Raw genomic sequence first — 55,381 nt, 5'->3', positions numbered from 1 at the left:
GAGGTGATCGAAGCCGAAGTTCTGTCGACCTCGCCAATCGCCGGGCAGCGCATTCGCGACATTGATTTCCCCGAAGGGGTTCTGGTCGGCGCGATCCTGCAGGATGGCAAGGTCAAGCGCCCGACAGGGGCGCTGCGCATCGAAGAGGGCAATGTGATTGCGCTGTTTGCCATGACCAAGGATGTGCCCGAAGTGGAGCGTCTGCTCCAGGTTTCCATAGATTTTTTCTAGATGGGACGGGCGTTACGAGAACTGCCGTTTTTCCTTCAGCTGGTTGGCCTTGTCGGGCTTGCCATGTTGATACCCGCCGCACAGGCGCTGACGGTGGAACGGTTTCACGAGGCGCGGACCTTTTTCTATGCGGCGTTGCTGACGTTGATATTCGTCAGCCTGATCGGCATTGCGCTGGCCAATCAAGCCAAACGCCCATCGGGTTTGCACCAGCTTCTGGGGCTTTTGGGGGCGTTTACGGTTTTGCCGTTGATCATGGCGGTGCCATTCCACGAAGCGCTGCGCACCACGTCCTTTCTCAACGCCTATCTGGAAATGGTGTCCAGTTTCACCACCACCGGGGCCTCTTTGTTTCCGCCGGATCGGTTGAGCGACTCGCTGCATCTGTGGCGGGCCCTTGTCGGCTGGATGGGCGGATTGTTGATGTGGATTGCGGCGGCGGCGATCCTTGCGCCGCTGAACCTGGGCGGGTTCGAAGTGACAGCAAGCGCCGAGCCCGGCGGCGGAGAGGCGCGGGTGGCCTCGATGGCCAGCGCCGATTCGGTGACGCGTTTGATGCGCACGTCCTGGCGGCTGATGCCGGTTTATGGTGGGCTGACGCTCGCGCTTTGGGTCTGTTTGCTGATCGCGGGCGAAGTGCCGTTGGTGGCGTTTTCACATGCGGCATCCACCATGGCGACATCGGGCATTTCACCGGTGGGCGGGGTACAGAATGGCGCAGCCGGATTGGTGGGCGAGGCGTTGATATTCCTGTTCATGCTGTTCGCCCTGTCCCGGCTGACCTTTTCCAATGACACGGTCACCGGTGCGGCCGCGGACCTGCGCCATGACCCGGAATTCCGTCTGGGCCTGATTCTTGTGGTGGTGGTGCCCGGATTTCTGATCCTGCGTCACTGGTCCGGCGCCTATGAGGTGGACGAGGTCAACGATTTCCTGGCGCTGTTGCATGCGGCCTGGGGCAGCATGTTCACCGTGCTGTCGTTCCTGTCCACCACCGGTTTCCAAAGCGCAGATTGGGTGGATGCCCGAAGCTGGTCAGGGCTCGACAGTCCGGGCATGATCCTTCTGGGCCTGGCGATGATTGGTGGCGGCGTGGCCACCACTGCGGGCGGGGTCAAACTCTTGCGGGTCTTCGCACTTTACCTGAATGGCCAGCGCGAGATCGAGCGGCTGGTGCATCCGTCCTCTGTTGGCAATGCCCGCGCCATCAGCCGGCGCATTCGCCGCCAGGGGGCCTTTGTCGCCTGGATCTTTTTCATGCTGTTCGCCATTTCGCTTGCGGCGACAACGGTATTGCTTGGCGCGTTTGGCGTGCGGTTCGAAGCGGCGATCGTGTTGGCGACCTCGGCGCTGTCGACAACCGGGCCATTGGTGGTCACCGCATTGGATTCGCCGATTGTCCTGGTCGAGATGAACCAGGGCGCAAAGCTGGTCTATGGCGCGGCCATGGTGCTGGGGCGGTTGGAAACACTGGCAATTATCGCGCTTTTGTCGCCAAACCTGTGGCGAAATTGACTTATGCTGCGATGCAGCATAGGTAAGAGGCCATTAGGGCTGGAAAACCCTTGACGGGCGCGACATACTCCGTCCGCAATGACCGGGGCCGATCCGCGGCAACGACAACAAGAACAAAGGCAATTTGCGATGGCTTCGGATAGACAGAACCTGCAGGACGCGTTCCTCAATCATGTGCGCAAGACCAAGGTTCCGGTGACGGTGTTCCTGATCAACGGTGTGAAACTACAGGGTGTGATCACCTGGTTCGACAATTTCTGTGTGCTGCTGCGCCGCGACGGCCAGTCGCAGCTGGTGTACAAACACGCGATTTCGACCATCATGCCGGCACAGCCGATCAACCTTTATGATGGTGACGAGGGCGCTTGAAAGAGCACGAAACCCATGTGACCCGGGCTTGGGTCCTGCATCCTGACATCAAATCCGACTATGACCGACGGGCCCCCGGCCCGGCGCTGGAAGAGGCGATTGCCCTTGCGGCGGCGCTGCCCGATCTTGAGGTTGCGGGCGCCGAAGTGGTGCGCCTGCCCAAGGCGCAGCCGGGCAAGCTGTTTGGCAAGGGCAAGATCGAAGAGCTGAAAGGCCGAATCGAAGGCGCAGATGTCGAATTGGTGCTGGTCGATGGCCATGTCACCCCGGTGCAGCAACGCAATCTGGAAAAGGAATGGGGCGTCAAGCTTCTGGACCGGACCGGGTTGATTCTGGAAATCTTCTCTGACCGCGCCGCAACCCGTGAGGGTGTGTTGCAGGTCGAGATGGCCGCATTGTCCTATCAACGCACCCGTCTGGTGCGCGCCTGGACCCACCTGGAACGCCAGCGTGGCGGATTGGGATTTGTCGGCGGTCCGGGCGAAACCCAGATCGAGGCCGACCGCCGCGCGATTGACGACCAATTGGTGCGCCTGCGCCGGCAGCTCGACAAAGTGGTGAAAACCCGCGATCTGCACCGCAAGGCCCGCGCCAAGGTGCCGTTCCCGATTGTCGCGCTGGTCGGCTATACCAACGCCGGGAAATCCACGCTTTTCAACCGCTTGACCGGTGCGGACGTAATGGCCAAAGACATGCTTTTTGCCACGCTGGACCCGACGATGCGCGCGGTCGAGCTGGAAAATGGGCTGGAGGTCATCCTGTCGGATACGGTCGGCTTCATCTCTGACCTCCCGACAGAGCTTGTCGCCGCTTTCCGCGCTACATTGGAAGAGGTGCTGGCCGCCGATGTGATCTGTCATGTGCGCGATATCGCCCATGATGGCACCGAGGAACAGGCGGCGGATGTGCGCGCCATTCTTGGCGGGTTGGGTGTGCCAGAGAGCACGCCGCAGCTGGAGATCTGGAACAAGATCGACCGCCTGCCGGATGACGAGCGCGAGGCGCTTTTGACCCGCGCCGCCCGCAACGATGCGATTGTGCCGATGTCGGCCGTCACCGGCGAGGGGATGGATGTTTTCCTGGCCGCAGTGACCCGCGCATTGGACGCCGAAAAGCATGATGTCGATTTGGTTCTGGGGTATGATCAGGGGCGAAAACGTGCCTGGCTGTTCGAACGCGGGCTGGTCACCGCCGAAGATCAGACCGAAGAGGGCTATGCCCTGCGCATCAGCTGGACCCGCAAACAAGAAGCGCAATTCGCACGGCTGTAACGCGCGAATTGCGTCACTTGGGCATTCCCCTGGCAGGCTAATCGCGCTATGTCGGCGGCATGCGTTTGAACGAAGTCACATACAGCGATGCCGAACCGATTGACGGCTATGGTCCGGGGTTTTTCCGGATCGGCGGCAAGGTTCACCACGGCCATGTCATCACCGACGCCTCTGGCACACGCGGCTGGGCCGGGCTGGACGATGGCGCGGCGCTTCTGGCGCTGGCGGACACGGCCGATGTGGTGTTCATCGGCACCGGGGCCGAGATTGCCCATATTCCCGCGGACCTGCGCAAGGCGCTGGAAGAGGCGGGGCTGGGGGTAGAGGTCATGGCCTCACCCGCCGCATGTCGCACCTATAACGTGTTGCTGTCCGAAGGCCGCCGGATCGCCATGGCGGCGCTGGCCGTAGCGGCGACAGAGTGACACGGGGCGCGACTGTGTGCGGGCCAGGGTCTTGCTGACGCTGACAAATTCGGCAAATCTCCTGACATGATGCTCGATGCGCAAAACCTCTCTGTGGCCCGGGGCGGCATTCCGATTCTGGCGGAGGTGTCGTTTAGCCTGGCCCCCGGGCGGGCATTGATCCTGCGCGGGCCAAATGGCATCGGCAAGACCAGCCTTCTGCGTGTGGTGGCGGGATTACAGCCGCCGCTGGCCGGGACATTGACCGGCGCGGGCGACAATGTGGCCTATGCCGCCCATGCGGACGGGTTGAAAACCACGCTGAGCGTGGCGGAAAATCTGACGTTCTGGGCGCGGGTGTTTGGCACGGATGATATCGCCCCGGCGCTTGCGGCCTATCAACTGGGGCCTTTGCGCGACCGGGCGGCCGGGCAATTGTCCGCCGGACAGAAACGTCGGCTTGGCCTTGCGCGGCTGATGGTGACCGGGCGGCCGATTTGGGTGCTGGACGAGCCGACAGTGTCGCTTGACCGCGATGCGGTCGCGATGTTTGCCGATGCGGTGCGCTTGCATCTGGGGCAGGGGGGATCGGCGTTGATTGCCACCCATATCGACCTTGGTCTTGATGGGGATGCATTGGATGTGGCGCAGTTTCGCGCCGTGCCGCCGGACAGCGACGATTTTGACGAGGTGTTTCTGTGATCGCATTGCTGTCCCGTGATCTGGCGCTGGCGATCCGCGCGGGCGGCGGCTTTGGCCTTGGGCTGGCGTTTTTTCTGATCGTCGTGACCCTGGTGCCGTTTGGCGTTGGCCCGCAATCCGAACTTCTGTCACGCATTGCCCCCGGCATCCTTTGGCTGGGCGCGCTTTTGGCCTGCCTATTGTCTCTCGACCGTATTCTTGCGCTCGACTGGGAGGATGGTTCGCTTGATCTTCTGGCCACCGCGCCCCTGCCGATGGAGGGGATCGTCAGCATCAAGGCGCTGGCCCATTGGTTGACCACCGGCCTGCCACTGGTGTTGGCGGCACCGGTGCTGGGCCTGTTGTTGAACCTGCCGCAGGCGGGATTTGTCTGGCTGACGCTTTCGCTGGCGCTTGGCACCCCGGCGCTGTCGGTGATTGGCACCTTTGGCGCGGCGCTGACCGTCGGGTTGAAACGCGGCGGATTGCTGATGTCGCTGCTGGTGCTGCCGCTCTACGTGCCGACCCTGATTTTCGGTGCCGAGGTGGCGCGCCGCGGCGCCCAGGGCATGGAGACCCAAACGCCGCTGCTGATGCTCGCGGGAATTTCACTTGCGGTGATCGCGCTTTTGCCCTTTGCCTCGGCTGCGGTCCTGCGGGTGAACCTGCGATAAATGAAATTGATGCTGGCACCGCACCACAGTCACGAATAGGTATCTGTCATGGCCTCAATCTGGGAATATGCGAACCCGAAAAAGTTCATCGACACCACAAACCGGGTGATCCCTGTGCTGTGGGCGCTGGCCTTGGTCTGTCTTGTGGTCGGGCTGGTCTGGGGGTTCTTTTTCACCCCCGATGATTATCGACAGGGCTCGACGGTCAAGATCTTCTATCTGCATGTGCCCTCGGCGTTGATGGCGATCAATGGCTGGTTCATGATGCTGGTGGCGTCGCTGATCTGGATCATCCGGCGGCATCACGTATCGGCGCTGGCGGCGCGTGCGGCCGCGCCGGTGGGCATGGTGATGACCATCATCGCGCTGCTGACCGGGGCGATTTGGGGCCAGCCGATGTGGGGCACATATTGGGCCTGGGATCCGCGGCTGACCTCGTTCCTGATCCTGTTTCTGTTCTATCTCGGCTATATCGCGCTATGGAGCGCGATCGAGGACGACGACACAGCCGCTGACCTTACGGCGGTGCTCTGCCTTGTCGGGTCGGTCTTTGCGGTCCTGTCGCGCTATGCGGTGAATTTCTGGAACCAGGGCCTGCACCAACCCGCCTCATTGTCGCTGGATGCCGAAGAAAACGTCGCTGACGTGTTCTTCCTGCCGGCGCTGCCGTCGATGGCGGGGTTTGTCTTGTTGTTCATCGTGCTGGTGCTGATCCGCACCCAGACCGAAATTCGCGCCCGTCGGATGCGGGCGCTCTTGGCGCGGGAGCGGATGCAATCATGATTGATCTGGGAAAATACGCCGTACCTGTCCTGTCGGCCTATGCCGTGAGCCTGACCTTGCTGGGGCTTGTCATCTGGACCAGCCTGCGCCGGGCCCGCCGGGTACGCGCGCAATTGGACGCGGTGGAATCTCGGGTCAGGTCTCAGCGGTCACAATAGGCCCCCGGCTGATTGACCGGGCAGGAGGCGCGCTGGCTGTCAAAGCCATGTGCCCCCACCACAGCGAACAAAACCAAAATCGCGGCCTGTACCAAAACCAAAGCTGTTTTCATGTTTTTCTTTCCTGTCTGCCTCACTCCCATCTGGTGTGGGATCAGTCGTGATTAAACGGGGAAAGGGGGGCGCGTCGCCTCACAAACACGCGATAGGCGGAAGGGCGCAAGGTTTCGGCTGAAACGCCCCTGCTTCTTCTCTTTTTAAATACGCAAATCCCGCAGGCGCCAAATGCAAAACGGCCCGAGGTTTTGCCCCGGGCCGTTTCAACGATGCGGGCGGCGCATTCACTGCGCTGCCCCTTTGATTTGCCAGGTCTTACGACTTGGCGAGGTTGCGCAGCACGTAATGCAGCACACCACCGTTTTCGATGTATTCGATCTCGACCGCGGTATCGATCCGGCATTTCAGGGTGATTTCCTGAACCGACCCATCGGCCATTGTGATCTCGCAGGGCACTTCCTGCAACGGTGTGACGCTGTCCAGACCTTTGATCGACACCGTCTCTTCGCCAGTCAGGCCAAGCGATTTGCGGGTTACGCCGCCGGTGAATTCAAACGGGATCACGCCCATGCCAACCAGGTTGGAGCGGTGGATACGTTCGAACGATTCCGCGATCACGGCTTTGACGCCCAGAAGTGCTGTACCTTTGGCCGCCCAGTCACGCGAAGATCCGGCACCGTATTGCTCACCGCCAAAGATGACCAGCGGTGTGCCCGCGGCCTGATGCGCCATTGCCGCCTCAAAGATCGAGGTCTGCGCGCCATCGGGGCCTTTGGTGTAACCACCTTCGACGCCATCCAGCATCTCGTTCTTGATGCGGATGTTGGCGAATGTGCCGCGCATCATGATCTCGTGGTTGCCACGACGCGACCCATAAGAGTTGAATTCGCGCTGCGGAACCTGACGTTCGATTAGATACTGACCTGCCGGTGTTGTGTCTTTGAACGCACCAGCGGGCGAGATGTGGTCGGTTGTGATCATGTCACCAAGAAGCGCCAGAACTTTCGCGCCTTCGATGTTCTCGATCTCTTTGGTGTCCATGGTGATGCCCTGGAAGTAGGGCGGGTTCTGGACATATGTCGACGCGGCCGGCCAGTCGTATGTTTTCTGGTCGGTGGTTTCCACACCCTGCCATTTTTCGTCGCCTTTGAAGACATCGGCGTATTTCGACTGGAAGGCTTCGCGCGTCACGGTCTGTTGGACCAGATCCGCGACTTCCTTTGTCGTGGGCCAGATGTCTTTCAGATAGACGTCATTGCCGTCCTTGTCCTGACCAAGCGGTTCGGTTGTCAGGTCGATGTTCATGTCACCGGCCAGCGCATAGGCCACAACCAGCGGCGGCGACGCGAGATAGTTGGCGCGCACGTCAGGCGAAATACGACCTTCGAAGTTCCGGTTGCCCGACAGCACCGAGGTCGCGACCAGATCACCCTGGGCAATCGCTTCGCTCAGCTCTTTCTGGATCGGGCCAGAGTTGCCGATACAGGTGGTGCAGCCATATCCAACAAGGTTGAAGCCGATGGCATCAAGGTCTTCCTGAAGGTTCGCGGCCTCCAGATAGGCCGAAACAACCTGCGAGCCGGGCGCGAGCGAGGTTTTGACCCAAGGCTTGCGGGTCAGACCCAGGGCGCGTGCCTTGCGTGCCACCAGACCGGCGCCGATCATCACATAGGGGTTCGACGTGTTGGTGCAGGAGGTGATCGAAGCGATCACAACCGAGCCGTCATGCAATTCGTACTCTTCGCCTTCGACCTTGATCGACTTGCGCGGATCTTTGGCGAGGACCGGGGCCGGACCTTCGGAGGCCATGTCGGCCGCATCTGCGGTGGCGTCAATGCCACGATACTCGGCCACAACCTTATAGAACGACGAGGCCGATTCGGTCAGCGCGACATAGTCCTGCGGACGTTTCGGACCGGAAATCGCCGGAACGATGGTGCCCATGTCCAGTTCAAGCGTGTCGGTATAGATCGGATCATAGTTTTCGTCGCGCCAGAAGCCGTTTTCCTTGGCATAGGCTTCGACCAGCGCAATCCGGTCTTCGTCGCGGCCCGTGTTGCGCAGGTAGCGCAGGGTCTCGCCGTCGATCGGGAAGAAGCCACAGGTCGCGCCATATTCCGGTGCCATGTTGGCGATGGTGGCACGGTCGGCCAGCGGCAGGCTATCAAGGCCCGGGCCATAGAATTCGACGAATTTGCCGACCACGCCCTTGGCGCGCAGCATTTCGACGACCTTCAGCACGAGGTCGGTACCGGTGGTGCCTTCCATCATTGCGCCGGTCAGCTTGAAGCCGATGACTTCGGGGATCAGCATGGAAATCGGCTGGCCCAGCATCGCGGCCTCGGCCTCGATCCCGCCAACACCCCAGCCCAGAACAGCAGCGCCGTTGACCATGGTGGTGTGGCTGTCGGTGCCGACAAGCGTGTCAGGATAGGCCACTTCCTCGCCGTTCTGGTCGACGTCGGTCCAGACGGTTTGCGAAAGATATTCGAGGTTCACCTGGTGGCAGATGCCGGTGCCGGGCGGAACAACGCGGAAGTTGTTGAACGCGGACTGGCCCCATTTCAGGAATGTGTAGCGCTCCATGTTGCGCTCATACTCGCGGTCGACGTTCATCTGGAACGCGCGCGGGTTGCCGAATTCGTCGATCATCACCGAGTGGTCGATCACGAGGTCGACAGGATTCAGCGGGTTGATCTTTTCAGGATCGCCGCCCAGAGCGACGATACCGTCACGCATCGCAGCAAGGTCAACAACCGCCGGAACGCCGGTGAAATCCTGCATCAGCACGCGGGCCGGACGATAGGCGATTTCGCGGGGGTTCTTGCCACCCTTGGCACCCCATTCGGCAAAGGCCTTGATGTCGTCAACCGAAACGGTCTTGCCATCCTCAAACCGGAGCATGTTTTCCAGCACCACTTTCAAAGCGGCAGGCAAGCGCGAGAAATCGCCAAGCCCGGCGGCCTGGGCTGCGGGGATGGAATAATAGGAAATTGACTTACCGCCAGCCGTAATGGACTTGCGGACCTTTGAGGTATCCTGACCAACTGTGATGGGCATGGAATGGCTCCCTTCTGATGATGCCAAGGGGTTTCGCTGCACCTGCAATAGCCCCGGTTTGGGGGCGCAATCAAGGGGGCGCGGCTATTTGTATGCGATTGTATGCAAAAAAAGCGCGATACTGTGGCGACTTTGGCCACTTCTGGGGCAGTTCTCGGAAAATCGCAAAACCTTGATTGGTTATTTCAATGCCGCACAGCTAGGAAGAGACCCGCGACATGACGGGGATATCAGATGACTTTGCGCAATGTACTTGGCGCGCTGGCCTTTGCCGGGCTGGCCGGGGTGATGCCGATGGCAGGGGCCTGGGCCGATGAAACCGGCGCCCGCACCCCTGCGGTGGCTGCGCCGGTGGTGGTTGAATTGTTCACCTCGCAGGGGTGTTCCTCTTGTCCGCCTGCGGATGCCTTGTTGCACAAACTGGCGGCGCGCAGCGATGTCATCGCCCTGGCGCTGCATGTGGATTATTGGGATTACATCGGCTGGAAAGATGAATTTGCCCTGGCCGGTCATACCAACCGGCAAAAGGGGTACGCCAGCGTGGCTGGACGGCGCATGATCTATACCCCGCAGATGATCATCAATGGCACCGATCACGTGGTCGGCAATCATCCGATGGATGTGAACGAGTTGATCAAATTGCATCAGGCCGCACCATCGCAAATCCGGCTGGATATTTCCGACACCGCCAGCGGCACCCAGGTCACCGCCCGTGCGGTGGCCGATCTGGACGGGGGTCTGGACGGTGGGATGCGGATCGTTCTGGTGGAATTTTCCCCCAATGCCACAACGACAATCACCCGCGGCGAAAACGCCGGGCGCACCATCAGCTATGCCAATATCGTTCAGAACTGGCGTGAGCTGGGGCAATGGGACGGCGAAAGCGATTTTCAGATCGCGGTAGAGGCCGAGGGCGCGGCGGCGGTGCTGGTGCAAAAGGCGGATTTTGGCCCGATCCTGGCGGCCGCGAAGCTGCCTTAATCAGGCCGACCTTAATCAGACAGGCCGGAATCAGATAGGTCGGAAGCAGGCAGGCCAGAAGCAGGTACGCCGGTGTCGATTTTCTTGACCCAGGTTTCGCGATACCAGACATAAATCCCTGACAAGACAATGATCGCGCCGCCGATCATCGTGGCCAGATCGGGGAGTTCTCCAAAAATCAGCGCCCCCCAGATCACTGCGAACAGCAACCCGCAATAGGTGAAGGGCGCCAGCACGCCCGCCGGGCTGTTTTGCAAGGCGCGGATCAACATCAGCTGCCCCATGGCCGAGACACCGCCCATGGCCGCCATGATGGAAATCGACCCGATGTCGCTTGGAATACGCCCGACAAAGGGCATCAACGCCGTCATTACAATCGCACCAAAAGCGGCGGTGTAAAACAGCGAGGTCCAGGCATCCTCATCCCGGCCGACAAACCGGGTGATCAGGGTGTAGGTGGAAAAACAGACGGCTGCGCCCAGAGGATAGATCGCGTCGGGGCTGAACACATCGGTGCCGGGCCGGATAATGATCAATGCACCACAAAGCGCCGCCGCAATGCCAAGCGCGCGGCGAAGCCCGATGGCCTCTCCCAGGAAAAGCGCGCCGCCAAGCGTGATCAGAACCGGATTTACATCCATGATCGCGGTATTTTCCGCCAGCCCGATCTTTGTCAGCCCGGTAAAGAAACAGAAGGTCGCGGCAAACAGGCTGATAGAGCGCATCAACTGCAATTTCGGATATCGGGTCTGCAAGGTGCTGCGCAAACGGGGCAACACCAGGATCAGAACCACAATGGTCTGTCCCGCGTATCGCGCCCACAGTGTGGTGGCGACACCGACCCGGCTGCCCATCTCTTTGGCCAGAACATCCGTGATCGAAAAGAACCAAACCGCGCCGATCATCAAGAAGATGCCGCGCGTGGTATCGGTCAGGGGGGAGGTGCCGCCGGATACAGACAATAGGGGAAATCGCATGTAACTGCCTTATGCGGGTTTTCCGGCACTGTCCATCCATCGCCCGGGCCTTTGTGTTTCCCCGGCGGCAACGTCGCACTGGGGGCCGCACTGGGGCAGGTGCCCGGGGGGGGCGATCACCCTGATCAGCCCTCCTCTTCGTCGTCGACAACAAAGGCAATGTCGCCTGCATCCGCCAGACGACGGATCGCTGCCACAACCTCGCTCATGGCGGCGTCGATGTCCTTGGTCTTTTGCGTGCCGACATCGGCCATTTCATCGCGCAGATTGTCGGCCATACGTCGGGACATGTTGCCCAAAAGAAATTCGACGACTTCGTCGAGACCATTTTTCTGTGCGCCGGCCAGGGCACGGGCGGCGGTGTCGGCATCGACCTCGCGCATGATGGTTGGCACATCGCCCGCGTCGATCCGATCGCTGATGTTTTCAAAGGTAAAGATGGCCTTGCGCACCTTGTCGGCAAAGACCTCGTCCTCTTTTTCAAGGGCGGACAGCAATTCATCCCGCGTCGCAGCGGGGGAGTTGTTCAGGATCGCACCAACCCGCGCCACCGGTTCCGATTTGAAGGCGCGCACAGGGTCGCGGTCCAGCTGCGTGGCCAGCGACAACCCGATCCTGTCCACCGCTTCTGGTGTGACATTGGCGGTCAATGATACCGCATAGGTGATGCGCCGCGCCAGCGGACCGGGCAGTTTCGACAGGATTTCCGCGGCCTTGGCGGTGTCGAGCTTTGACAGCAGCACCGCCGCGACCTCTGTGCTTTCCGACGTGATGAAATCCAGCAAACGTTCCACGGGCAACGGGCGGATCACGCCCCAGGGATCGCCGGTCTGGCGCACCCCGGCCTCCTTGCGGAGGCGGGCGGCGGTCTGGGGCGAGATTTTTCCGTCCAGCGCCGAAAGCGCCCCGGCAATGCCGCCGGAAAAATGCAGACCAATGGATTCCAGCTCATCCGCAAATTCGCTGACCACATCGGCCAGTGTCGCACGGTCGACATAGCGCATCTTGCCCATTTGCTGGGTCAAATCGGCCTGAAGACTGTCTGGCAATTCGGCCAACTGGACCTCGGCCCCCTCGTTGACCAGCAGCCGCACGATGATCGCGGCCTTTTGTTTGCGCGTCAGCGCGGCCGCACGCGATGTCAGCACCTTGCCGCCCGCGCCGTTGTGTGCCTGTCCGCTGCCGTTGGGTTGCCCGCCTGCCGATGGCATCATCGACGGCAGGCCGGGCAATGTCGCGAGTTGGTTCATCCCTGATACTCCGGTGTTCTGCATGTCAGCAGTACGTTGAATAGGTGAACAAACTCTGAAATCTGGCCCGATGAACTGGCCCGATGAAACGGGGTGTCCGGACCTAGCTGGTCACCTGTTCGACACAGGATCGGGTGGCGGCATCCCATGTGCTGCCTTCGGCACAGGACATCGCCTGATGCTGGTCTTCACATCCGGTGGCCAGGCTGACCGTGGGCACCAACAGCAATGCGATCGCATAGAGTGCGGTTCGGATCATTGGACGTCTCCCTTTTGCGGCGGCAGATCGCATCTGCCAATGCCACAAGGATACCACGACACGGGATTCGCGCAAAATCAGGCGCGCGCCACAAAAAAGACCCGGCAAGATTGCCGGGCCTTTCGAACCGTTTTACGCGATGGGCGCTAAGGTTATTCCGTGCCAAATACGCGCGCAAAGATCGTGTCGACATGTTTGGTGTGATACCCCATGTCGAACTTCTCTTTGATGCCATCCACGCCCAGCGCGGCAACCACTGCATCATCGGCCAAAAGCTGTTCCTGGAAATCAACCTGGTCTTCCCAGACCTTCAACGCATTGCGCTGCACCATCGAATAGGCGTCTTCGCGTGACACACCGGCCTGGGTCAACGCCAAAAGCACCCGTTGCGACATCACCAATCCGGGGAATTTGTTCATGTTGGCCAACATGTTTTCGGGGAAAATCAGCATTTTCTCGATCACGCCGGCCATGCGGTGCAGGGCAAAATCAAGCGTGACGGTGGCGTCCGGGCCAATGGCGCGTTCGACCGAAGAATGCGAGATATCGCGCTCGTGCCAAAGCGCGACGTTTTCCATCGCCGGCACCACGGCCATCCGCACCAGACGCGCCAGACCGGTCAGGTTTTCGGTCAGAACCGGGTTCTTCTTGTGCGGCATCGCGGACGAGCCTTTTTGCCCCATCGAGAAGAATTCCGCACCTTCCAACACCTCGGTGCGCTGCATGTGACGGACTTCGACCGCAATGTTTTCGATGCTGCTGGCGATCACGCCCAAGGTGGCAAAGAACATGGCATGGCGGTCGCGCGGGATCACCTGGGTGCTGATCGGTTCGGGGCGCAGGCCAAGCTGTTCGCAGACATGTTCCTCGACCGCCGGATCGATATTGGCAAATGTGCCAACCGCGCCGGAAATCGCACCGGTGGCGATTTCGTCGCGCGCATTCAAAAGCCGGGCCTTGTTGCGGTCCATTTCGGCGTAAAACCGGGCAAAGGTCAGACCCATGGTGGTGGGTTCTGCGTGAATGCCATGCGACCGGCCAACGCGCACGGTGTTCTTGTGCTCCATCGCGCGGGTCTTCAAGGCGGCGAGAAGCCGGTCAACGCCAACCATCAAAAGATCGGCGGCACGCACCAATTGCACGTTGGTGGTTGTGTCCAGCACATCGGACGAGGTCATGCCCTGATGCACAAACCGGGCTTCTTCGCTGCCGACATGTTCCGCCAGATGGGTCAAAAAGGCGATGACGTCATGTTTGGTTACGGCTTCGATCTCGTCAATCCGCGCGACATCGAATTCCACGTCTTTGGCTTTCCAGACCGCATCGGCGTTTTCCTGCGGAATTACGCCCAGTTTCGCCATGGCGTCACAGGCATGTGCCTCGATCTCGTACCAGATGCGGAACTTGGTGGCGGGGTCCCAGATGGCGGTCATTTCGGGGCGGGAATAACGGGGGATCATGCAGGCGGTCCTTTGTTCAGGAGGAATTCGGCGGTTTGGCCGTGGTCTTACGCCCAAGGGGCGAGGGGAACAAGGGCCGTGGCATTTCGATCAGATCGTTAGAATTTTCACGGATACTGCGACGACGGGCCAAATTTTCGCCCCATTGTTGCGCAATTGAGATCAATCAACGGCAGTGGTTAAAAGGGATCGGGGTATGTCCGACGCGACTTTGAATGCAGGATTGAAACACGGCGCCTTGGTCGAGCAGGATCAGTCGCAGTACAAGGCCAAACACCAATTCAACAAGACAGAGCTGATCGCGCATGCGGCGCGGGCCTCTGGGCGTGGGGCCTTTGGTATCGGGATCGAGGCGTCAAAATACCGCAAGGGCAAACAGAAGATCGAATTGGATGAATACGTCAAGTTCCGGCTCTATGATCACGCGGCCCATGATGAAACGGCGCGCGGCGAATTTGTCTCCTGGCTTTTGCAGAATCTGATCATCCACGAGGTCAACGACCTGCATTGGTTTGGCGTGACCGAAGACAAATGGCTGTCGGCCAAATTGCTCGAAACGGATGGGCTGCCGGTGCCGGAAACGCTTGGGGTGATTGATCGCAGCGGGCGGGCCTATCATGGGTCGTCACCGCTGGACGGGCCTGCGGCGCTGCGCGCGGCGCTGTGTGGCGGCGTTGATATGCCCTTGTTTGGCAAGAACATGCGCGGCCTGGGGTCGGTTGGGGTGTTTACCATTTTGAGCGCCGATGCCGAAGGCCTGCAACTGCGCGACCACGGCGACATGTCATACGAACATTTCTATGACCAGATCATCGGCGATCATGCATTCATTCTACAGAAGTTCGTGCAGAATTGCGCCTTTCTGCGCGGCTACACCGATACAACCGCGACCGTCCGGGTGGTCAACATGCTGGATGGCGATGGCGTCTATGTGCCGGCGGCGGTGCTGAAACTGCCCTCGCAGCGCAATCAGGCTGACAACTTCTGGCGCGACGGCAACATGCTGTGCAACATTGACCCCGACACCGGCGAAATCCTGACACTGGTGCAATCGGACGGCCCGGAACTGCGCCATCTGGATGTGCACCCGGAGACCGGACAAGAGATCATCGGCCAGCATCTGCCACATTGGAAAGACCTGCGGGCGATCAATGAACGGGTGGCAAAACTGCATGCGCCGCTACGCTATCAAAGCACCGACATTGCCCTTACCGATACCGGCCCGGTGGTGATCGAGGTCAATGCAGGCTCGTCCTTCACCTTGCCGCAATATGCCAGCGGCAAAGGGTTCATGACCCCAAAAGTGCGGCAGTTGTTCCGCTCCTGGGGCAGCAAAATCGTCTGGCAATAATCCGGCGCAGAACCGCTCTGGCCAAAAAACTGGCCACAGCACAGCCCGGTGTCGCCGGTTCCGCAGGCCATCTTTCATCTGACCAAAAATATCCCGGGGGGCCCGGGGGGCTGGCCCCCCGTACTTTGCCAGTGGGGCTGGCCCACCGGTTTTATGGCCTTGGGGCTGGCCCTCGGTCTTCGCAGGTGAGGCCGGAAACCGACAGCTTTGCTAAACTGCCAGCTCGGTGATCACCTTTGATGTGCGCTCCATTGTCTGATGCACCGGGCATTTGTCGGCAATTTCCATCAATCGGTCGCGTTGCTCCGGGCTCAGACCGCCCTCAAGCCGGATCACACGGCGAAAAAAGTCGATCTTGGTCTCGACACCGGTGCCGGCATCCTGGGCATGCATCTTGTCATGGCTGACATCGACGCTGACATGTTCCAGAGGCCAGCCTTTGCGGCGGGCGTACATGCGAATGGTCATCGAGGTACAGGCCCCAAGCCCGGCCGCCAGAAAGCCATACGGCGACATGCCGCGGTTGCTGCCACCATAGGCCTTCGGCTCATCCGCAAGGACGTGATGCCAGGGGCCATCATTGATATCCTGCAGGAACCCGGCCGGATCGGCCTCGGCGACGCGCACGATGCCTTCGGGGGCACCGGGCGGTGGGGCAGGCGGCGCAAGATCAAGATACCGACCCGCCCAGGCGGCGATCACCTCGGCGGCATATTCGGCGTCCCGTGGCCGCGAAATCAGATGGTCGGCATTGTCCAGCGTGACAAAGCTCTTGGGGTGTTTGGCCGCCAAAAAGATATTGGCCGCATTGTCGATCCCCACCACATCGTCCAGCGGCGCATGTAACACCAACAGCGCCTTGTGCAGATTGGCGATCACCGGTTCGAGGTTCTGCGCCGAAACATCTTCGACAAAGTCGCGCCCGATTTCGATCGACCGCCCGCCCAACATCACATGTGCCTTGCCCTTTTGGGCAATGTCGTCCAGCGCCCCGGCAAAGTTATGGGTCACGTGTTTGGGATCAAACGGCGCGCCAAGGGTGGCCACCGCCTTGATCCCGCTCATGTTTCCAGCCGCGCGCAAAACCGCCGCGCCGCCCAGTGAATGTCCGATCAACAGCCCCGGTGCCATGCCCCGGTCGGTCAGGGCGGCACAGGCGGCTTCAAGATCGCCGACATTGCTGGAAAACGTGGTGTTACAGAATTCTCCTTCGGAATGGCCCAATCCGGTGAAATCAAACCGCAGCACCGCGATGCCCATGGCCGCCAACCGGCTGGAAATACGCCGTGCTGCGGGGATGTCCTTTGAGCAGGTAAAGCAATGTGCAAACAGTGCCGTCGCCAGATGCGGCCCATCCGGCAGGTCCAGCCGCGCGGCCAGCGTGTCGCCGGAATGGCCGGTAAAGGAAAATCGTTCGGTGGGCATCTGAGCGTTCTTTCTGCTTCGTTTTGTGGGGCCTCATACAGACTAAGCCGTCATGGACCGCAGTTCCATGATCATGTCAGCCACGTCACAGGGGTGTGAGCCCGCGGGAGGCGGCGCGATTTGCGCAAGAAGCTTTTCCGATGCTTGTTCGGTTTTTGCTGCGGTGTAAAGATTGCCGTGCGAAACGGCTGGAATTCCAAGAGGGACGTTGGCCGGGGGCGAGGCTCCAAGACCGGCGCAGGGCCGTTGTTGTCGCTGGCCCTGATCTCTGCCCGTCATTGATGGCGCTGCATGTGCGGGGAACCCTGACGTTTTCATTTGCAACCTGGCCTCGGGTTTCCGGGCTCATGTGGCGGGCGCATCGGTGCGCAAATCGGGCGTATCCGTGCAACGCGCTATGAATGTTGGAAAACTTTCACTGTTGCGTCACATGTTTTTCGCCTTGGCACCTTCCTGTCCGCCCAGACACCAAGTCAAAAATTCCCGGAGGGACCTATGCAACGTCTTACTATTTCGGCTGCACTTCTGTGTGGCGCTGCCAGCCTCAACCCCGCCTTTGCCGGCGGCCACGCCATGTCTGAAGGCACATCTTATGGCCCACGTCCGTTCTATCTGATCGACCGGATGGAAGAGGGCGCGCTGAAGGACAAATTGATGTCCTGCCAGGGCCAGACCGCAAAACCTTCGCTGTTTTCGGTCGGTCACCGTGGCGCGCCGCTGCAATTCCCCGAGCACACAGTCGAATCCAACATGGCCGCCGCACGTATGGGCGCAGGCATTCTGGAATGTGACGTCGCCTTTACCGCGGACAAGGAACTTGTCTGCCGTCACGCGCAAAACGACCTGCACACCACCACCAACATTCTGGCGACAGAGCTTGGCGCGAAATGCACCACGCCGTTTTCGCCCGCCTCCGGCGATACCAAAGCCACGGCCGAGTGCCGCACATCCGACATCACATTGGCCGAGTTTGAAACTTTGACCGGCAAGATGGATGCGGCCAATTCTTCGGCCACCGATGTCGCCGGTTACATGGACGGCACCGCCAACTGGCGCACCGATCTGTATTCGGTTGAGGATGGCACGCTGCTGACCCATGCCGAATCGATCGAGCTTTTCAAATCGCTGGGTGCGAAATTCACCCCCGAGCTGAAAGATCCTTCGGTTGAGATGCCTTTCGACGGCTTCACCATGGACGATTACGCCCAGAAGATGATCGACGAATACAAAGCCGCCGGCGTGCCTGCGTCCGACGTCTGGGCCCAGAGCTTCAATCTGTCGGTTGTGAAATACTGGATCGAAAACGAGCCGGAATTTGGCGCCCAGGCGGTTTATCTGGATGACCGTTACGAAGCCGAAGACGAAGACGAAGGTCTGATTGATCCGATGGATCGCGCCACGTTCAAGCCAACCATGCAGGAACTGGCCGACATGGGCGTGAACTATGTTGCGCCGCCGCTGTGGATGCTGCTGACGCTGGACGCCGAGGGCAACATGGTTGCGTCGGAATACACCAAAGCCGCGCAAGAGGCCGGTCTGAAGATCATCACATGGTCGCTGGAACGCTCTGGCCCGCTGACAACCGGCGGTGGCTGGTATTTCCAATCGGTCAAGGACGCGGTGGACACCGATGGCGATTATTTCACCATCGTCAATGCCCTGCATGAAGAAGCTGGTGTTGCTGGTATCTTCTCTGACTGGCCTGCGACTGTGACTTATTACGCAAACTGCATGGGTATTGAATAAAACCCTTTGCAATTCATGGGCCGGAACGATCATGTTCCGGCCCATGATCCTGCAGTCTCATATTCCATTTGATCTGTCTCAACGCCCGTTGCCGGGCGTTTTGCCGTTGGACATGGCGGATTGGGTGCAGGTTGATGATGCCTATGCCGGCCAAATGGCGGCGCGGATCGCAATATTGGCGGAGCGGGGCGATGCGGTCCTGCGGCTTGATCGTTCGGCGCTGCCCGCGGCGCAAGAGGCGCTGGCGCTTGTCTTGGCGCAAATGGCCGGAATGCCAATGTTTCGGGTTTCTGAGACGGCGGTCACTTGCCCGGATGGCCGCGTGGTGAGCATTGATCGCGCCCGACCGCTTGAGACATTATGTCATTTGATTCAGGAAGATATCTGCCTGATGGAAAAGCGCGGCGCGGAACATGTGCTGACCGGGGCCTGTCTGTGTTTTCCGGCCAGTTGGATGCTGGCCGAGAAATTCATGCGGCCGTTGCGGGCCATTCACACGCCGGTGGCGCCCTATGACGATGTCATGGCCCGGCGGGTGCAACGATTGTTTGACGGGGTGAAGGCGGGGCGGCCGTTGTGGCGGTTCAACCTGTTGCCCTATCACGATCCGGCTTTGTATCAGCCGCGTTCAGAGAGCGACCGTCGCGCGCCGGAAACGGTCGATTGCGCGCCCTTCCTGCGGTCGGAACGGCAGAGCATTCTGCGCCTGCCGGAAACCGATGCCGTGCTGTTTTCAATCCACACTTATGTGGTGGCAGCCCCGCAGGATAAATAGGCCGCTCATCCACCTTTGCAGGTGTCTTCGCCAAAGAAAGACAGGCCAGACGATGACTGGCCGCAAGGGCTGAAAGAGCGTTAATGTCCGCGCCAGATCCAGCCGCCGCCCAGAACACGCGTGCCTTCGGTTGCGTAAAACACACAGGCCTGTCCGGGCGACACACCTTCTTCTGGTGTCAGCAGCTCCACCTCGGCCTCGGTGTCGGAAATCGGCCGAAGGATGGCTTCGCGTGGCGGGCGTGTCGACCGGACCCGCACCATGATGTCACGTTCCGCACTGTCGGCAAAGTTTCCATCCCCAAGCCAGTTGATTTCGCGCACCGGAATGGTCCGGGTCGACAGCATCTCTTTTGGCCCGACAATCACCCGTTTTGCCTCGACATCCAGCTTTACCACGTAAAGCGGCTCGCTCAGCCCGCCGATGCCCAGACCCCGGCGTTGACCAATGGTATAATGGATCACGCCGTTATGCGTGCCCAACACCCGGCCATCGGCATGCACGATCTCGCCCGGTTCCGCCGATCCGGGGCGCAGCTTTTCGATCACTTTGGCATAATCGCCGTCCGGCACAAAACAGATGTCCTGGCTGTCGGGTTTGTCGGCGACGCTCAGCCCGTGTTTGGCGGCAAGGGCGCGGGTGTCGGCCTTGCTGGCCAGATGGCCCAGCGGAAAGCGCAGGTAATCCAGTTGTTCCTGGGTGGTCGAGAACAGAAAATAGCTTTGGTCCCGGTTGCCGTCGGCGGCGCTGTGCAATTCTGCCCGGGTTTCGCCCATCTTGCGCTGGATATAATGCCCGGTGGCCATGCAATCGGCATCAAGATCCTTGGCGGTGCCCAGCAGATCCTTGAATTTCACCCGCTCGTTGCAGCGGATACAGGGCACCGGCGTCGCGCCACCCAGATAGCTCTCGGCGAATTCATCCATCACCGCATCGCGAAACACGTTTTCATAGTCCAGCACGTAATGCGGAAAGCCCATTTCCTCGGCCACGCGGCGGGCATCATGAATATCGCGCCCGGCACAGCATGCGCCCTTTTTCGCCAGCGCCGCGCCGTGATCATAGAGCTGCAGGGTGATGCCGACGACATCATAGCCTTCGCGCGCCAATTCCGCCGCCACCACCGAAGAATCCACACCGCCCGACATGGCGACAACCACACGGGTTTCACTGGGCGGTTTGGCAAACCCCAGCGAGTTCAGTTTTTCCTTGGTGACGGTCGTCATGCGAATCCCCTTCGAGAAGTCCGCGAGAATATATGAAAATCCTAAATACTCTCAAGGGGGGCCTTCACGCCTGGTTAAGTAACATTGCCCATCTTTGATGCAAACAAGCGGACGAGGAAGACATGTATCTGAAAAAGGTAGAAGGGCCACGGGCCGTGACGTTGCCGGATGGGACGGTGATGACACGTGCGGATCTGCCGTCTGATCGCACACGCCGCTGGGTCGCCTCGCGCAAGGCGGCTGTGGTGCGGGGGGTGCTTTATGGGTTGATTACTCAGGAAGATGCGCAAAAACTCTATGCAATCTCTGCGGATGAATTCCGCGAATGGGTGACGGCGGTATCGCAACATGGCGAAGATGCATTGAAAACAACCGCATTGCAGAAATATAGACAACCTTGAGTTGTGTTCTTGTTTTTCCCCTGATACGGTAACCGGTAGTTAACCTTTGTTGTTCAGGTTAAATAGAAATGTACCATTCAGCGGAGATTATCCATGCGCGTATTGCTGGTTGAAGACGATCCCACGACGGCAAAAAGCATTGAGCTGATGCTGACTCATGCGAATCTCAATGTGTATTGCACCGACCTTGGCGAGGAAGGGATCGATCTGGCCAAGTTGTACGATTATGATTTGATCCTGCTGGACCTGGGTCTTCCGGACATGAATGGCCATGAAGTGCTGCGCCAGCTGCGTCTGGCGCGGATCGAAACCCCGATCCTGATTCTGTCGGGGACCGATGATACCGAGAGCAAGCTCAAGGGATTTGGATTTGGCGCGGATGACTACCTGACCAAGCCGTTTCATCGCGAAGAGCTGGTTGCGCGGATCCATGCGATTATCCGCCGGTCCAAAGGTCATTCGCAATCCATTATCCATACTGGACAGATTTCGGTTGATCTGGATGCCAAAACTGTCGAGGTCGGCGGACGCCCTGTGCATCTGACGGGCAAAGAATACCAAATGCTGGAACTGCTTAGCCTGCGCAAGGGAACGACCCTGACCAAGGAAATGTTCCTCAATCATCTCTATGGCGGTATGGATGAGCCTGAACTGAAGATCATTGATGTATTCATCTGCAAGTTGCGTAAAAAGTTAAGCAATGCGACGGGCGGCGAAAGTCATATCGAAACGGTGTGGGGCCGGGGCTATGTCTTGCGTGATCCTGCACCACAAGAGTTGGATGGCGGGGACCGGCTGGCCATCGGCGCATAGATCTGAACTAGCGTCTGGACCCTTTGTTTTGCGCGCCTTATCACTTGGGTCGAAGTGATCAGGAGGCGTGGCATGGTAAATCCGGACTTGTCAGAGGACGCGGCGCGCGAAGAGTTTTTTGAGTTGCAGGCGGCGCTTTGGGCCGCCAATCGGGAATACCACTCCCAGGATGCGCCTTCGATCTCGGATGCTGAGTTTGATTCGGCAAAGCGCAGATATCTGGAGCTGATCGAGCTCTTCCCGCAGCTGGAAGCTCTGGCCACTCAGGCCAAGACCGTTGGCGCGCCGATTGCCGAGGGTTTTGCCAAAGTGGCACATCAGGTCCGCATGATGAGCCTTGGCAATGCGTTTTCCGACGAAGATGTGGCGGAATTCGACCTTGGAATTCGGCGATACCTCAACTGGCCCGCGCAAGAGCAGCTTGCCTATACCGCTGAACCCAAAATTGATGGGCTGTCGCTTTCTCTGCGATATGAACAGGGCAGGCTGGTCACGGCGGCGACGCGTGGCGATGGGGAAACCGGCGAAGACGTTACGGCCAATGCCCGCACGATTTCCGACATTCCGACCGAGATCGCAGATGCGCCCGACATCCTTGAGGTGCGCGGCGAGGTCTATATGAGCCACCCGGATTTTGAAGCGCTGAACGCGCGGCAAACCGCGCGCGGCGGCAAAACGTTTGCCAATCCCCGAAATGCCGCCGCCGGGTCCTTGCGCCAGCTGGATGCAGAGATCACCCGCGACCGACCGCTGGCGTTTTTTGCCTATGCCTGGGGCGCGCTGAGCGAAGCCCTGGCCGATACGCAAATGGGGGCGATCAAACGTCTGCGGGAATTCGGATTTCAAACCAATGAGTTGACCAAGCGGTGTGAAACACCTGCTGAGATGCTGGCGCAATATCGCGACATTGAAACCCGGCGCGCCACTTTGGGCTATGATATTGACGGGGTCGTCTACAAGGTTGATCGGCTCGACCTTCAGGCGCGGCTTGGGTTTCGCTCGACAACGCCGCGTTGGGCGATTGCACATAAATTCCCTGCCGAACTGGCCTGGACCCGGCTCGAGAAAATCGACATTCAGGTCGGCCGCACCGGCACGTTAAGCCCGGTTGCGCGGCTGACGCCGGTGACCGTGGGCGGTGTCGTGGTGTCGAACGCGACACTTCACAACGAAGATTACATTGCAGGCCTCGACAGCCGGGGGGCGGTCATCCGCCCGGACGACGCTGGCGCCGCCAAGGACATTCGCGAAGGCGATTGGGTTCAGGTGTACCGCGCCGGTGATGTGATACCCAAAATAGCGGATGTCGATCTGTCAAAGCGCCCGGAGGATTCAATCGCATATGAATTTCCGACGGTTTGCCCGGAGTGCAACAGCGAAGCTCTGCGCGAATCCGGTGACGCGGCGCGCCGCTGTACCGGCGGATTGATCTGTCCGGCACAACAAATTGAAAAGTTGAAGCATTTTGTATCGCGGGCCGCGTTCGATATCGAAGGTCTTGGGGCCAAGCAGGTCGAGCAATTCTGCCGCGATGGTTGGATCGCGGAACCGGCGGATATTTTTACGCTGGAGGACCGTTACGGTCAGGGGCTTCAACAGCTGAAGAACCGCGAAGGCTGGGGCGAAAAATCCGCCCGAAAGCTGTTTGACGCAATTGAAGAACGGCGCAAAATCCCGTTGGGACGGGTGATTTTTGGCCTTGGCATTCGCCATGTCGGCGAACAAGTATCAAATCTTTTGGCCGGTCATTACGGGTCCTGGGCCGCATTTGATCAGGCGATGCGCGACGCGCAACCCCAGGAAGGCCCGGCGTGGGATGACCTGTTGGCGGTTGATGGGGTTGGTGCGGTGTTGGCGTCGTCCCTGGTTGCCGCCTTTGGGCAAGAGGGCGAATATGCAGCGATTGATCGTTTGGTGCAGGCGCTGAACATCCAGGACGCGGCCAAACCAAAGGTGGACGGCAGCCCGGTCGCGGGCATGACCATCGTGTTCACCGGGTCGCTTGAAAAGATGACGCGGGCCGAGGCCAAGGCCCGGGCAGAGGCCCTAGGGGCCAAGGTTTCCGGCTCGGTGTCGGCAAAAACCGATCTGGTGGTGGCCGGTCCCGGCGCGGGGTCCAAGGGCAAGAAAGCCGCCGAACTGGGCATCGACATGCTGGATGAAGATGGCTGGCTGGCCCTGATTGGCGCCGCATGAGCACCCGGCCAGAGCCGCTTTTTCCGCTGTTTGCGGGGCTGGAAACCCTGCCGGGGGTGGGGCCGAAGACGGCAAAATCCCTGGCCGCCCTGGCGATTGAGGCGCCGCGCGATGTGCTGTTCACGCTGCCGCATACCGGCATCGACCGGCGTCGACGTGACAGCGTACAGGGCGCGGAATTGCCCGGGGTCGTCACGGTAGAGGTCGAAGTTGGGCGCCATCTTGAGCCGCGCAATCGGTCGGGGGCCTATCGCGTGAATGTACAGGACGCGCAAACCAGTTTTCAGCTGGTGTTTTTCCATGCGCGTGGCGATTACCTGAAGAAAATTCTGCCGACGGGCCAACGGCGGATGGTGTCGGGCAGGGTCGAATTGTTCGACGGTATCGCCAATATGGTGCATCCCGACCATATTCTGCCGCTGTCCGAGGCCGGGGATATTCCTGAATTTGAACCGGTTTACCCGTTGGTGGCGGGGGTGACACAGAAGGTGATGCACAAGGCGGCGCATGGTGCGCTGAGCCGCGCGCCGGAGCTTGCAGAATGGATTGAGCCGACGCTTTTGGCACGAGAGGCCTGGCCGAATTGGCGCGATGCCCTGACGGCGGCGCATGCCCCCGAAGATGCCACAGGATTGTCGCCCAGCCATCCGGCGCGTCAACGGCTGGCCTATGACGAGTTGCTGGCCCATCAGGTGACTCTGGCCCTTGCGCGGCAAAACCGACGTCGCAGCAAGGGGCGGGCGACGGTTGGCACACAGGTTCTGCAATCCCAGGTGCTGCAATACCTGCCTTATGCGCCGACCGGTGCGCAAACCCGCGCAATCGCTGAAATTTCTGCGGATATGGCGCAATCTGAGCGGATGAACCGGCTTTTGCAGGGCGATGTCGGATCGGGCAAGACGCTGGTGGCGTTCATGGCGCTGTTGATCGCGGCCGAGGCTGGCGGGCAGGGGGTGATGATGGCCCCAACCGAGATCCTCGCACGTCAGCATATGGAGGGGTTGCAGCCGCTGGCCGAAAGCGCCGGAGTGGTGCTGGAGCTGCTGACCGGGCGCGACAAGGGCGCGGACCGGGCCGCCAAATTGGCGGCATTGAAACGCGGCGACATTCAGGTTCTGGTTGGCACCCATGCGGTGTTTCAGGATGACGTGGAATTCGCGGATTTGCGGCTGGCGATTGTCGATGAACAACATCGGTTTGGCGTGCGCCAACGGCTGGCCTTGGGTGCCAAGGGTCGGACGGCGGATGTGTTGGTGATGACGGCGACGCCCATCCCGCGCAGTCTTGCCCTGGCGCAATACGGCGACATGGACGTGTCGGTGTTGGATGAAAAACCACCGGGGCGGAAACCGATCACCACGGCGCTGGTGTCCACAGATCGGCTGGATGAGGTCGTGGGCCGTATCCGCGCCGCGGCGGAGGGCGGTAAACAGGTCTATTGGGTTTGCCCCTTGGTTGGCGAAAGCGAGGTGTCGGACCTGATTGCCGCAGAAGAGCGGTTCAAGCGTCTGCGCGCCGTCTTGGGGGAAGGGCGGGTTGGTCTTGTACATGGCCAGATGCCGCCCGCCGACAAAGACGCCGCCATGGCGCGGTTTCAATCCGGTGAAACGTCGGTTTTGGTCGCGACCACGGTGATCGAGGTTGGGGTGAACGTGCCGAATGCCACGATCATGGTGATCGAACGGGCCGAGATTTTCGGTCTGGCGCAGTTGCACCAATTGCGCGGCCGGGTGGGGCGGGGCGATCAGGCCTCGACCTGTTTGCTGATGTATCAACCACCGCTAAGTGAAAATGGCCGCAAGCGATTGGAAACGTTGCGCAATACAGAAGACGGTTTTGTGATTGCGGAAACCGATCTGGAGATGCGCGGCGCGGGGGATGTGATCGGCACGGCGCAATCGGGGCTGCCAAAATTCCGCGTGGCCGATTTGGAAAGCCAGGCGGGGTTGATGGAAGTGGCGCAAATGGATGCGCGGGCCTTGTTGACCAGTGACCCGGCTTTGACCTCTGACCGTGGTCGGGCGGCGCGCGTTCTGCTTTGGTTGATGCGCCAGGACGAGGCGATCCGTTTGATTTCAGTGGGTTAGTGTCTAAATTCCATTTTTGTTCTCAAATGTTCTCAGAAAGTTCTTTACAGAACGTTTCCAATATGAGAACAAATGAGCAACGGACACACGGAGACGCCCCATGCGACACGCCCCGAGCAAGACACGCCGCCGAGCCAATCTAAGCCTGTTTCAGGATGCTGCCGGTGCGGTTTCATTGATCGTCATATTGGTGGTGTCTTTGCACCTGCCGTCGCTTTTGTAAGGATTACCCCTGCCTGCATCATGTCCGGCCGCTGCGCGCCTGTCCCAATCCGCGCGAACCTGCTTATTCCCATCCCCTGGGATTTCGGGGCCTGCCTCAACCGCCCCATAGGCCGGACATGAATGCTTACTTGGCCGCCTTCTTCGGAAGGCGGCCTTTTTTTGTCAAATTTTCCAGAAATTTAATGATGTCTTGCGACACCTTTTGGGGCGCGGATTTCTGCGGTCTTGGATCAGTGCGTCAGGCGGAAATCGCCATCGCCTGATGTGCGGCTTCGGCCGTGGCCTCAACTGCCAACAGGATCGAGGCATGCCGGTTCTTGTAGTCGCGCGCGGGCAACAAAACCTCGTAGCCGTCAAACGGCGCGCTGGGCACAGGCCCGTCCTGTTTCAGCATCGCCTTCAATTCATCGCGCGCCCGGTCCAGTTCCGCGGGCGTGCGCCCGATCACCGCCGCACCCAGCACCGAGGCCGCCGATTGTCCCAACGCACAGGCCTTGACGTCCTGACCAAAGGCCGAAATGCGGCCGTCTGTCATCACCACATCCACGGTCACGGTGGACCCGCAGAGCGGAGAGCGCTTTTTGACGGTGGCGTCCGGCGTTTCCAACCGGTCGAGAAACGGGATGTCTGCCGCCAGGGCCAAAATGCGGGCGGAATAAAGCTTGATCAGGTCTGTATCGGCCATGGTGGCTTTCTCTTTTGCACTGCTGTTCTTACATAGGGCCGCAATGTCCCATGCAAAAGGTTTTTCGCCCCATGTCCGATGCTCCCGACGTCTTTGATCCTGCGACTTTGGTCTATAATGACGCAGGTTTGATCCCGGCAATCGCCCAGGATGCCGAATCCGGCGAAGTTTTGATGATGGCCTGGATGAATGCGGATGCGGTGGCGCGCACCTTGGCCACGGGTAAAGTTACCTATTGGTCACGGTCGCGTCAGGCGTTCTGGATCAAAGGGGAAAGCTCTGGCCATGTGCAGCAGTTGGTTGATTTCCGGCTGGATTGTGACCGCGACTGTCTGTTGGTGACCGTCAACCAGACCGGCCCGGCCTGTCACACCAATCGGCGCAGCTGCTTTTACACGGCGGTGCGGGACGGCGAAGAAGTCGAGTTGATGAAACCGGAAAGCTGATTGATTGCCTGTCAGACGGCGCCACAGCGCGCGGGGATGCGAATCCGCCTTGCGCGCTTGGGCCGGGGGGCATAGAAGACCCCAGATTTGAAATAGGCGGGCGAGACCCGCCCTTGGACTTATGGGGAATGGGATGCAGGTCACCGAGACGCTGAACGAAGGTCTGAAACGCGGATACGCGATTACAGTCACCGCCGCCGAACTGGACGCGAAAGTTACCGAGAAACTCGTCGAGGCACAGCCCGAAGTCGAGATGAAGGGTTTCCGCAAAGGCAAAGTGCCGATGCCGTTGCTGAAAAAACAGTTTGGCCAGCGTTTGATGGGCGAAGCGATGCAGGAAACCATCGACGGCGCGATGAACCAGCATTTCGAAGACAGCGGCGACCGCCCTGCGCTTCAGCCTGAGGTCAAGATGACCAATGAGGACTGGAAAGAAGGCGACGACGTCGCGGTCGAGATGAGCTATGAAAAGCTGCCCGACATCCCCGAGGTTGACCTGAAATCTGTCAAGCTGGAAAAAATGGTTGCCAAGGCCGGCGACGCAGAAGTTGACGAAGCGCTGGCCAATCTGGCCGAGACCGCCCAGGATTTCAACGACCGTGACGCAGGCGCAGAAGCGCAAGACGGCGATCAGGTTGTGTTCGACTTCCTTGGCAAGGTTGACGGCGAAGCCTTTGAAGGTGGCGCGGCGGAAGATTACCCGCTGGTTCTGGGTTCGGGGTCGTTCATTCCCGGCTTTGAAGAGCAGCTGGTCGGTTCGAAAGCCGACGAGGAAAAAGACGTGACCGTCACTTTCCCGGAAGATTACCAAGCCGAAAACCTGGCTGGCAAGGAAGCTGTTTTCACCTGCAAAATCAAAGCAGTGAAAGAGCCGGTTGCCGCAGAGCTTGACGATGAGCTGGCCAAGAAATTCGGCGCAGAGAGCCTTGATGGTTTGAAAGAGCAGATCAAAGAGCGTCTGGAGGCGGAGTATTCCGGCGCAGCGCGCGCCGTGACCAAACGGGCCCTGCTGGACCAATTGGACGAGCTGGTGAAATTCGATCTGCCGCCGTCGCTGGTGGAAGCAGAAGCCAAGCAAATCGCGCATCAGCTGTACCATGAAGAGCACCCGGAAGACACCGGTCATGATCATGGCGAGATGGAGCCGACAGACGAGCACAACAGCCTGGCGGAACGCCGGGTGCGTTTGGGCCTGTTGTTGGCTGAACTGGGCCAGAAGGCCGAGGTTCAGGTATCTGACGCCGAGATGACGCAAGCGATCATGAACCAGGCACGTCAGTACCCGGGTCAGGAACGCCAGTTCTTTGAATTCGTGCAGCAAAACCAGCAGATGCAACAGCAACTGCGGGCGCCGATCTTTGAAGACAAGGTTGTCGACTACATCATGGAGCTGGCCGAAGTGACCGAGAAAGAGGTCGACAAGGAAGAGCTGCAAAAGGCTGTTGAGGCTCTGGACGACGAATAATCTACGCGCCCGTCAGGGCCGTAAGACCACACAAGGAAAAGGCCGGAGTTTTTGCTCCGGCCTTTTTCTATGGGACATCTTCTATGGAACATCGCTGGATCTAAGCGTGGTCATAAATAGAAAGAGGCCGCCCCGAGAGGCGACCTCTTCCTCAACCGGACGCAAATAGACTGGGGGCTATGCTACCGGCTGTCGTTTCCGAAACCTGACCATGGTGTCAACGCGCTGACATTGGCCGGGCTTCGGACGCGATCCCAATCCCGATTGCGGCCCTGCGAAGAAGGAGGGTGTCTTCCAAGCCGCGTCGGGAGGTATGAGGTGGAGCACCGACCAAGTGCAGGGCGCGGGCCGAAACAAACGGATGTCGTACGACGTCCGGGGGAGGGACCAGGCTGGTCATACGTTCTGCTTGTTTCAACATGGTTGCGCTTCTCTGCTACTTGGTCAGGTGCAGGGCCCTTTTCTTGCTGTGACGTTGATTGAACCCGTACACTCAAGATAGCCGTTGATGGATCAGCGCGCCGCGCAGCAGGTGGATATGCGGGCTGTTCTTTTGGGTAGCATTATAAGCAAAAAGGCCGCGCATCCCGGAAGAGCGCGGCCTTTTCAATGTTCTTGGTGGTGGAACAGATTAGTTCTGTTCGTCATCATCCGATGCGGGTGCATCTTGGCCTGCGTCGCCCAGATCGTCGTCGTCGGACGCGGCAGAGCCGATATCGTCAAACAATTCAGAGATCTCGAATTCGGCTGCAGCTTCTTCTTCTGCGGCCAATTCCTGGATCGATTTGCCCGATGCTTGCAGCTCGGCTTCTTCCGGCGAACGTGCAACGTTCAGCGAGATGGTGGCCACAACTTCGGGGTGCAGGGTAACTTCGATGTCATGCAGGCCCAGATCTTTGATCGGGGTGCGGATCACAACCTGTTTGCGATCAATCGAGAAGCCCTCTTCGGTGGCCACGGTTGCGGCGTCACGGGTGGTGACGGAACCATAGAGGCTGCCACCATCGGAGGCTTGGCGAATCACGACAAACTGCTGGCCATCAAGACGCGATGCCAGATCTTCGGCTTCTTTCTTGGTCTCCAGGTTGCGCGCTTCAAGCTGCGCTTTCTGGGCCGCGAAACCGTCGATGTTGGCTTGCGATGCGGTCAGAGCTTTGCCCTGACGCAGGAGATAGTTGCGCGCGAAACCGGGTTTGACGTCAACAACGTCGCCCATTTGGCCCAGCTTGGCCACACGTTCGAGAAGGATAACTTGCATTATGCTCACTCCTTACTTCACGGCGTAGGGCAGAAGCGCCAGGAAACGGGCACGTTTGATCGCACGGGCCAGTTCACGCTGCTTCTTGGCCGAAACGGCGGTGATACGGGACGGCACGATCTTGCCGCGCTCAGAGATGTAGCGCTGCAGAAGACGTGTGTCTTTGTAGTCGATTTTCGGTGCGTTGTCGCCCGAGAAGGGACATACTTTACGACGGCGGAAAAATGGTTTGGCTGCCATGGTTTAGCTCTCCCTGACTTAGCGGCGTTCGCGACGGCGATCGTCACGCTCGTCACGTTTTTGCATTTGAACGGAGGGGCCTTCGACATGTTCGTCGACCTTGATGGTCAGCACGCGCATCACGTCATCATGCAACCGCATCAGGCGTTCCATTTCCTGGACCGCTGCCGAAGGGGCGTCGGTGCGCATATAGGCATAGTGGCCTTTGCGGTTCTTGTTGATCTTGTAGGCCATTGTCTTGACACCCCAGTATTCGGTGTCGACAACTTTGCCGCCATTGTCGGTCACGACGGTGCCGAAATGTTCAACCAGGCTTTCGGCCTGTGCGCCGGAGAGATCCTGGCGCGAGATAAAGACATGCTCGTAAAGGGGCATGTGCACTCCATTTATATCAAGGCGCATTTCAAAGGGTGGGGCCATGTCCTTTCGCCCCCAACCCACGAGAGACTGCGCGGTTCAATCGTCTTGCGAAAGGAAGGCCCCGTATACAGCCAGATGCGTGAAAGGCAAGGGCGAAGGTGGTCGCAGGGGGGCAGAGGTGGTATTGTGCGATCTAAACCCGAATTGCGCCGCATTCCTGCCTGAATTGATCGCAAGAGTGTCTGAAACCGCAAGGGGGGAGACCGACAATGTCCGCAGCCAGCCAGGTGATGCCGTCGCAGGCCATGGGTCCAACACATGGAACCGGACGGGGAAACGGTCGGGGCAACGGCCAGGCGTCGCGAGAGTCACAATCGGCTGAGGGCGCAAGTACGATCGGACACATGGTCCGTCTGTTTACCCGATTGATCGGAATCGCGCTTTTGCTGAGCGCGATCGGGCTTTGGATTTCACCGAAGGCAACCTATTTGCCGGAGCTGATGTTGATGAAGGCCTGCGCGACATTCTTCTTTGCGTTGACCGGCCTCTATTTGGTGATCATCGCCCGCAATCCCAAAAATTCGCATTCCTGAGTCCCACCTGACCCCACGCAACAGGCGGGACCAACGAAAACCGGCCAGCCGTTTCACGGTCTGGCCGGTTTTTGTTGTGAAATGACGTGAAATCCGGGCGCGGTGGCCCGGCATTTGCGTTGCAGTGGCTGCGCTTGGCGCGTATCCATGTCGGCACGCTGAAGAAATAAAAGGGTTAGGGCATGGGACGCGCATTTGTATTTCCCGGACAGGGGGCACAGGCCATTGGCATGGGCAAAGCATTGGCGGAGGCCTATCCCGCGTCCAAAGCCGTCTTTGACGAGGTCGATGCGGCTCTTGGGGAAAACCTGAGCCAATTGATCTGGGAAGGGGATGCGGCAGAGCTGACCCTGACAGAGAATGCGCAACCGGCACTGATGGCGACCTCGATTGCCGCGATGCGCGCGCTGGAGGCCGAAGGCATTGCGGTGACCTCTGCTGATTATGTGGCGGGGCATTCGCTGGGGGAATATTCGGCATTGGCAGCTGTCGGCGCGCTGAGCGTGGCCGATTGCGCCCGTCTGTTGCGGATTCGCGGTCAGGCCATGCAAGCAGCCGTTCCGGTAGGGGTCGGCGCGATGGCGGCCCTGCTGGGGCTTGATATCGAAGGCGCCCGCAAGGTCGCGGCCGAGGCGGCGCAGGGCGAAGTTTGCGAAGCTGCGAATGATAATGATCCCGGCCAGATCGTGGTTTCGGGCCACAAGGGGGCCGTGGAACGCGCGGTTGAGATCGCCAAGACCGCGGGCGCACGCCGGGCGGTTTTGTTGCCGGTCAGCGCACCGTTTCACTGTGCCTTGATGGAGCCAGCGGCACGCGCCATGGCAGAGGCGCTGGATAATGTCGAAATTTCGAAACCCAGCGTGCCCTTGGTGGCCAATGTCGTGGCCAAGTCAGTCGACGATCCGGCAACCATCCGGTCGCTGCTGGTGGATCAGGTGACGGGCGCGGTGCGGTGGCGCGAAAGCGTGGAATGGATGGCGGCCAAGGGTGTCGACGACATCTGGGAAGTTGGGGCAGGCAAGGCGCTTTGCGGGATGATCCGGCGAATCGACCGGTCAGTGACCACCCGAAATATCGGCACGCCAGAGGATGTGGTGGCAGCAAAGGCCGCATTGGTCTAAACGCCAGACCCAGGCCAAGACAACGGAACGAGGGTAGCAAATGTTTGATTTGAGCGGAAAATGCGCGTTGGTGACGGGCGCTTCTGGTGGCATTGGTGGCGAGATTGCCAAGGTGCTGCATGGCGCTGGCGCGACTGTGGGGCTCAGTGGCACGCGGGAGGCACCGTTGCGGGAGCTTGCGGCGGAGCTGGGGGAGCGGGCGCATGTGCTGCCCTGCAATCTTTCGGATCTTGAGGCGGTCGACGCCCTGCCGAAACAGGCGATTGCGGCAATGGGCGCTGTGGATATTCTGGTCAACAACGCCGGAATCACCCGCGACAACCTGTTCATGCGGATGTCGGATGACGAATGGAATTCGGTGCTGGCGGTCAATCTGACGGCGTCGATGAAGCTGTGCAAAGGTGTAATGCGCGGCATGATGAAGGCCCGTTGGGGCAGAATCGTCAATATTTCGTCGATTGTCGGGGCCACCGGCAACCCCGGTCAGGCAAATTACGCGGCCTCGAAGGCGGGAATGATCGGCATGGGCAAATCACTGGCCTATGAGGTGGCAAGCCGTGGCATCACGGTAAACGCCATCGCACCCGGTTTTATTGCGACCGCCATGACCGACAAGCTGACCGATGAGCAAAAGGACAAGATCAACGTCCAGATCCCCGCTGCACGCATGGGCACGCCGGAAGAAATCGCCGGTGCGGTTCTGTACCTTGCCAGCCCGGAGGCCGGTTATGTGACGGGCGCGACCTTGCACGTCAATGGTGGCATGGCCATGTTGTAGTCGCCGATGCCGGCACCTCGGAAAGCGTTTGCCAAGCGCAACACTTATGCTATAGGCGCGGGGAAATCCGGGGCCGCAGGCGCGCCGGGGCACTTAGAATAACCTGCTGTTGCGGGTGACACAGGCCGCAGGCCACTCGCTGTCCTTTGACAGGACAAATCAAGTTCGATCCCCGCGGGGCACGGGCAAAACAGGGCCAAAGGCCCAAGACCATGAGGACCAAATCATGAGCGAAGTCGCAGACCGCGTAAAGAAAATCGTTGTAGAGCACCTGGGTGTGGATGCTGAGAAAGTTGTTGAAGGGGCGTCGTTCATTGACGATCTCGGCGCAGACAGCCTCGACACTGTTGAGCTGGTGATGGCGTTCGAAGAAGAGTTCGGTATCGAAATTCCCGACGACGCGGCAGAGACCATCCAGACCTTTGGCGATGCGGTGAAATTCATCACCGAAGCGTCCTGATCCACGGATCGCAGAGTTTCTGAAACGGCGTGCCCGACTGGGCGCGCCGTTTTGCATTTCGGGACCGGGGCGGGGATTGGAAAACCCGCCAGTACGCGGTCCTTTGCTGAATGACATAGTGCAATGCCTTGCCCAAATGCCAGTGGTCGGGGTATGAGCATGCGACGCGTTTAAAAGGGGCAGAACCATGCGCAGAGTAGTCGTAACAGGGCTTGGTCTGGTGACACCGTTGGCCTGTGGGGTCGAGGAAAGCTGGAAGGCGATCCTGGATGGAAAATCCGGTGCGGGCACAATCACGCGGTTCGATGCCAGCCATCTTGCCACAACCTATGCCTGTGAGGTGCCGCATGGTGACGGCACGGATGGCACATTCAATCCCGATGATTGGATGGCCCCCAAAGACCGGCGCAAAGTCGATGATTTCATCCTTTACGGCATTGCGGCAGCTGAGCAGGCGGTTCAGGATTCCGGCTGGATGCCGGAAGATGACGAGTCGCTGGAACAAACAGGTGTCTTGATCGGTTCGGGCATTGGTGGCCTGAATTCGATTGCCGAAACAGCCATCTTGATCAAGGAACGCGGCCCCCGTCGGGTTTCGCCGTTCTTTATTCCCGGCGCGCTGATCAATCTGATTTCGGGGCAGGTGTCGATCAAATACGGCTTCAAAGGCCCGAACCATGCGGTTGTGACCGCCTGTTCCACAGGCGCACATGCGATTGGCGATGCGGCACGGATCATCAAGGACGGCGATGCCGAAGTGATGATTGCCGGCGGTGCCGAGGCGGCGATTTCCGAAATCGGGATTGCGGGTTTCAATGCCTGCAAAGCGTTGTCGACCAAACGCGGCGACGATCCGCAAAAGGCCAGCCGCCCCTATGACGAAGACCGCGATGGTTTTGTCATGGGCGAGGGCGCGGGCGTTGTTGTTCTGGAAGAATACGAACACGCCAAGGCGCGCGGTGCCAAGATCTATGCCGAGGTTGTCGGCTATGGCATGTCTGGTGATGCCTATCACATCACGGCCCCATCCGAGACCGGCGAAGGCGCGGAACGTTGCATGAAAATGGCGTTGCGCAAGGCCGGAATTGGCCCGTCGATGATCGACTATATCAACGCGCATGGCACATCCACGATGGCCGATACAATTGAATTGGGCGCGGTGGAGCGGCTGATGGGGGATTTCGCCCATACGGTCACCATGTCGTCGACCAAATCCGCCACCGGGCACCTTTTGGGGGCGGCTGGCGCGATTGAGGCTGTGTTCTCGATCCTGGCGATCCGCGATCAAGTGGCGCCGCCGACCATCAATCTGGACAAGCCCGCAGTTGACACCAAGGTCGATCTGGCGCCGAACGCAAAACGCGAGCGCGAGATCACCTATGCGCTGTCCAACTCCTTTGGCTTTGGCGGCACGAACGCCTCGGTCTTGTTCAAGAAGGTCTGATCCCATGTGGCGGAGCATCGCTTCCAACGCCCTGAGTTTCCTTGTTGTCGCCGTGTTTCTGTTCGGCGGCACGTTGCTTTGGGCGCAGCGGGAATATTCGGCCCAAGGCCCCTTGAGCGCGGCGATCTGTCTGAAGGTCGAACGCGGGTCGAATTTTTCCCGCGTGTCGCAATCGCTGGTCGAGCAGGGCGCGATTTCCAGTGGCTTTCTGTTTCGGGTCGGGGCGGATTATTCCGACAAGACCGCGGCGTTGAAGGCCGGTTCGTTCCTGGTGGACGAAGGCGCCAGCATGGCAGAGATTGTCGATGTCATCACCCGCGGCGGGGCCAGCACCTGTGGCACCGAAGTGATCTATCGGATTGGTATCCTGCGTGCCAGCGCCGAGGTTCGGGAACTGGATCCCAACACCCAACGCTTTGTCGAGGTTGCCAAATTTTCACCGGGTGAAGAGGCCGCGCCCGAGGCCTATACCCGTGTGCGCGGCGAAAGTGACACCCGCTATCGCATTGCGCTGGCCGAAGGTGTGACCAGCTGGCAGGTGGTCGAAGAGATGAAAGCGCTGGATGTGTTGGATGGCACGGTGGCGGAATTGCCGGCAGAGGGTTCGCTTGCGCCGGACAGCTATGAAGTGTCGGTCGGCACCCAACGGGCGGATGTGATCGCCCAGATGCAGAACCGCCAAAAAGCGATCATTGCAGAGGCCTGGGCCAATCGGGCGGATGATCTGCCGCTGAACTCGATGGCAGAGATGCTGACGCTGGCGTCGATTGTCGAAAAGGAAACCGGCGTTGCGGCAGAGCGTGGTCAGGTGGCCAGCGTGTTTATCAACCGGTTGAATCAAGGGATGCGGCTGCAAACCGACCCGACGGTGATCTATGGTATCACCCTGGGGCAGGGCAGTCTTGGTCGGGGGTTGCGGCAAAGCGAGCTTCGCCGGGCCACACCCTATAACACCTATGTGATTGATGGTCTGCCGCCGACCCCGATTGCCAACCCCGGCGCGGCGGCGATTCAGGCAACGGTGAACCCCGATCAGACGGATTATCTGTTCTTTGTTGCGGATGGCACTGGCGGGCATGCCTTTGCCGAAACACTGGCAGAGCACAACGAAAACGTTGCGCGCTGGCGTCGGATCGAAGCGGAAAACGCCGGCCAGTAAACTTCGGCCACTAAATTCCGGTGCATGGTAAGAAAAGGCGGGTCATTTTGGCCCGCCTTTTTTGTGGGCGTGCCGGATTTTGACCCTGGCAGGATATGGCTGCCGTTTTGTCGTCGATTCCTGCGAAGAGGCGCTTGACTTAGAGTGCGCTCAAAGCCCTAGGATCAGGGGCGTCGTGACGAGAAGAAGGCCGCCATGAAAATCGGAACTCTGGCCAAACGCAGCGGATTGTCTGCCCATACCATCCGGTATTACGAACGCATCGGGCTATTGCCGCCTGCGGATCGGGATGGTGCGGGGCGGCGGGATTATGATGTATCTATCCTGGTCTGGATAGAATTCCTGCGCCGATTGAAAACCACCGGAATGCCGATCCGAGACATGTTGCGCTATGCGGCATTGCGGGACCGGGGTGGTGAAACCGGGCCAGAGCGGCGGGCGCTGCTGGAGGCGCATCGCGCGCAAGTGCGGGCGCATCTGGCGGAATTGGAGGCTTGTCTTGTCGCCCTCGATACCAAGATCGGCGGTTATGCCGAGGTTGAACAAAGGATCGTGACAGGTGACGCAGATGGAACAACACAAGACAGAGAGCCGGTTGGCGCGGGGCAAACGCGCGCTGGCGGAAATTGACGGGCAGGCCGGGCAAAATGTGATTGACGCGCTGGCGGATATCGCGCCGGATTTTGCCACCTATCTTTTCGAATTCCCGTTTGGCGATATTTATACCCGACCCGGGCTTGGGCTGCGGGAGCGGGAGATCGCCACCATTGCGGCGCTCGCCGCGATGGGAAATGCCCAGCCGCAATTAAAGGTGCATATCGAGGCTGGGTTGAATGTCGGCTTGACGCAGGAGGAGATCACCGAGGTGCTGATGCAGATGGCGGTTTACGTCGGCTTTCCCGCTGCATTGAACGGGTTGTTTGCCGCCAAGGAGGTGTTTGCCGAGGTGTCCTTGTCGGGCGGCTGAGCGGCCAGCGCCCCCGAACCGGGGGGAGGTTAACCAGAGGCCGTCATGCCGACAATCATCGAGCCAAAGGCGACGATGTGGATCAGGATGATGGCCCGGTCCTTCCACAAGATCCCCACCGCGAGCCAGCCGATGACACCGGCAAGAAACAGATAGAGGTTCCACGGAGTATAGCCAAAGCCGGTCGCGGCATAGCCGAGGATCTGAATGATTGATGCGATCCATTTGACGGTGGTGACCAGATCAAATCGTGTGGCAGGAGGCGTGGGATTGGCAAGCGACGTCATTGTAGAAAACCTGATTCTGGTGTGGGGAATGTGATACATATGCCCACGCTTTGGCGGCGTGTGAAGCCAGAAATACACGCGTCTGACAGTAATAATTCTATTGTCATGCGGGGGCCTTCACGTGAGTGTTTGGTGGGTCTTTTGGGGGCGTCGATGTGTGCAGATCTATTGGTCGACAGTGCCCTGATCCCGGTGACATTGACGGTGAGGGATGTGGTGACCTTGCCGCCTGATCCACATGGGCGGTGGTCGGCCTGTTATTGGCTCGTGCAGCGGGTCGCATGCAATGAGAGGTTCATGCGGCCCGAGGTCAAAAGATGTGGGAATAGTGTCTGTCGTGCCGTCGGGGTGAATACTTTCGCAATCTGAGAAACGGTTGATTTACAATGTGTTAACCCCTGTGGGCTTGACATTGCGACCGCATTCCCGTATAGATTGTGACATGCTGGACGACATGGGCAAACGGCCCCCGGGGAAACCTGGGCGGTCGTTTTTTTGTGTCGCTCATACGGGGGAAACCGTCAGCATGGAAGGTCTATCATCACATGACTCTCATCACCCCGAAACGAGACGTGGAGCGCCTTGAGGCAAGGCTTGTTGTAGTTCGGGAAAGTCTCGTGGAATTCGAGACAGCGCTTAGAGACCTGAAGAAACGGGTCCAATGCGGGGAAGTCGACACATTGAAGGACGTCAGCAAAACCGTCGCGGATATTCGCGGCTGGATGAAGCTGGCCATGGAAACGGAGTCGCAGCTTGCAGAATATGCACGGAAAGAAGCCGCCATCGACGGAGCCTATGGGCTCGACCTTGAACAGGCACGATCTGAGATCGGGTGCCGTCTTGCTCAGCTGCGCAGATGCTGCGGTGCAGGACGCGTTTCTGAATGATCTGGGTGCGGGAGAGCTTATGGCTCTCCCTTTTTTGTTCGAGTTCTGGGCGCATCCGCACCAATTGCCGCCCGAGGGGGCGTGGCGCAGTTGGGTGGTGCTGGGCGGGCGCGGCGCGGGCAAGACCCGCGCCGGGGCCGAATGGGTGCGCAGTATGGTCGAAGGTGCCCGCCCACGTGATCCAGGGCGGGCCAAACGATTGGCGCTGGTGGGGGAGACCTATGATCAGGTGCGCGATGTCATGATCTTTGGCGACAGCGGTATTCTGCAATCTTCTCCGCCGGATCGCCGACCACATTGGGAGGCCAGCAAACGCCGGTTGATCTGGCCCAATGGCGCAGTGGCGCACACGTTTTCGGCCAATGACCCCGAGGCCCTGCGCGGGCCGCAGTTCGACGGCGCCTGGGCGGATGAATTGGCAAAATGGCCCAAGGGGGAAGATACCTGGGACATGTTGCAGTTTGCCCTGCGATTGGGCGAGCATCCGCAGGCCTGTGTCACCACGACACCGCGCAATGCGGAGGCGTTGAAGACGCTCCTGGAGTCGCCTTCGACCGTGGTGACGCGCGCCCCGACCGAGGCGAACCGGGCGCATCTGGCGGCGTCGTTTCTGGAAGAGGTGCGGGCGCGGTACAAGGGGTCTGCGCTGGCGCGGCAAGAGTTGGACGGCGAATTGCTGACCGATATTGAAGGCGCGCTTTGGACTCATGCGCTTTTGGATGAATGCCGGGATGCGAATACCGGAGACTTTGACCGGGTTGTGGTGGCGGTGGATCCGCCGGTGTCCGGCCATGCGGGATCGGATGAATGCGGGATCGTTGTGGCAGGCGTGCGAATGACCGGTGAGGTGCAGGATTGGCAGGTGCATGTGCTGGAAGATGCCAGCATCGGTGCGGCCAGCCCGCGCACATGGGCGGAGCGGGCCGTCGAGGTCTATCACCGGTTTCAGGCCGATAGGATTGTTGCCGAGGTCAATCAGGGCGGTGCGCTGGTTGAGGCGGTGGTGCGCCAGGTGGATGGGGCTGTGCCGATGAAATCTGTCCATGCCAGCCGGGGCAAGGTGGCACGGGCCGAACCGGTGGCGGCGCTTTATGAGCAGGGCCGGGTGAAACATGTGCCGGGGCTGCACAAGTTGGAAGAGCAGATGTGCCGCATGTCGCTGAAGGGGTATGAGGGCAAGAAAAGCCCGGACCGGGTCGACGCGCTTGTCTGGGCTTTGACGGAATTGGTGCTGGATGGGCAGGGCGGTGCGAAACCGGCGGTGCGTACGCTCTGATCGCGCGACCTTAACCAATTTGAAGCATATTGGTTGGCGAGCAACGAGACGCCCCGGCATGTGGGGCATTTCAGAATTATCCGAATGCGTGGCGGACACGTCGGGCCAGGGGTGGTCCGGCGGAGGGTGAGATTTTGCCCGGCGCCACGTGTCAAAAGGGAGCGTGTAACGCGATGTTTGAATTCTTGCGGCGGGACAAATCAGAGATCGTACCGGAAGCCAAGGCAAGCGCGACCGGCCCTGTGGTCGCGTATCAAACGTCTGGGCGTGTTGCCTGGAGCCCAAGGGACGCGGTGTCGTTGACGCGGACGGGATTTGCCGGCAACCCGGTGGGGTTTCGCGCGGTCAAACTGATTGCCGAGGCGGCGGCGGCGCTGCCGCTGGTGTTGCAGGACACCGGTCGCCGCTATGAGGAACATCCGCTGATGGCGTTGGTCAAACGGCCCAACCCGGCCCAGGGGCGGGCGGAATTGCTGGAGGCGCTTTATGGGCATCTGTTGCTGAGCGGCAATGGCTATGTCGAGGCGGTATCGGGGGATACGGGCGTGCCGCTGGAACTGCATGTGCTGCGGTCGGATCGGATGTCGCTGGTGCCGGGTCGCGATGGTTGGCCGGTGGCCTATGAATACAGCGTTGGTGGGCGCAAGCACAGGTTCGACGTGACAGGGGCGCTGAGCCCGATCTGCCATGTGAAGAATTTCCATCCGCAGGATGACCACTATGGGTTTTCGCCGATGCAGGCGGCGGCGCAGGCGCTGGATGTGCATAATGCGGCGTCGCGCTGGTCCAAGGCGTTGCTGGACAATGCGGCGCGCCCCAGTGGTGCGATTGTCTATCGCGGGGCGGATGGGCAGGCGTCGATGTCCGCCGAGCAGTTTGACCGGTTGTCGAGCGAGATTGAGGCCAATCACACCGGGGCCAGGAACGCCGGGCGGCCGATGCTGCTGGAGGGTGGGTTGGACTGGAAGCCGATGGGGTTCAGCCCGTCGGACATGGAATTCCACAAGACCAAAGATGCGGCGGCGCGTGAAATTGCGCTGGCCTTCGGGGTGCCGCCGATGCTGCTGGGGATCCCGGGGGATGCGACCTATGCCAATTACCAGGAGGCAAACCGGGCGTTTTATCGCCTGACGGTTCTGCCCTTGGCAGAGCGGGTTACGGCCGCGCTTGGCGCGTGGTTGGCCGGATTTGCCGGTGAGGCGGTCGAGTTGAAGCCGGATCTGGATCAGGTGCCCGCATTGGCCACCGAGCGCGAGGCGCAATGGTCGCGGGTTTCGGCGGCGGACTTCCTGAGCACCGCTGAAAAGCGGCGCATTCTGGGGCTACCAGTGGAGGCCGAGGATGGGTGAACGGTTTGGATTTGAGGCGTTTGATTGTGCACCGGCCTTGCGGCTTGAGGCCCATGAAAGGGTGGCGGAATTGCAATTCGCGGCGATGAACAAGCGGCTCGATCGGATCGAAGAGATGATCGAACGCTTGGAACGGCGGCTGTGGCTGACGGTCTATGGCGTGGTGGCGGTGATCCTGGCGCAGGCGTTTCAGGGCCTCTTGGTGGCGGTGCCGTGATTGGGCCGTGATTGGGCTGTGTTTGGGCGGTGCTGCGTGAAAGCACCGCCCACGGGGGAACGAAAGTGGAGAGCGGGATGGAACTTGAGACAAAATTCGCGCGGTTCGACGGTGAGTTGAGCGTTACGGATGGCCATGTGATCGAAGGCTATGCCAGCCTGTTTGGTGCGCAGGACCAGGGGGGCGATGTAGTGCAAAAGGGCGCTTATGCGACGTCGCTGAAGCGTCTGGCGGCCGAGGGGCGGCATGTTCGCATGCTGTGGCAGCATGACCCGACCCAACCGATCGGGGTCTGGGATGAGGTGGTCGAAGACGGTCAGGGCCTGCGCGTGAAGGGCCGCATTCTGGACGCGGTGGCCAAGGGGCGCGAGGCGTCGGCGCTGTTGCAGGCTGGCGCGATTGACGGGTTGTCGATTGGGTATCGCACCAAAAAGGCGGTGAAGACCGACAAGGGCCAGAGGCTCTTGCAGGAACTGGAGCTTTGGGAAGTGTCGCTTGTGACCTTTCCGATGTTGCCCAGTGCGCGGGTGGCGGCCAAGGGGGACACCCCAGAGGGCGACACATTGCGGCAATTGGCGGCGGTCTTTGCGGCGGCACGTCACGAGATTGCCCGCGAAGACTAGGCCGCGCGGAACATCAGGAGAAAGCACATGGAAATGACCGATGCGAAGGCAGCGGGCGGGGAAGGTCTGTCCCCCGCAGAAGAAATCAAGGGCGCGGTTGGCGGCTTTGTGAGTGAGTTGAAGGCCTTTCAGGCCGAGATCAAGACCCGAGTTCTGAAGCAGGAAGAGAAAATGACAATGTTTGAACGCAAGACCCTTGCCGCTGCGCGCCCGGTTCTGGCCGCAACAGATTACGAAGCCCCGCACCAGAAAGCGTTTGATGCCTATCTGCGGTCGGGTGACGATGACGGCCTGCGGGGTCTGGAGCTGGACCAGAAGTCGATGTCGACAGCCGTGAACAGCGATGGCGGCTATCTGGTCGATCCGCAGATGTCAGACACCATCAAATCGGTACTGCAGTCCGGTGCGTCGATCCGCGCGGTGGCCAGCGTGGTGAATGTCGAGGCCACATCATACGATGTACTGATCGACACCAGCGATATCGGGGCGGGCTGGGCCACCGAGACCGGTGCCACGTCGGAAACCGGCACGCCGACCATTGACCGGATCACCATCCCGCTGCACGAGCTTTCGGCGCTGCCCAAAGCGTCGCAGCGATTGCTGGACGATGCCGCGTTTGACATTGAGAGCTGGCTGGCGGGGCGCATTGCCGAAAAATTCGCCCGTGCCGAGGCTGCGGCCTTTGTCAGTGGCGATGGCATCGACAAGCCAACCGGTTTTCTGACCCATACCATTGTTGCCAACAATGTCTGGGCCTGGGATTCACTGGGTTATGTGGCGACCGGCACCGATGGCGCGTTGGGCAACGGGGATGCGATCATTGATCTGGTCTATGCGCTGGGCGCGACATACCGGGCGAACGGCACCTTTGTGATGAATTCCAAGACGGCCGGTGAAGTCCGCAAGCTGAAGGACGGCGACGGTCGGTTCCTGTGGTCGGATGGTCTTGCGGCGGGAGAGCCTGCGCGTCTGTTGGGATACCCGGTACTGATTGCCGAGGATATGCCGGACATTGCCAGCGGGTCGGATTCGATTGCCTTTGGCGACTTTGCCGCCGGCTATACCGTGGCGGAACGTCCGGACCTGCGGGTGCTGCGCGATCCGTTCTCGGCCAAGCCGAATGTCCTGTTCTATGCCACCAAACGTGTCGGCGGGGACGTCAGCGACTTTGCTGCCATCAAGGTATTGCGCTTCGCGGCCTCCTAAACCGGGGCTGTGAGGCCGGGGGACAGTGATGTCCCCCGGTGGGCGCGCGTCGATTGACCGGCGTTGGCTGGCTGCTCCCCTCCGTTCGAGCAACGCGGGTGGCGCGCGCCTGAAACCACGGTGCCAGATTTGAAGCCAGTTTTGATGGCCAAGGCAAAAGGTCGGGCAGCAGGCATGATGGAGTTTGCAAAGATGATGTTGGTAGAAGAGACCAATGTGCCGGTGGCGGCACTGCCGGTGGAGGAGTTCAAGACCCATCTGCGGCTGGGCAGCGGGTTTGCCGGGGCGACGGTCCAGGATGCGGTATTGCAGAGCTTTCTGCGGGCGGCGATTGCAGCAATTGAATCGCGCACTGGCAAGGTGCTGATTTCACGGAATTTTGCCTTTCGGGTGAGCGCATGGCAGGACGGGGCCGCCCAGGTGTTGCCGGTCGCGCCCATCACGGCCCTGACCGAGGTCGCCTTGTTGGATGGCGATGGCCAAAGCACAATTGTCGATCCCGCTGTCTATCGGTTGATCGAGGATTCGCAGCGTCCGCAATTGGCGGCGCGGGGAAGTTGTCTTCCGACCATCGCGACCAATGGGCGCGCGGTTGTCCGCTTTACCGCCGGATATGCGCCGGACTGGGCGGGGCTGCCAGCCGATTTGGGGCAGGCGGTGATGCTGCTGGCGGCGCATTACTATGAGTACCGCGACGAGACCGCATTGGGCCAGGGCTGTATGCCGTTTGGTGTCACCTCTTTGATCGAACGCTATCGGATGATGCGGGTCGGTCTGACAGGGGGCAGAGCATGAGCACGCCACGATTGAATCGCGCTCTGGTGCTGGAGACTGCACAGGATGTGCCGGATGGGGCCGGCGGTTTTGACCGGATGTGGATGCCGCAGGGCACGATCTGGGCGGATGTATCGGCGCGAAGCGGGCGCGCGACACGTGGGGCTGCGGCGCCGGTGTCGGTGACGGCCTATCGCATGATCGTGCGTGCCGCTCCGATGGGCGATCCGGCACGCCCCGCAGCGGGACAGCGTTTCCGCGAGGGCCCCCGCGTCTGGCGTATCGAGGCGGTCGCCGAACGCGACCCCGGCGCGCGCCATCTGATTTGTTTCACCGAAGAGGAGCTGACACCATGAGTTACGCGGTGGCCGTTGCATTGCAGACGGCACTTTATCAACATCTGTCGGCTGACGCGGCGCTTGGCGCAATTGTCGGCAGTGCGATTTACGATGCGATCCCATCCGGCAGCCTGCCGTCGATCTATGTGACGCTGGGCACGGAAACCGCACGCGACCGGTCGGATCAGACCGGCAACGGCGCGGCACATGACATCGGAATTTCCATCATCACCGATGCGCCGGGATTTCAACAAGCCAAGGAAGCGGCGGTCGCGGTGAGCGACGCTTTGGACGATCCCGCCCTTGCCCTGTCGCGCGGAAGTTTGGTCGGGCTCTGGTTTCAGAGGGCCAAGGCCACCCGAGACACCACAGCCGGAACGCGGCGGATCGATATGATCTTTCGCGCCCGTGTCGAAGACAACTGAACCTCATAAAGCGGAGTACGTAACATGGCTGCACAAAACGGTAAGGACCTTCTGATCAAGGTTGATCTCAGCGGCGCTGGGCAATTCGAAACCATGGTGGGGCTGCGCGCCACACGTATCAGTTTCAATGCAGAGGCGGTGGATGTCACATCGCTTGAGAGTGCGGGGGGCTGGCGTGAGCTTCTTGGCGGGGCTGGCGTGAAAAGCGCAGCAATCTCCGGTGCCGGGATTTTCAAGGACGACGCCACGGATGAACGCGCGCGTCAGATCTTCTTTGACGGCGAAGTGCCGGACTTTCAGGTGATTGTGCCGGATTTCGGCACCATCGAAGGCCCGTTTCAGGTCACCGGGCTGGAATATGCCGGTAGCCATAATGGCGAAGCCACATATGAGCTTTCACTCGCCTCTGCGGGTGAGCTGACCTTCGTGGCGCTGTAAGCAATGACCAATCCGTGGAGGGGCGAGGTCATGCTGACCATCGACGGCACGGCGCATGTGCTCAAGCTGACCCTGGGTGCATTGGCCGAGCTGGAAGAGGCGCTGGAGACCGGATCACTGGTGGATCTGGTGGAGCGTTTCGAGACCGGTCAGTTTTCGGGTCGCGATGTGCTGGCGCTGATTGTGGCGGGGTTGCGCGGCGGCGGATGGTCCGGTGGGCCCCGCGATCTGGTGCAGGCCGAGATCGCGGGGGGGCCGATTGGCGCGGCCAAGGTCGCGGCAGAATTGTTGGCACGGGCCTTCATGGTGCCTGAGGAGGCGGTGTGAACCGGATCAACTGGCCCCGATTGATGACGGCGGGTCTGCGCGGTTTGGGTCTGCGCCCGGCGGAATTCTGGGCGCTGACGCCGGCGGAATTGATGCTGATGCTTGGGGTCGGCGGCGGCAATGCGCCGCTGACCCGTGACCGGCTGGACCAGTTGATTGCGGCCTTTCCCGACGACGGGACGGGACCGGATTTGACGGGGACAGACCAAGGGAAAGGATAAGGCGATGGAAGATGTGAACGGATTGGATGATCTCGACCTTCAGGTCGATGCGCTGGCGCAATCGCTTGGCTCTGCCAGCACGCTGGCGGCGGGATTTGATACCGAGTTGAAGCGTATTCACCAGACGTTTTCGGCGACGGGCAATCAGGCGCGGGTTCTGAGTTCGACCCTGTCAGGGGGGCTGCGCAAGGCAATCGACGGTGTGGTGCTGGACGGGATGAAGTTTTCCGAGGCGCTGGGCGTGATCGGTCAGTCCATGATCAATGCGGCCTATAACGCCGCGATGAAACCGGTGACGGATCATTTCGGCTCGATGTTGGGCGGCGTCGTCAATGGTCTGATGCCGTTCGAGAAGGGCGGAGCGTTCACCCAGGGCCGTGTGACGCCCTTTGCCAATGGTGGGGTGGTCAACGGGCCTGTGCATTTTCCGATGCGTGGCGGCATGGGATTGATGGGCGAGGCCGGTCCCGAAGCGATCATGCCACTGGCGCGCGGGCCGAACGGCAAGCTGGGCGTTCAGGCCTCGGGCGGGAGCCGACCCATCAATGTGGTGATGAATATCCAGACCCCGGACGCCCAGGGGTTCCAGCGCAGTCAAAGCCAGATTGCCGCACAGATGAGCCGCGTGTTGGCGCGCGGCGGTCGCAACCGGTAAACGGAGGGAAGTTCCATGTCATTTCATGAAGTGCGGTTTCCCGCCAACCTGAGCTTTGGCTCGGTCGGCGGACCAGAGCGGCGGACCGACGTGGTCACGCTGGCCAATGGGTTCGAAGAACGCAACACGCCGTGGTCGCAGTCGCGCCACCGCTATGACGCCGGGCTTGGCCTGCGGTCGCTGGACGACATCGAGACGATGATCGGCTTTTTCGAGGCCCGCCGTGGTCAGTTGTTCGGGTTCCGCTGGAAGGATTGGTCGGACTACAAGACCTGTCCCGCAAGTCAGGAAGTGGCCTATCGCGACCAGGTGATTGCGCTGGGCGATGGGGCCTCTGTTCATTACCAGCTGGTCAAGACCTATCGCTCTGGTGCGGCGGAATATGCGCGTGTGGTGACCAAGCCTGTGCAGGGCTCTGTGCGGATTGGTGTTCAGGGCGACGAGTTGCAGGAAAGCATCCACTGGGATGTGGACGAGACAACCGGCATTGTGACCTTTGCCAGCCCGCCGCTTCAGGATGCGGAAATCACCGCAGGGTTTGAATTTGACGTGCCGGTGCGGTTTGACACGGATCGGATTGCCACGTCGGTGTCCTCTTTCCAGGCGGGTGAAGTGCCGAATGTGCCAGTGGTCGAGGTGCGGATCTGATGACACTTTCAGGGGAGATGAAGGCACATTTGGAAAGCGGTCATACGACGCTTTGCCGTGCCTGGGCGATCAACCGTGCGGATGGCACCGCGTTTGGCTTTACCGATCATGACCGCGAATTGAGTTTCGATGGCATGACATTCCGCGCTGACAGCGGTCTGAGCGCAATGGCCTTGCAACAGGGGACCGGGCTGTCCGTTGACAACTCCGAGGCCGTTGGTGCGCTGTCGGATGCCGCCATCACCGAGGCTGATATCCTTGCTGGTCGTTTTGACGGGGCAGAAGTGCGGGCCTGGTTGGTCAATTGGCAGGATGTGAGCCAGCGCCACCTACAGTTTCGCGGCACCATCGGTGAGATGCGGCGCATTGACGGCGCGTTCGAAGCCGAGTTGCGCGGTTTGTCAGAGGCGTTGAACCGTCCGTTCGGACGGGTGTTCCAAACACCCTGCACGGCGGTCCTGGGGGATGGCGGTTGCAAGTTCGATCTGTCGACGCCGGGGTTCACCTGGGAAGGCAGTGTTCTGGCTGTCGAGGAAACCTCGACCGTGGTCATTGACACCGGGGGCGCGTTTGAACCGGCATGGTTCCGACGCGGGCGCATGGATGTGCTCAGCGGGGCAGCGGCGGGGTTGTTCGGTGCGGTCAAACGTGACGAGCTGATCGAGGATGGCCAGCAGATCGAATTGTGGGAACCGCTGCGACTGCCGATCGTGGTCGGTGACCAGGTAAGATTGACCGCAGGCTGTGACAAACGGTTGGAAACATGTCGCTTCAAATTTGACAATCTGTTGAATTATCGCGGCTTCCCGGATGTGCCGGAAGATGACTGGTTGCTGGTCAACCCGGCGCGCGCCGGGAGCAAGTCGGGGGGGAGCCGCCGATGACTATACCGGCATCCAAAGTGGTCGCGGCCGCCCGCGGCTGGATTGGCACGCCCTATCTGCATCAAACCTCGGTGCGCGGTGCCGGGTGCGATTGTCTGGGCCTGTTGCGCGGGGTTTGGCGGGAGGTTCAGGGCGCAGAGCCGGAAATTCCGCCTGCGTATACCCGCGATTGGTCTGAACCGCAGGGGCAGGAACGGCTGTGGCGCGCGGCGGCGCAGCATCTTTGCCCGAAACCTCTGGACAGCGCCGGGGCCGGTGATGTGCTGTTGTTTCGCATGCGGGATGGGGCGGTGGCCAAACATCTGGGGATTCAGGCGCAGGTCGGCGCCAACGCCAGTTTCATCCATTCCTATACCGGCCATGGTGTTACCGAAAGCCCACTGAGCGCCCCCTGGGCGCGGCGCATCGTGGCGCGATTTGCATTTCCATAAGGAGTCCATCTGATGGCGACGATTGTACTTTCCGCAGCGGGCGCGGCGCTTGGCAGCGCTGTCGGTGGCACCTTTTTGGGTCTGAGCCTGACGGCCGTTGGCCGTTTCATTGGCGCAACCGTGGGGCGCGCCATTGATCAGCGCCTGATGGGGCAGGGATCCGAAGTGGTGGTTGAAGGGAACCGCATTGATCGGTTCCGCGTCAACCGCGCCGGTGAAGGCGCCCCCATTGCCCGCAGCTATGGCCGGATGCGCATGGCCGGTCATGTGCTATGGGCCAGCAATTTCACCGAACATGTGAATACCAAGACCAGCGGTGGCAGCGGCAAAGGCGCGCCGTCACAACCCAAGGTCAAGACCACCACTTATTCCTATACCGTCAATCTGGCGATTGCGGTCTGCGAGGGTGAGATCACCAATATCGGTCGGATCTGGGCCGATGGCGAGGAAGTGCCGCGCGACAGCCTGAACCTGCGGGTCTATACCGGCAGCGAAGATCAATTGCCCGACCCCAAGATCGAGGCCATCGAAGGCCCGGGGGCGGTGCCGGCCTATCGCGGCACGGCCTATGTCGTGCTGGAGGATCTGGACCTTTCGGAATTTGGCAATCGCGTGCCACAGTTCAGCTTTGAAGTGTCCAAACCGGCGCAGGTCTCGGTCACCGACGGTGCCGCCGAAGTGCCGCATAACCTGTGCGGGGTCGCGCTTGTGCCGGGCACCGGTGAATATGCGCTGGCAACCACGCCGGTGAAATACAAATACGGGCCCGGCGATTTCCGTATGGCCAACGTCAATTCCCCGGCGGGCAAAAGCGATATCGAAACCTCGTTGGATCAGTTGACCCAGGAATGCCCCAACATGGGCGCGACATCACTGATTGTCAGCTGGTTCGGCAATGATCTGCGCGCTGGTCAGTGCCAGATCCAGCCCAAGGTCGAACAATCCGAATTTGACGGCAAGGGCATGGCCTGGCGGGTGTCCGGGTTGGAGCGCACCGAAGTGGAATTGGTGGCGCGCGACGGCGAGGACCGGCCGGTCTATGGCGGTGCCATTTCCGATGGGGCGGTACTGGAAGGAATTCGCGCATTGAAAGAGCGCGAACAATCAGTGATGTTCTATCCCTTCATCCTGATGGATCAGCTGCCCGGTAATGGCTTGCCCGATCCCTATAGTGATGCGTCGGACCAGCCCGTGCTGCCCTGGCGTGGACGGATCACGACCGAAAGGGCCCCGGGCCAGAGCGGGTCAACGGATGGCACCGCCGCAGCCGAGGCAGAGGTCGCCGCGTTTTTCGGCACCGCCCAGCCCGGCGATTTCACCGTGTTGGATGAAACCGAGGTCTATGAAGATATCCTTGATGTCCTGAAAAACACGCCGACCCTGATCCATGCCACTGTCGACTACAGTGGCCCCCAGGAGTGGAGCTATCGCCGGTTTATCCTGCATTACGCGGCGCTTTGCGCGGCGTCGGGTGGGGTGGATGCGTTTTGTATCGGCTCGGAAATGCGTGGTTTGACGCAAATTCGCGGCGCGGACGGGGGATTTCCTGCGGTGGCCGCCATGATCCAGCTGGCTGCTGATGTGCGCCAGATCCTGGGGCCCAATACCAAGATTGGCTATGCGGCGGATTGGTCGGAATATTTCGGCTATCACCCGCAGGATGGCTCTGGTGATGTGCTGTTCCATCTTGACCCGCTTTGGGCCAACAGCGAAATCGACTTTGTCGGGATCGATAACTACATGCCGCTGTCGGATTGGCGCGATGGCAAGGACCATGCGGATGCCGGTGTTGGCTCGATCTACAATCTGGACTACCTGCGCGGCAATGTGGCGGGGGGCGAGGGCTATGATTGGTATTATCCAACCCCAGAGGCCATGGCCGCGCAACGGCGTGAACCCATCACCGATGGCGCCCATGACGAGCCGTGGATCTATCGGTACAAGGATATCCGCAATTGGTGGTCCAATCCGCATCACAACCGGATAGCCGGTGAACGCCAGGCCAATGCCACCGAATGGGTGCCCCAGGGCAAGCCGATCTGGTTCACCGAATTCGGCTGTGCCGCGATCGACAAGGGCACCAACCAGCCGAACAAGTTCCTTGATCCAAAGTCGAGCGAATCCAGCCTGCCAAAGTTTTCCGACGGGCGGCGGGACGAACTGATCCAGCGGCAATATCTGCGCGCGGTCACCGATTACTGGGGCGACGCGACCAACAACCCGGTGTCCGAGGAATACGGCGGCGCGATGGTCGACATGGACCGGGCCTTTGTCTGGGCTTGGGATACGCGGCCCTATCCGTATTTCCCGGCCAATTCAGCGCTCTGGACCGACAGCGGAAACTATGCCCGCGGCCATTGGATGAATGGCCGGGCCTCTGCCATGTCCTTGGCGCGCCTGGTCGAGGAAATCTGCCTGGACGCCGGTGTGCCCGCCTTTGATGTGTCTGATCTGCGCGGGTTCATTCGCGGCTATACCAGCGGCAATATCGGCGACATGCGAACCCTGTTGCAGCCCCTGATGTTGCATTTCGGTTTTGATGCTGTGGAACGCGCGGGGGTGTTGCATTTCATCATGCGCGCTGGGCGTGATGCGATTGAGATTGATGCCGATCTTCTGGCGATAAATGACGATCTGGATGGCACCCTGTCCCAGAACCGCAGCTCCGAGGCCGAGATGGCGGGGCGGGTGCGTCTGGATTTCATCCAGTCGGATGGGGACTATGAAACCATCGCCGAAGAAGCGGTGATGCCGGACGAGGCCACCCATACGGTGTCGCGCAGCGAAGTGCCGTTGGTGCTGACTCGGGCCGAGGGGCGTCAAACCGTGGAACGCTGGCTGGCCGAGGCGCGGGTGGCACGTGAACAGGCGCGTTTTGCCCTGCCGCCGTCGCGGCTTGATGTGGCGGCTGGCGATGTCGTGTCCTTGCCAGAGGGCGCTGGGCGGGCGCTGTATCGGGTGGACCGGATCGAGGTCGGTCGCGAACAGATCGTCGAGGCGGTGCGCATAGAACCAGAAGTCTATCAGCCGGTGGAAATCGAGGATGATCCCGCAACTGTGGCTGCCTTTGTGCCGCCGGTGCCGGTGTTGCCATTGTTCCTGGATCTGCCACTTCTGACCGGTGACGAGGTGCCGCATGCGCCGCATCTGGCAGTGGCAGCCAAACCCTGGCCTGGCAGTGTCGCGCTGTACGATTCCGCACAGGATTCCAACTATCAGCTCAACGACATCTTTGCCGCCCGCGCCACATTCGGCGTCACGCAAACCCCGTTGTTTTCCGCCCCGTCCGGCATCATTGATCGCGGCGATGCGGTGCAGGTGAAATTGACCACCGGCGCGTTCAGTTCGATTGACGATGATGCGCTGCTGGCCGGTGGCAACCTCTGTGCAATCGGTGATGGGACACCCGGCGGATGGGAGTTGTTTCAGTTTCGCGATGCAGAGCTTGTCGATGTCGACACCTGGATGCTGAGCCATCGGCTGCGCGGGCAATTGGGCACGGATGCCCTTATGCCTGCATCCTGGCCTGAGGGCGCATATGTGGTTCTGATCGACGGTGCGCCGGAACAGATCAACCTGCCGTCCTCGGCCCGGCGCATTGCGCGGCACTATCGCGTGGGTCCGGCGCAACGGCCGGTCAGTGATCCGTCGTATGAACACGAGGTGCATGCGTTTGATGGCAATGGGTTGCGGCCCTATTCCCCGGTGCATCTGAAAGGGGTCTGGTCCTCTGGCGATCTGACCGTGACATGGGTGCGGCGCACGCGGATCGACGGCGACAGCTGGGATCTTGCCGAAGTGCCCCTGGGCGAGGCAAACGAAAGCTATCTGTTGCGTGTGATGGACGGGATCACCGTGCTGCGCGAGGTGACATTGAACACACCGATGTTTGCCTATTCCGCGGCGATGCAATCTGCTGACGGTGCTGGACCTGGTGTCCACATCGAGGTGGCACAGATTTCCGATGTCTATGGTCCGGGGCCTTTTGCCCGCTGGCAGGTGTGATCGGATGCGACCGGTTCTTCATGGCGATGTGACGGCGGCCGCCCGCGCCATGTTGATGGTGCCGGCAGAGGCGCGCGAAGGCCTCTGCCGGCGGATGATAGAAGAGGCGGACTTCGCAGACCGCTATGCCAAACGCCTCGGTCGCGCACATCGCGATTGGGGCAATGGCACTCTGATGGCCGCCGCCCGTGTGCGGCCCTTGGCAGCAGAACCCCCGCTTGGGGAAGACGCTTATTGTCGTTGTCTGGAAACGGTGTTTCATCTGCTTCTGGAATGGCGGTCCACACGGCGGCGCTAACCATGGTTGGTCCCATCTCCAACCTGCGCCCCTTGCAAACGCCGCTTGGCATTCTTCTTGGCCAAAATATCCCGGGGGTCTGGGGGCTGGCCCCCAGGGTGGAGCAGATCCATTCGCAACATTGGATCCACCCCACAAGGAACCCATTCCAATTCCTTCGCTTCCTCATCACAGGATTGCGTTTGGCAGACGCCGCGAACATGGTATACCTCACACCCGACACCGCGATGCGAGGATACCATGGCCCGGACACAAACGCAGTTAGCCCAAGTCGACCCAATTTGGGCGCAGATTCTGGAAGAAGCGGAACAGGCCGTGAAAGATGAACCGCTGTTGGGCGGTTTGATCCACCAAAGCGTGCTGCACCATCCGTCACTGGAACGCGCGTTGAGTTACCGCAACTCGCTAAAGCTCGCTTCGGGCGAAATGTCAGAGCAGATCCTGCGGGAAATCTGTGACGAGGCCTATGCCTCTGATCCCACAATCGGGCGTTCGGCACGGGCAGATATTGCCGCCGTGTATGACCGCGATCCGGCCTGCCATCGCTATTTGCAGCCCGTGCTGTTTTTCAAGGGATTTCAGGCGATCCAAGCCTATCGTATCGGGCATTGGCTTTGGACCGCGGGGCGGCGTGATCTGGCGTATTTCATTCAGATGCGGGTGTCCGAAGTGTTCGGGATTGATATTCATCCGGCCGCAAAAATCGGCAAGGGCATCATGATCGACCATGCCCATTCGATTGTGATCGGTGAAACCGCGGTGGTGGGCGACAATGTGTCGATGCTGCATTCCGTGACGCTGGGCGGCACCGGCAAGGAAGAACAGGACCGTCATCCAAAGATTGGCGACGGTGTGTTGATTGGCGCCGGGGCAAAGGTTCTGGGCAATATTCACATTGGAAATTGCTCGCGCATTGCCGCCGGTTCGGTGGTGTTGAGCGAGGTTCCGGCCTGCAAGACCGTGGCCGGTGTGCCTGCGAAAATCGTTGGAGAGGCGGGGTGCGCCCAGCCGTCGATGTCGATGGATCAGATCCTGCGCTCTGGTGCCTGACCGCTGCGGGAATTGAACCCGGCATTGCAACAGTCTGCTCCAACTCAGGGTTGGCGCTGGCAAAAGCGATGCCAGCCGTCACAAGATACTGTCACAGCCCGATAAAATAGGATCTGTCACATGATCAGTCTGCCACAGCATCACTGGGTCCAGCTTTGGCTGGGCCCAGTGATGCTGGCCGATGATGCTGGCCGATGGATCTGGCCAATGTTTCAAGCCAGTGTTTCAGGTCAGTGTTGCTGGCCTGCGGTTCAGGCCAGCATTGCCAGGGGATTTTCCAACCCGTCCTTGATCGCAGCCAGCAATTCAGCGGCCAATGCGCCGTCAATCACCCGGTGATCGACTGACAGGGTGACCGACATGACGGTGGCCACGGCCAAATTGCCCTCGGCATCGACCACGGGTTTCTTCACCCCGGCGCCAACCGCCAGAATCGCGCCATGTGGCGGGTTGATGACCGCGTCAAAATTCTCGATCCCGAACATGCCAAGGTTGGAAATGGCAAAGGATCCGCCCTGATATTCATGTGGGGCGAGTTTGCGGTCGCGGGCGCGGGCCGCGAGGTCTTTCATTTCGGCTGACAGAGCCGTCAGTGATTTCTTGTCGGCGTCTTGCAGGACCGGGGTGAACAAGCCGCCCTCAATCGCTACGGCAACGGCGACATCCGACGGGGTCAGCCGCAGAATGCGGTCCCCGGCCCAGACTGCGTTGGCATCCGGCACCAGTTGCAGGGCGTTGGCGCAGGCCTTGATAATGAAATCATTGACCGAGAGTTTGACGCCGCGCGGGGCAAGCTGTGCGTTGAGATCGGCGCGGAATTTCAGCAGCGCGTCGAGCTGGATGTCGCGGCGCAGGTAGAAATGCGGGATGGTCTGCTTCGCCTCGGTGAGGCGGGCGGCGATGGTTTTGCGCATGCCGTCGAGGGGCACCTCGGTGAAGTCGCGGCCTTGGTAGAGCGCGGCGACCTGGTCGGCGGAGGGCGACGCCGGGGCAGGCGCGGATTTGGGTGTGGGGGCCTCTTCCGCCCTGGCGGGCGTCATCGGTTGAGATTCCGCAGCTTCGACATCGGCTTTGACGATGCGGCCGCGCGGGCCGGTGCCCTTGATTTGGGCGAGGTCCAGCCCCTTGTCGGCAGCGATGCGGCGGGCCAGGGGCGAGGCAAAGATGCGCGTGCCCTCGGCGTCTTGCGGCGTCTCGGCCGGTGCAGGTTTGTCGGGCGCGGGCGGTGTCTCTTGCGCCGAAGAGCGCGCGGCAGGGGCCGATGAGGCGGCTGTGTCGGAGATGTCGCCGGCGGTTTCGCCGTCTTCCAGCAGCACCGCGATCGGGGTGTTGACCTTGACCGAGGCGGTGCCATCCGCCACCAGCAGCTTGCCAATGACGCCTTCGTCCACCGCTTCGAATTCCATTGTGGCCTTGTCGGTTTCGATTTCGGCCAAGAGGTCGCCGGAACTGACGGTGTCACCCTCTTTCACCAACCATTTTGCAAGGGTTCCTTCCTCCATCGTGGGGGACAGGGCGGGCATGAGGATTTCGGTTGGCATGGCTTCTCTCCAGGCGAGGCGATCGGGGGCAGGTCGGGAGGGGGGGGGGGGGGGGGGGGGCGCGCCCCCCGGCGGGGGGGGGAGGAAAAAGAGGGGGGGGGGGGGGGGGGGGGGGGGGGGGGGGGGGGGGGGGGGGGGGGGGGGGGGGGC

Annotated in this window: 61 protein-coding genes (1 of these 61 cut by a window edge); 47 read left to right on the top strand and 14 right to left on the bottom strand. The window is 60.4% G+C overall.

Translation table 11 applies throughout. The features are described from left to right. From trkA to ccmD, 9 genes are all read left to right on the top strand, one after another. On the top strand, nt 1-231 hold the end of the coding sequence (trkA, locus tag Q4577_RS13580; RefSeq protein WP_303467858.1) for a Trk system potassium transporter TrkA. It extends 1,146 nt beyond the left edge of the window; only the last 231 of its 1,377 coding nucleotides appear in the window; its start codon lies off the left edge, out of view; its stop codon occupies nt 229-231. Continuing rightward, a complete protein-coding gene (locus Q4577_RS13575; protein WP_244690131.1) occupies nt 232-1,746 on the top strand; it encodes a TrkH family potassium uptake protein in 1,515 nt (504 codons plus the stop codon). A gap of 129 nt (nt 1,747-1,875) precedes the next feature. Then, complete coding sequence (gene hfq / locus Q4577_RS13570; RefSeq protein ID WP_048531263.1) at nt 1,876-2,115, top strand: RNA chaperone Hfq; 240 nt, start codon at nt 1,876-1,878, stop codon at nt 2,113-2,115. Then, nucleotides 2,112-3,386: a GTPase HflX gene (hflX, locus tag Q4577_RS13565; RefSeq protein ID WP_244690129.1), complete on the top strand. Its 1,275-nt coding sequence runs from the start codon at nt 2,112-2,114 to the stop codon at nt 3,384-3,386. The genes hfq and hflX overlap by 4 nt, the downstream gene beginning before the upstream one ends. Before the next feature lie 59 nt (nt 3,387-3,445). Further along, nucleotides 3,446-3,811: an Mth938-like domain-containing protein gene (locus tag Q4577_RS13560; RefSeq protein WP_303467857.1), complete on the top strand. Its 366-nt coding sequence runs from the start codon at nt 3,446-3,448 to the stop codon at nt 3,809-3,811. Between the two features lie 66 nt (nt 3,812-3,877). Further along, on the top strand, nt 3,878-4,492 hold the full coding sequence (ccmA, locus tag Q4577_RS13555) for a heme ABC exporter ATP-binding protein CcmA (RefSeq protein WP_244690125.1): 615 nt from the start codon (nt 3,878-3,880) through the stop codon (nt 4,490-4,492). Then, nucleotides 4,489-5,145: a heme exporter protein CcmB gene (gene ccmB, locus Q4577_RS13550; protein WP_244690123.1), complete on the top strand. Its 657-nt coding sequence runs from the start codon at nt 4,489-4,491 to the stop codon at nt 5,143-5,145. The genes ccmA and ccmB overlap by 4 nt, the downstream gene beginning before the upstream one ends. Before the next feature lie 48 nt (nt 5,146-5,193). After that, complete coding sequence (locus Q4577_RS13545; protein WP_303467856.1) at nt 5,194-5,928, top strand: heme ABC transporter permease; 735 nt, start codon at nt 5,194-5,196, stop codon at nt 5,926-5,928. Then, a complete protein-coding gene (gene ccmD / locus Q4577_RS13540; protein ID WP_336623640.1) occupies nt 5,925-6,086 on the top strand; it encodes a heme exporter protein CcmD in 162 nt (53 codons plus the stop codon). Before Q4577_RS13545 ends, ccmD begins: the two co-directional genes overlap by 4 nt. On the opposite strand, the gene Q4577_RS13535 is transcribed toward ccmD, so the two are convergent. Next, nucleotides 6,071-6,199, bottom strand: coding sequence for a hypothetical protein (locus Q4577_RS13535; RefSeq protein WP_280520630.1), 129 nt, complete (start codon nt 6,197-6,199; stop codon nt 6,071-6,073). The two genes, ccmD and Q4577_RS13535, sit on opposite strands and share 16 nt — an antisense overlap. A 259-nt stretch (nt 6,200-6,458) precedes the next feature. Next, a complete protein-coding gene (acnA, locus tag Q4577_RS13530; RefSeq protein WP_303467854.1) occupies nt 6,459-9,203 on the bottom strand; it encodes an aconitate hydratase AcnA in 2,745 nt (914 codons plus the stop codon). Nucleotides 9,204-9,437: 234 nt separating this feature from the next. On the opposite strand from acnA, the gene Q4577_RS13525 reads away from it, so the two are divergent. Next, the gene (locus tag Q4577_RS13525) at nt 9,438-10,184 is read left to right on the top strand and encodes a thioredoxin family protein (RefSeq protein WP_303467853.1); all 747 of its coding nucleotides are present in this window, start codon (nt 9,438-9,440) and stop codon (nt 10,182-10,184) included. 11 nt (nt 10,185-10,195) lie between these two features. Here the strand turns inward: Q4577_RS13525 and Q4577_RS13520 are convergent, their stop codons facing one another. From Q4577_RS13520 to purB, 4 genes are all read right to left on the bottom strand, one after another. Then, nucleotides 10,196-11,161 (bottom strand): DMT family transporter, encoded by a 966-nt coding sequence (locus tag Q4577_RS13520; RefSeq protein ID WP_303467851.1) that lies wholly within the window; start codon nt 11,159-11,161, stop codon nt 10,196-10,198. A 125-nt stretch (nt 11,162-11,286) separates the two neighbouring features. Beyond that, on the bottom strand, nt 11,287-12,411 hold the full coding sequence (locus tag Q4577_RS13515) for a flagellar motor switch protein FliG (RefSeq protein WP_303467849.1): 1,125 nt from the start codon (nt 12,409-12,411) through the stop codon (nt 11,287-11,289). A 103-nt stretch (nt 12,412-12,514) separates the two neighbouring features. Then, the gene (locus tag Q4577_RS13510; protein WP_244690113.1) at nt 12,515-12,670 is read right to left on the bottom strand and encodes a hypothetical protein; all 156 of its coding nucleotides are present in this window, start codon (nt 12,668-12,670) and stop codon (nt 12,515-12,517) included. Nucleotides 12,671-12,822: 152 nt separating this feature from the next. Next, the gene (purB, locus tag Q4577_RS13505) at nt 12,823-14,130 is read right to left on the bottom strand and encodes an adenylosuccinate lyase (RefSeq protein ID WP_303467847.1); all 1,308 of its coding nucleotides are present in this window, start codon (nt 14,128-14,130) and stop codon (nt 12,823-12,825) included. A gap of 196 nt (nt 14,131-14,326) precedes the next feature. Here purB and Q4577_RS13500 point away from each other — a divergent pair, with 196 nt between their 5' ends. Beyond that, nucleotides 14,327-15,481: a sugar-transfer associated ATP-grasp domain-containing protein gene (locus Q4577_RS13500; protein ID WP_303467846.1), complete on the top strand. Its 1,155-nt coding sequence runs from the start codon at nt 14,327-14,329 to the stop codon at nt 15,479-15,481. Nucleotides 15,482-15,691: 210 nt separating this feature from the next. Here the strand turns inward: Q4577_RS13500 and Q4577_RS13495 are convergent, their stop codons facing one another. Further along, nucleotides 15,692-16,906 (bottom strand): alpha/beta fold hydrolase, encoded by a 1,215-nt coding sequence (locus Q4577_RS13495; RefSeq protein WP_303467844.1) that lies wholly within the window; start codon nt 16,904-16,906, stop codon nt 15,692-15,694. A gap of 573 nt (nt 16,907-17,479) precedes the next feature. Between Q4577_RS13495 and Q4577_RS13490 the strand changes: the two genes are divergently transcribed. Both Q4577_RS13490 and Q4577_RS13485 read left to right on the top strand, forming a co-directional pair. After that, the gene (locus Q4577_RS13490) at nt 17,480-18,652 is read left to right on the top strand and encodes a glycerophosphodiester phosphodiesterase family protein (RefSeq protein ID WP_244690413.1); all 1,173 of its coding nucleotides are present in this window, start codon (nt 17,480-17,482) and stop codon (nt 18,650-18,652) included. A gap of 43 nt (nt 18,653-18,695) precedes the next feature. Beyond that, the gene (locus tag Q4577_RS13485; protein WP_303467843.1) at nt 18,696-19,427 is read left to right on the top strand and encodes a DUF3445 domain-containing protein; all 732 of its coding nucleotides are present in this window, start codon (nt 18,696-18,698) and stop codon (nt 19,425-19,427) included. Between the two features lie 80 nt (nt 19,428-19,507). Here Q4577_RS13485 and mnmA read toward each other — a convergent pair whose 3' ends face one another. Then, nucleotides 19,508-20,653: a tRNA 2-thiouridine(34) synthase MnmA gene (gene mnmA, locus Q4577_RS13480; RefSeq protein ID WP_303467842.1), complete on the bottom strand. Its 1,146-nt coding sequence runs from the start codon at nt 20,651-20,653 to the stop codon at nt 19,508-19,510. A gap of 122 nt (nt 20,654-20,775) precedes the next feature. Here mnmA and Q4577_RS13475 point away from each other — a divergent pair, with 122 nt between their 5' ends. From Q4577_RS13475 to Q4577_RS13455, 5 genes are all read left to right on the top strand, one after another. Beyond that, complete coding sequence (locus tag Q4577_RS13475) at nt 20,776-21,054, top strand: DUF1153 domain-containing protein (protein WP_244690103.1); 279 nt, start codon at nt 20,776-20,778, stop codon at nt 21,052-21,054. A 93-nt stretch (nt 21,055-21,147) separates the two neighbouring features. Continuing rightward, complete coding sequence (gene ctrA / locus Q4577_RS13470) at nt 21,148-21,867, top strand: response regulator transcription factor CtrA (RefSeq protein WP_244690101.1); 720 nt, start codon at nt 21,148-21,150, stop codon at nt 21,865-21,867. A gap of 72 nt (nt 21,868-21,939) precedes the next feature. Continuing rightward, a complete protein-coding gene (gene ligA / locus Q4577_RS13465; protein ID WP_303467841.1) occupies nt 21,940-24,063 on the top strand; it encodes an NAD-dependent DNA ligase LigA in 2,124 nt (707 codons plus the stop codon). Then, nucleotides 24,060-26,150 (top strand): ATP-dependent DNA helicase RecG, encoded by a 2,091-nt coding sequence (gene recG / locus Q4577_RS13460; RefSeq protein WP_303467840.1) that lies wholly within the window; start codon nt 24,060-24,062, stop codon nt 26,148-26,150. Before ligA ends, recG begins: the two co-directional genes overlap by 4 nt. Before the next feature lie 100 nt (nt 26,151-26,250). Next, nucleotides 26,251-26,373: a hypothetical protein gene (locus tag Q4577_RS13455; RefSeq protein ID WP_303467839.1), complete on the top strand. Its 123-nt coding sequence runs from the start codon at nt 26,251-26,253 to the stop codon at nt 26,371-26,373. Nucleotides 26,374-26,613: 240 nt separating this feature from the next. Here Q4577_RS13455 and Q4577_RS13450 read toward each other — a convergent pair whose 3' ends face one another. Continuing rightward, nucleotides 26,614-27,060: an iron-sulfur cluster assembly scaffold protein gene (locus Q4577_RS13450; protein ID WP_244690095.1), complete on the bottom strand. Its 447-nt coding sequence runs from the start codon at nt 27,058-27,060 to the stop codon at nt 26,614-26,616. 50 nt (nt 27,061-27,110) lie between these two features. Between Q4577_RS13450 and hisI the strand changes: the two genes are divergently transcribed. Then, entirely contained in the window at nt 27,111-27,506 is a 396-nt protein-coding gene (gene hisI / locus Q4577_RS13445) for a phosphoribosyl-AMP cyclohydrolase (RefSeq protein ID WP_303467838.1), read from the top strand. Nucleotides 27,507-27,639: 133 nt separating this feature from the next. Then, nucleotides 27,640-28,971 carry a trigger factor gene (gene tig / locus Q4577_RS13440; RefSeq protein WP_244690090.1) on the top strand — a complete coding sequence of 444 codons (1,332 nt, stop codon included), beginning with the start codon at nt 27,640-27,642 and terminating at the stop codon, nt 28,969-28,971. Between the two features lie 631 nt (nt 28,972-29,602). On the opposite strand, the gene rplI is transcribed toward tig, so the two are convergent. Genes rplI through rpsF form a run of 3 tightly spaced genes read right to left on the bottom strand, consistent with a single transcriptional unit; the run spans nt 29,603 to nt 30,844 of the window. Next, on the bottom strand, nt 29,603-30,229 hold the full coding sequence (gene rplI / locus Q4577_RS13435) for a 50S ribosomal protein L9 (protein WP_244690088.1): 627 nt from the start codon (nt 30,227-30,229) through the stop codon (nt 29,603-29,605). A gap of 12 nt (nt 30,230-30,241) precedes the next feature. After that, nucleotides 30,242-30,469: a 30S ribosomal protein S18 gene (gene rpsR, locus Q4577_RS13430; protein WP_005982441.1), complete on the bottom strand. Its 228-nt coding sequence runs from the start codon at nt 30,467-30,469 to the stop codon at nt 30,242-30,244. An 18-nt stretch (nt 30,470-30,487) separates the two neighbouring features. Beyond that, complete coding sequence (gene rpsF / locus Q4577_RS13425; RefSeq protein ID WP_244690086.1) at nt 30,488-30,844, bottom strand: 30S ribosomal protein S6; 357 nt, start codon at nt 30,842-30,844, stop codon at nt 30,488-30,490. A gap of 389 nt (nt 30,845-31,233) precedes the next feature. Here rpsF and Q4577_RS13420 point away from each other — a divergent pair, with 389 nt between their 5' ends. From Q4577_RS13420 to Q4577_RS13385, 8 genes are all read left to right on the top strand, one after another. Further along, nucleotides 31,234-31,422: a hypothetical protein gene (locus Q4577_RS13420; protein WP_303567620.1), complete on the top strand. Its 189-nt coding sequence runs from the start codon at nt 31,234-31,236 to the stop codon at nt 31,420-31,422. Between the two features lie 182 nt (nt 31,423-31,604). After that, complete coding sequence (fabD, locus tag Q4577_RS13415) at nt 31,605-32,543, top strand: ACP S-malonyltransferase (protein WP_303467827.1); 939 nt, start codon at nt 31,605-31,607, stop codon at nt 32,541-32,543. A gap of 40 nt (nt 32,544-32,583) precedes the next feature. Then, the gene (gene fabG, locus Q4577_RS13410) at nt 32,584-33,321 is read left to right on the top strand and encodes a 3-oxoacyl-[acyl-carrier-protein] reductase (RefSeq protein WP_303467826.1); all 738 of its coding nucleotides are present in this window, start codon (nt 32,584-32,586) and stop codon (nt 33,319-33,321) included. Nucleotides 33,322-33,547: 226 nt separating this feature from the next. Further along, complete coding sequence (locus tag Q4577_RS13405; protein WP_244690078.1) at nt 33,548-33,781, top strand: acyl carrier protein; 234 nt, start codon at nt 33,548-33,550, stop codon at nt 33,779-33,781. A 187-nt stretch (nt 33,782-33,968) separates the two neighbouring features. Next, on the top strand, nt 33,969-35,225 hold the full coding sequence (fabF, locus tag Q4577_RS13400; RefSeq protein WP_303467825.1) for a beta-ketoacyl-ACP synthase II: 1,257 nt from the start codon (nt 33,969-33,971) through the stop codon (nt 35,223-35,225). A gap of 4 nt (nt 35,226-35,229) precedes the next feature. Next, on the top strand, nt 35,230-36,384 hold the full coding sequence (gene mltG, locus Q4577_RS13395; protein WP_303467824.1) for an endolytic transglycosylase MltG: 1,155 nt from the start codon (nt 35,230-35,232) through the stop codon (nt 36,382-36,384). Between the two features lie 195 nt (nt 36,385-36,579). Continuing rightward, nucleotides 36,580-37,014 (top strand): MerR family transcriptional regulator, encoded by a 435-nt coding sequence (locus Q4577_RS13390; RefSeq protein ID WP_303467823.1) that lies wholly within the window; start codon nt 36,580-36,582, stop codon nt 37,012-37,014. After that, nucleotides 36,953-37,351, top strand: a complete 399-nt coding sequence (locus Q4577_RS13385) for a carboxymuconolactone decarboxylase family protein (RefSeq protein WP_303467822.1) — start codon at nt 36,953-36,955, stop codon at nt 37,349-37,351. Before Q4577_RS13390 ends, Q4577_RS13385 begins: the two co-directional genes overlap by 62 nt. Before the next feature lie 29 nt (nt 37,352-37,380). On the opposite strand, the gene Q4577_RS13380 is transcribed toward Q4577_RS13385, so the two are convergent. After that, nucleotides 37,381-37,638 (bottom strand): DUF6552 family protein, encoded by a 258-nt coding sequence (locus Q4577_RS13380; RefSeq protein WP_244690065.1) that lies wholly within the window; start codon nt 37,636-37,638, stop codon nt 37,381-37,383. A gap of 545 nt (nt 37,639-38,183) precedes the next feature. Here Q4577_RS13380 and Q4577_RS13375 point away from each other — a divergent pair. The 19 genes from Q4577_RS13375 (at nt 38,184) to cysE (ending at nt 53,690) form a co-directional block, all read left to right on the top strand. After that, entirely contained in the window at nt 38,184-38,525 is a 342-nt protein-coding gene (locus Q4577_RS13375; protein WP_244690063.1) for a hypothetical protein, read from the top strand. 19 nt (nt 38,526-38,544) lie between these two features. Further along, nucleotides 38,545-39,801 carry a DNA-packaging protein gene (locus Q4577_RS13370; protein WP_303467821.1) on the top strand — a complete coding sequence of 419 codons (1,257 nt, stop codon included), beginning with the start codon at nt 38,545-38,547 and terminating at the stop codon, nt 39,799-39,801. A 173-nt stretch (nt 39,802-39,974) separates the two neighbouring features. Next, nucleotides 39,975-41,150, top strand: coding sequence for a phage portal protein (locus Q4577_RS13365; RefSeq protein ID WP_244690058.1), 1,176 nt, complete (start codon nt 39,975-39,977; stop codon nt 41,148-41,150). Continuing rightward, a complete protein-coding gene (locus Q4577_RS13360) occupies nt 41,143-41,367 on the top strand; it encodes a hypothetical protein (RefSeq protein ID WP_244690056.1) in 225 nt (74 codons plus the stop codon). The genes Q4577_RS13365 and Q4577_RS13360 overlap by 8 nt, the downstream gene beginning before the upstream one ends. 77 nt (nt 41,368-41,444) lie before the next feature. Then, the gene (locus Q4577_RS13355; RefSeq protein ID WP_303467819.1) at nt 41,445-41,990 is read left to right on the top strand and encodes an HK97 family phage prohead protease; all 546 of its coding nucleotides are present in this window, start codon (nt 41,445-41,447) and stop codon (nt 41,988-41,990) included. A gap of 27 nt (nt 41,991-42,017) precedes the next feature. After that, complete coding sequence (locus Q4577_RS13350) at nt 42,018-43,196, top strand: phage major capsid protein (RefSeq protein ID WP_244690052.1); 1,179 nt, start codon at nt 42,018-42,020, stop codon at nt 43,194-43,196. 192 nt (nt 43,197-43,388) lie between these two features. Further along, entirely contained in the window at nt 43,389-43,991 is a 603-nt protein-coding gene (locus Q4577_RS13345) for a head-tail connector protein (protein ID WP_303467958.1), read from the top strand. Further along, the gene (locus Q4577_RS13340) at nt 43,988-44,326 is read left to right on the top strand and encodes a head-tail adaptor protein (protein WP_244690050.1); all 339 of its coding nucleotides are present in this window, start codon (nt 43,988-43,990) and stop codon (nt 44,324-44,326) included. Before Q4577_RS13345 ends, Q4577_RS13340 begins: the two co-directional genes overlap by 4 nt. Continuing rightward, entirely contained in the window at nt 44,323-44,733 is a 411-nt protein-coding gene (locus tag Q4577_RS13335) for a DUF3168 domain-containing protein (RefSeq protein WP_244690048.1), read from the top strand. The genes Q4577_RS13340 and Q4577_RS13335 overlap by 4 nt, the downstream gene beginning before the upstream one ends. A gap of 24 nt (nt 44,734-44,757) precedes the next feature. After that, on the top strand, nt 44,758-45,171 hold the full coding sequence (locus Q4577_RS13330; protein WP_244690045.1) for a phage major tail protein, TP901-1 family: 414 nt from the start codon (nt 44,758-44,760) through the stop codon (nt 45,169-45,171). Nucleotides 45,172-45,174: 3 nt separating this feature from the next. Continuing rightward, nucleotides 45,175-45,498 (top strand): gene transfer agent family protein, encoded by a 324-nt coding sequence (locus tag Q4577_RS13325; protein ID WP_244690043.1) that lies wholly within the window; start codon nt 45,175-45,177, stop codon nt 45,496-45,498. Beyond that, nucleotides 45,495-45,719, top strand: coding sequence for a rcc01693 family protein (locus Q4577_RS13320; RefSeq protein WP_303467818.1), 225 nt, complete (start codon nt 45,495-45,497; stop codon nt 45,717-45,719). The genes Q4577_RS13325 and Q4577_RS13320 overlap by 4 nt, the downstream gene beginning before the upstream one ends. A gap of 4 nt (nt 45,720-45,723) precedes the next feature. Then, nucleotides 45,724-46,374: a phage tail tape measure protein gene (locus tag Q4577_RS13315; protein WP_244690038.1), complete on the top strand. Its 651-nt coding sequence runs from the start codon at nt 45,724-45,726 to the stop codon at nt 46,372-46,374. A 15-nt stretch (nt 46,375-46,389) separates the two neighbouring features. Beyond that, nucleotides 46,390-47,022 carry a DUF2460 domain-containing protein gene (locus tag Q4577_RS13310; RefSeq protein ID WP_303467817.1) on the top strand — a complete coding sequence of 211 codons (633 nt, stop codon included), beginning with the start codon at nt 46,390-46,392 and terminating at the stop codon, nt 47,020-47,022. Beyond that, nucleotides 47,022-47,906, top strand: coding sequence for a DUF2163 domain-containing protein (locus Q4577_RS13305; protein ID WP_303467816.1), 885 nt, complete (start codon nt 47,022-47,024; stop codon nt 47,904-47,906). The genes Q4577_RS13310 and Q4577_RS13305 overlap by 1 nt, the downstream gene beginning before the upstream one ends. Then, nucleotides 47,903-48,337 (top strand): NlpC/P60 family protein, encoded by a 435-nt coding sequence (locus tag Q4577_RS13300; protein WP_244690032.1) that lies wholly within the window; start codon nt 47,903-47,905, stop codon nt 48,335-48,337. Before Q4577_RS13305 ends, Q4577_RS13300 begins: the two co-directional genes overlap by 4 nt. 12 nt (nt 48,338-48,349) lie before the next feature. Further along, nucleotides 48,350-52,342 carry a glycoside hydrolase/phage tail family protein gene (locus Q4577_RS13295; RefSeq protein WP_303467815.1) on the top strand — a complete coding sequence of 1,331 codons (3,993 nt, stop codon included), beginning with the start codon at nt 48,350-48,352 and terminating at the stop codon, nt 52,340-52,342. A gap of 4 nt (nt 52,343-52,346) precedes the next feature. Then, nucleotides 52,347-52,640 (top strand): hypothetical protein, encoded by a 294-nt coding sequence (locus Q4577_RS13290; protein WP_244690028.1) that lies wholly within the window; start codon nt 52,347-52,349, stop codon nt 52,638-52,640. A 240-nt stretch (nt 52,641-52,880) separates the two neighbouring features. Next, the gene (cysE, locus tag Q4577_RS13285; protein ID WP_244690026.1) at nt 52,881-53,690 is read left to right on the top strand and encodes a serine O-acetyltransferase; all 810 of its coding nucleotides are present in this window, start codon (nt 52,881-52,883) and stop codon (nt 53,688-53,690) included. Between the two features lie 251 nt (nt 53,691-53,941). Here cysE and Q4577_RS13280 read toward each other — a convergent pair whose 3' ends face one another. Next, on the bottom strand, nt 53,942-55,231 hold the full coding sequence (locus Q4577_RS13280; protein WP_303467813.1) for a pyruvate dehydrogenase complex dihydrolipoamide acetyltransferase: 1,290 nt from the start codon (nt 55,229-55,231) through the stop codon (nt 53,942-53,944). Nucleotides 55,232-55,381: the final 150 nt, after the last annotated feature.

This window comes from Marinovum sp. 2_MG-2023, assembly GCF_030548265.1.
Lineage (GTDB): Bacteria > Pseudomonadota > Alphaproteobacteria > Rhodobacterales > Rhodobacteraceae > Marinovum.
The sequence above is the reverse complement of the archived record's forward strand: the minus strand, read 5'-3'. Positions and strand labels throughout refer to the sequence as shown.

Coding starts and splice junctions, on each gene's coding strand:
- Q4577_RS13575 (WP_244690131.1), top strand. CDS start 232: ATGGGACGGGCGTTACGAGAACTGCCGTTTTTCCTTCAGCTGGTTGGC.
- hfq (WP_048531263.1), top strand. CDS start 1,876: ATGGCTTCGGATAGACAGAACCTGCAGGACGCGTTCCTCAATCATGTG.
- Q4577_RS13560 (WP_303467857.1), top strand. CDS start 3,446: ATGCGTTTGAACGAAGTCACATACAGCGATGCCGAACCGATTGACGGC.
- ccmA (WP_244690125.1), top strand. CDS start 3,878: ATGATGCTCGATGCGCAAAACCTCTCTGTGGCCCGGGGCGGCATTCCG.
- Q4577_RS13545 (WP_303467856.1), top strand. CDS start 5,194: ATGGCCTCAATCTGGGAATATGCGAACCCGAAAAAGTTCATCGACACC.
- ccmD (WP_336623640.1), top strand. CDS start 5,925: ATGATTGATCTGGGAAAATACGCCGTACCTGTCCTGTCGGCCTATGCC.
- Q4577_RS13535 (WP_280520630.1), bottom strand. CDS start 6,199: ATGAAAACAGCTTTGGTTTTGGTACAGGCCGCGATTTTGGTTTTGTTC.
- acnA (WP_303467854.1), bottom strand. CDS start 9,203: ATGCCCATCACAGTTGGTCAGGATACCTCAAAGGTCCGCAAGTCCATT.
- Q4577_RS13525 (WP_303467853.1), top strand. CDS start 9,438: ATGACTTTGCGCAATGTACTTGGCGCGCTGGCCTTTGCCGGGCTGGCC.
- Q4577_RS13520 (WP_303467851.1), bottom strand. CDS start 11,161: ATGCGATTTCCCCTATTGTCTGTATCCGGCGGCACCTCCCCCCTGACC.
- Q4577_RS13515 (WP_303467849.1), bottom strand. CDS start 12,411: ATGAACCAACTCGCGACATTGCCCGGCCTGCCGTCGATGATGCCATCG.
- Q4577_RS13510 (WP_244690113.1), bottom strand. CDS start 12,670: ATGATCCGAACCGCACTCTATGCGATCGCATTGCTGTTGGTGCCCACG.
- purB (WP_303467847.1), bottom strand. CDS start 14,130: ATGATCCCCCGTTATTCCCGCCCCGAAATGACCGCCATCTGGGACCCC.
- Q4577_RS13500 (WP_303467846.1), top strand. CDS start 14,327: ATGTCCGACGCGACTTTGAATGCAGGATTGAAACACGGCGCCTTGGTC.
- Q4577_RS13495 (WP_303467844.1), bottom strand. CDS start 16,906: ATGCCCACCGAACGATTTTCCTTTACCGGCCATTCCGGCGACACGCTG.
- Q4577_RS13490 (WP_244690413.1), top strand. CDS start 17,480: ATGTCTGAAGGCACATCTTATGGCCCACGTCCGTTCTATCTGATCGAC.
- Q4577_RS13485 (WP_303467843.1), top strand. CDS start 18,696: ATGATCCTGCAGTCTCATATTCCATTTGATCTGTCTCAACGCCCGTTG.
- mnmA (WP_303467842.1), bottom strand. CDS start 20,653: ATGACGACCGTCACCAAGGAAAAACTGAACTCGCTGGGGTTTGCCAAA.
- Q4577_RS13475 (WP_244690103.1), top strand. CDS start 20,776: ATGTATCTGAAAAAGGTAGAAGGGCCACGGGCCGTGACGTTGCCGGAT.
- ctrA (WP_244690101.1), top strand. CDS start 21,148: ATGCGCGTATTGCTGGTTGAAGACGATCCCACGACGGCAAAAAGCATT.
- ligA (WP_303467841.1), top strand. CDS start 21,940: ATGGTAAATCCGGACTTGTCAGAGGACGCGGCGCGCGAAGAGTTTTTT.
- recG (WP_303467840.1), top strand. CDS start 24,060: ATGAGCACCCGGCCAGAGCCGCTTTTTCCGCTGTTTGCGGGGCTGGAA.
- Q4577_RS13455 (WP_303467839.1), top strand. CDS start 26,251: ATGCGACACGCCCCGAGCAAGACACGCCGCCGAGCCAATCTAAGCCTG.
- Q4577_RS13450 (WP_244690095.1), bottom strand. CDS start 27,060: ATGGCCGATACAGACCTGATCAAGCTTTATTCCGCCCGCATTTTGGCC.
- hisI (WP_303467838.1), top strand. CDS start 27,111: ATGCAAAAGGTTTTTCGCCCCATGTCCGATGCTCCCGACGTCTTTGAT.
- tig (WP_244690090.1), top strand. CDS start 27,640: ATGCAGGTCACCGAGACGCTGAACGAAGGTCTGAAACGCGGATACGCG.
- rplI (WP_244690088.1), bottom strand. CDS start 30,229: ATGCAAGTTATCCTTCTCGAACGTGTGGCCAAGCTGGGCCAAATGGGC.
- rpsR (WP_005982441.1), bottom strand. CDS start 30,469: ATGGCAGCCAAACCATTTTTCCGCCGTCGTAAAGTATGTCCCTTCTCG.
- rpsF (WP_244690086.1), bottom strand. CDS start 30,844: ATGCCCCTTTACGAGCATGTCTTTATCTCGCGCCAGGATCTCTCCGGC.
- Q4577_RS13420 (WP_303567620.1), top strand. CDS start 31,234: ATGGTCCGTCTGTTTACCCGATTGATCGGAATCGCGCTTTTGCTGAGC.
- fabD (WP_303467827.1), top strand. CDS start 31,605: ATGGGACGCGCATTTGTATTTCCCGGACAGGGGGCACAGGCCATTGGC.
- fabG (WP_303467826.1), top strand. CDS start 32,584: ATGTTTGATTTGAGCGGAAAATGCGCGTTGGTGACGGGCGCTTCTGGT.
- Q4577_RS13405 (WP_244690078.1), top strand. CDS start 33,548: ATGAGCGAAGTCGCAGACCGCGTAAAGAAAATCGTTGTAGAGCACCTG.
- fabF (WP_303467825.1), top strand. CDS start 33,969: ATGCGCAGAGTAGTCGTAACAGGGCTTGGTCTGGTGACACCGTTGGCC.
- mltG (WP_303467824.1), top strand. CDS start 35,230: ATGTGGCGGAGCATCGCTTCCAACGCCCTGAGTTTCCTTGTTGTCGCC.
- Q4577_RS13390 (WP_303467823.1), top strand. CDS start 36,580: ATGAAAATCGGAACTCTGGCCAAACGCAGCGGATTGTCTGCCCATACC.
- Q4577_RS13385 (WP_303467822.1), top strand. CDS start 36,953: ATGGAACAACACAAGACAGAGAGCCGGTTGGCGCGGGGCAAACGCGCG.
- Q4577_RS13380 (WP_244690065.1), bottom strand. CDS start 37,638: ATGACGTCGCTTGCCAATCCCACGCCTCCTGCCACACGATTTGATCTG.
- Q4577_RS13375 (WP_244690063.1), top strand. CDS start 38,184: ATGACTCTCATCACCCCGAAACGAGACGTGGAGCGCCTTGAGGCAAGG.
- Q4577_RS13370 (WP_303467821.1), top strand. CDS start 38,545: ATGGCTCTCCCTTTTTTGTTCGAGTTCTGGGCGCATCCGCACCAATTG.
- Q4577_RS13365 (WP_244690058.1), top strand. CDS start 39,975: ATGTTTGAATTCTTGCGGCGGGACAAATCAGAGATCGTACCGGAAGCC.
- Q4577_RS13360 (WP_244690056.1), top strand. CDS start 41,143: ATGGGTGAACGGTTTGGATTTGAGGCGTTTGATTGTGCACCGGCCTTG.
- Q4577_RS13355 (WP_303467819.1), top strand. CDS start 41,445: ATGGAACTTGAGACAAAATTCGCGCGGTTCGACGGTGAGTTGAGCGTT.
- Q4577_RS13350 (WP_244690052.1), top strand. CDS start 42,018: ATGGAAATGACCGATGCGAAGGCAGCGGGCGGGGAAGGTCTGTCCCCC.
- Q4577_RS13345 (WP_303467958.1), top strand. CDS start 43,389: ATGATGTTGGTAGAAGAGACCAATGTGCCGGTGGCGGCACTGCCGGTG.
- Q4577_RS13340 (WP_244690050.1), top strand. CDS start 43,988: ATGAGCACGCCACGATTGAATCGCGCTCTGGTGCTGGAGACTGCACAG.
- Q4577_RS13335 (WP_244690048.1), top strand. CDS start 44,323: ATGAGTTACGCGGTGGCCGTTGCATTGCAGACGGCACTTTATCAACAT.
- Q4577_RS13330 (WP_244690045.1), top strand. CDS start 44,758: ATGGCTGCACAAAACGGTAAGGACCTTCTGATCAAGGTTGATCTCAGC.
- Q4577_RS13325 (WP_244690043.1), top strand. CDS start 45,175: ATGACCAATCCGTGGAGGGGCGAGGTCATGCTGACCATCGACGGCACG.
- Q4577_RS13315 (WP_244690038.1), top strand. CDS start 45,724: ATGGAAGATGTGAACGGATTGGATGATCTCGACCTTCAGGTCGATGCG.
- Q4577_RS13310 (WP_303467817.1), top strand. CDS start 46,390: ATGTCATTTCATGAAGTGCGGTTTCCCGCCAACCTGAGCTTTGGCTCG.
- Q4577_RS13305 (WP_303467816.1), top strand. CDS start 47,022: ATGACACTTTCAGGGGAGATGAAGGCACATTTGGAAAGCGGTCATACG.
- Q4577_RS13300 (WP_244690032.1), top strand. CDS start 47,903: ATGACTATACCGGCATCCAAAGTGGTCGCGGCCGCCCGCGGCTGGATT.
- Q4577_RS13295 (WP_303467815.1), top strand. CDS start 48,350: ATGGCGACGATTGTACTTTCCGCAGCGGGCGCGGCGCTTGGCAGCGCT.
- Q4577_RS13290 (WP_244690028.1), top strand. CDS start 52,347: ATGCGACCGGTTCTTCATGGCGATGTGACGGCGGCCGCCCGCGCCATG.
- cysE (WP_244690026.1), top strand. CDS start 52,881: ATGGCCCGGACACAAACGCAGTTAGCCCAAGTCGACCCAATTTGGGCG.
- Q4577_RS13280 (WP_303467813.1), bottom strand. CDS start 55,231: ATGCCAACCGAAATCCTCATGCCCGCCCTGTCCCCCACGATGGAGGAA.